General features: G+C 31.0%; 67 protein-coding genes (2 of these 67 running past the window's edge). 58 read left to right on the top strand and 9 right to left on the bottom strand.

What is annotated here, in order from left to right:
- Positions 1-90 carry the 3' end of a type II secretion system F family protein gene (locus tag HMPREF9630_RS05555; protein WP_009527536.1) on the top strand. 963 nt of this gene lie to the left of the window's left edge, so only the last 90 of its 1,053 coding nucleotides appear in the window; its start codon lies beyond the left edge, outside the window; it ends in the stop codon at positions 88-90.
- Between the two features lie 120 nt (positions 91-210).
- Here the strand turns inward: HMPREF9630_RS05555 and HMPREF9630_RS05550 are convergent, their stop codons facing one another.
- The 3 genes from HMPREF9630_RS05550 to HMPREF9630_RS05540 form a co-directional block, all read right to left on the bottom strand.
- Positions 211-1,002 (bottom strand): metal ABC transporter permease, encoded by a 792-nt coding sequence (locus HMPREF9630_RS05550; protein WP_034910415.1) that lies wholly within the window; start codon positions 1,000-1,002, stop codon positions 211-213.
- Positions 1,003-1,039: 37 nt separating this feature from the next.
- On the bottom strand, positions 1,040-1,708 hold the full coding sequence (locus HMPREF9630_RS05545; RefSeq protein WP_009527535.1) for a metal ABC transporter ATP-binding protein: 669 nt from the start codon (positions 1,706-1,708) through the stop codon (positions 1,040-1,042).
- A gap of 174 nt (positions 1,709-1,882) precedes the next feature.
- Entirely contained in the window at positions 1,883-2,866 is a 984-nt protein-coding gene (locus HMPREF9630_RS05540; RefSeq protein WP_009527534.1) for a metal ABC transporter substrate-binding protein, read from the bottom strand.
- Positions 2,867-3,451: 585 nt separating this feature from the next.
- Here HMPREF9630_RS05540 and rpsJ point away from each other — a divergent pair.
- The 33 genes from rpsJ (at position 3,452) to HMPREF9630_RS05375 (ending at position 19,502) form a co-directional block, all read left to right on the top strand.
- Complete coding sequence (rpsJ, locus tag HMPREF9630_RS05535; RefSeq protein ID WP_009524384.1) at positions 3,452-3,763, top strand: 30S ribosomal protein S10; 312 nt, start codon at positions 3,452-3,454, stop codon at positions 3,761-3,763.
- 80 nt (positions 3,764-3,843) lie between these two features.
- The gene (gene rplC / locus HMPREF9630_RS05530; protein ID WP_009527533.1) at positions 3,844-4,467 is read left to right on the top strand and encodes a 50S ribosomal protein L3; all 624 of its coding nucleotides are present in this window, start codon (positions 3,844-3,846) and stop codon (positions 4,465-4,467) included.
- A gap of 29 nt (positions 4,468-4,496) precedes the next feature.
- The gene (gene rplD / locus HMPREF9630_RS05525) at positions 4,497-5,123 is read left to right on the top strand and encodes a 50S ribosomal protein L4 (protein WP_009527532.1); all 627 of its coding nucleotides are present in this window, start codon (positions 4,497-4,499) and stop codon (positions 5,121-5,123) included.
- Positions 5,123-5,407, top strand: a complete 285-nt coding sequence (gene rplW / locus HMPREF9630_RS05520) for a 50S ribosomal protein L23 (RefSeq protein ID WP_009524381.1) — start codon at positions 5,123-5,125, stop codon at positions 5,405-5,407. Before rplD ends, rplW begins: the two co-directional genes overlap by 1 nt.
- 20 nt (positions 5,408-5,427) lie before the next feature.
- A complete protein-coding gene (gene rplB / locus HMPREF9630_RS05515) occupies positions 5,428-6,255 on the top strand; it encodes a 50S ribosomal protein L2 (RefSeq protein WP_009527531.1) in 828 nt (275 codons plus the stop codon).
- A 17-nt stretch (positions 6,256-6,272) separates the two neighbouring features.
- Positions 6,273-6,554 (top strand): 30S ribosomal protein S19, encoded by a 282-nt coding sequence (gene rpsS, locus HMPREF9630_RS05510; RefSeq protein ID WP_009524379.1) that lies wholly within the window; start codon positions 6,273-6,275, stop codon positions 6,552-6,554.
- A gap of 48 nt (positions 6,555-6,602) precedes the next feature.
- Complete coding sequence (gene rplV / locus HMPREF9630_RS05505; RefSeq protein WP_009524378.1) at positions 6,603-6,971, top strand: 50S ribosomal protein L22; 369 nt, start codon at positions 6,603-6,605, stop codon at positions 6,969-6,971.
- 18 nt (positions 6,972-6,989) lie between these two features.
- Positions 6,990-7,787, top strand: coding sequence for a 30S ribosomal protein S3 (gene rpsC / locus HMPREF9630_RS05500; RefSeq protein ID WP_009524377.1), 798 nt, complete (start codon positions 6,990-6,992; stop codon positions 7,785-7,787).
- A 26-nt stretch (positions 7,788-7,813) separates the two neighbouring features.
- On the top strand, positions 7,814-8,248 hold the full coding sequence (rplP, locus tag HMPREF9630_RS05495) for a 50S ribosomal protein L16 (protein ID WP_009524376.1): 435 nt from the start codon (positions 7,814-7,816) through the stop codon (positions 8,246-8,248).
- Complete coding sequence (gene rpmC / locus HMPREF9630_RS05490; RefSeq protein ID WP_009530686.1) at positions 8,238-8,432, top strand: 50S ribosomal protein L29; 195 nt, start codon at positions 8,238-8,240, stop codon at positions 8,430-8,432. The genes rplP and rpmC overlap by 11 nt, the downstream gene beginning before the upstream one ends.
- 15 nt (positions 8,433-8,447) lie before the next feature.
- Positions 8,448-8,711 carry a 30S ribosomal protein S17 gene (gene rpsQ, locus HMPREF9630_RS05485; protein WP_009524374.1) on the top strand — a complete coding sequence of 88 codons (264 nt, stop codon included), beginning with the start codon at positions 8,448-8,450 and terminating at the stop codon, positions 8,709-8,711.
- Positions 8,712-8,725: 14 nt separating this feature from the next.
- Positions 8,726-9,094 carry a 50S ribosomal protein L14 gene (gene rplN, locus HMPREF9630_RS05480; RefSeq protein WP_009527530.1) on the top strand — a complete coding sequence of 123 codons (369 nt, stop codon included), beginning with the start codon at positions 8,726-8,728 and terminating at the stop codon, positions 9,092-9,094.
- 15 nt (positions 9,095-9,109) lie between these two features.
- On the top strand, positions 9,110-9,418 hold the full coding sequence (gene rplX, locus HMPREF9630_RS05475) for a 50S ribosomal protein L24 (RefSeq protein ID WP_009527529.1): 309 nt from the start codon (positions 9,110-9,112) through the stop codon (positions 9,416-9,418).
- A 21-nt stretch (positions 9,419-9,439) separates the two neighbouring features.
- On the top strand, positions 9,440-9,982 hold the full coding sequence (gene rplE / locus HMPREF9630_RS05470; RefSeq protein WP_009524371.1) for a 50S ribosomal protein L5: 543 nt from the start codon (positions 9,440-9,442) through the stop codon (positions 9,980-9,982).
- A 17-nt stretch (positions 9,983-9,999) separates the two neighbouring features.
- Positions 10,000-10,185: a type Z 30S ribosomal protein S14 gene (locus tag HMPREF9630_RS05465; protein WP_009524370.1), complete on the top strand. Its 186-nt coding sequence runs from the start codon at positions 10,000-10,002 to the stop codon at positions 10,183-10,185.
- A gap of 30 nt (positions 10,186-10,215) precedes the next feature.
- A complete protein-coding gene (gene rpsH, locus HMPREF9630_RS05460) occupies positions 10,216-10,614 on the top strand; it encodes a 30S ribosomal protein S8 (protein ID WP_009524369.1) in 399 nt (132 codons plus the stop codon).
- 15 nt (positions 10,615-10,629) lie between these two features.
- On the top strand, positions 10,630-11,172 hold the full coding sequence (rplF, locus tag HMPREF9630_RS05455; RefSeq protein ID WP_009524368.1) for a 50S ribosomal protein L6: 543 nt from the start codon (positions 10,630-10,632) through the stop codon (positions 11,170-11,172).
- Between the two features lie 19 nt (positions 11,173-11,191).
- A complete protein-coding gene (rplR, locus tag HMPREF9630_RS05450) occupies positions 11,192-11,560 on the top strand; it encodes a 50S ribosomal protein L18 (protein ID WP_009524367.1) in 369 nt (122 codons plus the stop codon).
- Positions 11,561-11,578: 18 nt separating this feature from the next.
- The gene (gene rpsE / locus HMPREF9630_RS05445; RefSeq protein ID WP_009527528.1) at positions 11,579-12,085 is read left to right on the top strand and encodes a 30S ribosomal protein S5; all 507 of its coding nucleotides are present in this window, start codon (positions 11,579-11,581) and stop codon (positions 12,083-12,085) included.
- Positions 12,086-12,097: 12 nt separating this feature from the next.
- Positions 12,098-12,277, top strand: coding sequence for a 50S ribosomal protein L30 (gene rpmD / locus HMPREF9630_RS05440; protein WP_009524365.1), 180 nt, complete (start codon positions 12,098-12,100; stop codon positions 12,275-12,277).
- 14 nt (positions 12,278-12,291) lie between these two features.
- Positions 12,292-12,738, top strand: coding sequence for a 50S ribosomal protein L15 (gene rplO / locus HMPREF9630_RS05435; protein WP_009527527.1), 447 nt, complete (start codon positions 12,292-12,294; stop codon positions 12,736-12,738).
- Entirely contained in the window at positions 12,738-14,012 is a 1,275-nt protein-coding gene (secY, locus tag HMPREF9630_RS05430; protein WP_009527526.1) for a preprotein translocase subunit SecY, read from the top strand. Before rplO ends, secY begins: the two co-directional genes overlap by 1 nt.
- A 24-nt stretch (positions 14,013-14,036) precedes the next feature.
- Positions 14,037-14,687 carry an adenylate kinase gene (locus HMPREF9630_RS05425; protein WP_040465184.1) on the top strand — a complete coding sequence of 217 codons (651 nt, stop codon included), beginning with the start codon at positions 14,037-14,039 and terminating at the stop codon, positions 14,685-14,687.
- Positions 14,688-15,437 (top strand): type I methionyl aminopeptidase, encoded by a 750-nt coding sequence (map, locus tag HMPREF9630_RS05420; RefSeq protein WP_009527524.1) that lies wholly within the window; start codon positions 14,688-14,690, stop codon positions 15,435-15,437. It begins immediately after the preceding gene.
- Between the two features lie 11 nt (positions 15,438-15,448).
- Positions 15,449-15,709, top strand: a complete 261-nt coding sequence (locus HMPREF9630_RS05415) for a KOW domain-containing RNA-binding protein (RefSeq protein WP_009527523.1) — start codon at positions 15,449-15,451, stop codon at positions 15,707-15,709.
- A 17-nt stretch (positions 15,710-15,726) separates the two neighbouring features.
- Positions 15,727-15,945, top strand: coding sequence for a translation initiation factor IF-1 (infA, locus tag HMPREF9630_RS05410; protein WP_009524359.1), 219 nt, complete (start codon positions 15,727-15,729; stop codon positions 15,943-15,945).
- Between the two features lie 26 nt (positions 15,946-15,971).
- Complete coding sequence (rpmJ, locus tag HMPREF9630_RS05405) at positions 15,972-16,085, top strand: 50S ribosomal protein L36 (protein WP_009524358.1); 114 nt, start codon at positions 15,972-15,974, stop codon at positions 16,083-16,085.
- A gap of 17 nt (positions 16,086-16,102) precedes the next feature.
- Positions 16,103-16,471 (top strand): 30S ribosomal protein S13, encoded by a 369-nt coding sequence (rpsM, locus tag HMPREF9630_RS05400; protein WP_009527522.1) that lies wholly within the window; start codon positions 16,103-16,105, stop codon positions 16,469-16,471.
- 23 nt (positions 16,472-16,494) lie between these two features.
- A complete protein-coding gene (rpsK, locus tag HMPREF9630_RS05395; RefSeq protein ID WP_009524356.1) occupies positions 16,495-16,896 on the top strand; it encodes a 30S ribosomal protein S11 in 402 nt (133 codons plus the stop codon).
- Positions 16,897-16,943: 47 nt separating this feature from the next.
- Positions 16,944-17,885, top strand: coding sequence for a DNA-directed RNA polymerase subunit alpha (locus HMPREF9630_RS05390; protein ID WP_009527521.1), 942 nt, complete (start codon positions 16,944-16,946; stop codon positions 17,883-17,885).
- Between the two features lie 100 nt (positions 17,886-17,985).
- Positions 17,986-18,327, top strand: coding sequence for a 50S ribosomal protein L17 (rplQ, locus tag HMPREF9630_RS05385; RefSeq protein ID WP_009527520.1), 342 nt, complete (start codon positions 17,986-17,988; stop codon positions 18,325-18,327).
- A 147-nt stretch (positions 18,328-18,474) separates the two neighbouring features.
- On the top strand, positions 18,475-18,972 hold the full coding sequence (locus HMPREF9630_RS05380; protein ID WP_009527519.1) for a helix-turn-helix domain-containing protein: 498 nt from the start codon (positions 18,475-18,477) through the stop codon (positions 18,970-18,972).
- Entirely contained in the window at positions 18,954-19,502 is a 549-nt protein-coding gene (locus tag HMPREF9630_RS05375; protein ID WP_009527518.1) for an IS630 family transposase, read from the top strand. The genes HMPREF9630_RS05380 and HMPREF9630_RS05375 overlap by 19 nt, the downstream gene beginning before the upstream one ends.
- Positions 19,503-19,599: 97 nt before the next feature.
- Here HMPREF9630_RS05375 and nifJ read toward each other — a convergent pair whose 3' ends face one another.
- Positions 19,600-23,142: a pyruvate:ferredoxin (flavodoxin) oxidoreductase gene (gene nifJ, locus HMPREF9630_RS05370; RefSeq protein WP_009527517.1), complete on the bottom strand. Its 3,543-nt coding sequence runs from the start codon at positions 23,140-23,142 to the stop codon at positions 19,600-19,602.
- Positions 23,143-23,652: 510 nt separating this feature from the next.
- On the opposite strand from nifJ, the gene HMPREF9630_RS05365 reads away from it, so the two are divergent.
- The 4 genes from HMPREF9630_RS05365 to HMPREF9630_RS05350 all read left to right on the top strand — a co-directional run bounded on the left by HMPREF9630_RS05365 (position 23,653) and on the right by HMPREF9630_RS05350 (position 28,731).
- Entirely contained in the window at positions 23,653-25,239 is a 1,587-nt protein-coding gene (locus HMPREF9630_RS05365; RefSeq protein WP_009527516.1) for a putative polysaccharide biosynthesis protein, read from the top strand.
- Between the two features lie 336 nt (positions 25,240-25,575).
- On the top strand, positions 25,576-26,037 hold the full coding sequence (locus HMPREF9630_RS05360) for a P-loop NTPase family protein (protein WP_009527515.1): 462 nt from the start codon (positions 25,576-25,578) through the stop codon (positions 26,035-26,037).
- 157 nt (positions 26,038-26,194) lie between these two features.
- Positions 26,195-26,755: a 5-formyltetrahydrofolate cyclo-ligase gene (locus tag HMPREF9630_RS05355; RefSeq protein ID WP_009527514.1), complete on the top strand. Its 561-nt coding sequence runs from the start codon at positions 26,195-26,197 to the stop codon at positions 26,753-26,755.
- A 341-nt stretch (positions 26,756-27,096) separates the two neighbouring features.
- Positions 27,097-28,731, top strand: coding sequence for a copper amine oxidase N-terminal domain-containing protein (locus HMPREF9630_RS05350; protein ID WP_009527513.1), 1,635 nt, complete (start codon positions 27,097-27,099; stop codon positions 28,729-28,731).
- Positions 28,732-28,901: 170 nt separating this feature from the next.
- Here HMPREF9630_RS05350 and HMPREF9630_RS05345 read toward each other — a convergent pair whose 3' ends face one another.
- Genes HMPREF9630_RS05345 through HMPREF9630_RS05335 form a run of 3 tightly spaced genes read right to left on the bottom strand, consistent with a single transcriptional unit; the run spans position 28,902 to position 33,257 of the window.
- Positions 28,902-30,956: a CocE/NonD family hydrolase gene (locus HMPREF9630_RS05345; protein ID WP_009527512.1), complete on the bottom strand. Its 2,055-nt coding sequence runs from the start codon at positions 30,954-30,956 to the stop codon at positions 28,902-28,904.
- A gap of 18 nt (positions 30,957-30,974) precedes the next feature.
- Entirely contained in the window at positions 30,975-32,153 is a 1,179-nt protein-coding gene (locus tag HMPREF9630_RS05340; protein WP_009527511.1) for a DUF819 family protein, read from the bottom strand.
- 30 nt (positions 32,154-32,183) lie between these two features.
- Positions 32,184-33,257, bottom strand: a complete 1,074-nt coding sequence (locus HMPREF9630_RS05335) for a mandelate racemase/muconate lactonizing enzyme family protein (protein ID WP_009527510.1) — start codon at positions 33,255-33,257, stop codon at positions 32,184-32,186.
- Between the two features lie 341 nt (positions 33,258-33,598).
- Between HMPREF9630_RS05335 and HMPREF9630_RS05330 the strand changes: the two genes are divergently transcribed.
- The 3 genes from HMPREF9630_RS05330 to HMPREF9630_RS05320 all read left to right on the top strand — a co-directional run bounded on the left by HMPREF9630_RS05330 (position 33,599) and on the right by HMPREF9630_RS05320 (position 37,238).
- On the top strand, positions 33,599-35,257 hold the full coding sequence (locus HMPREF9630_RS05330; protein WP_009527509.1) for a histidine kinase N-terminal 7TM domain-containing protein: 1,659 nt from the start codon (positions 33,599-33,601) through the stop codon (positions 35,255-35,257).
- A gap of 9 nt (positions 35,258-35,266) precedes the next feature.
- Entirely contained in the window at positions 35,267-36,547 is a 1,281-nt protein-coding gene (locus HMPREF9630_RS05325) for a sensor histidine kinase (RefSeq protein ID WP_009527508.1), read from the top strand.
- A gap of 67 nt (positions 36,548-36,614) precedes the next feature.
- Positions 36,615-37,238 (top strand): response regulator transcription factor, encoded by a 624-nt coding sequence (locus HMPREF9630_RS05320; RefSeq protein ID WP_009527507.1) that lies wholly within the window; start codon positions 36,615-36,617, stop codon positions 37,236-37,238.
- A gap of 107 nt (positions 37,239-37,345) precedes the next feature.
- Here HMPREF9630_RS05320 and HMPREF9630_RS05315 read toward each other — a convergent pair whose 3' ends face one another.
- On the bottom strand, positions 37,346-37,792 hold the full coding sequence (locus HMPREF9630_RS05315; protein WP_009527506.1) for a low molecular weight protein-tyrosine-phosphatase: 447 nt from the start codon (positions 37,790-37,792) through the stop codon (positions 37,346-37,348).
- Positions 37,793-38,191: 399 nt separating this feature from the next.
- Here HMPREF9630_RS05315 and ybaK point away from each other — a divergent pair, with 399 nt between their 5' ends.
- On the top strand, positions 38,192-38,671 hold the full coding sequence (gene ybaK, locus HMPREF9630_RS05310) for a Cys-tRNA(Pro) deacylase (RefSeq protein ID WP_009527505.1): 480 nt from the start codon (positions 38,192-38,194) through the stop codon (positions 38,669-38,671).
- A gap of 200 nt (positions 38,672-38,871) precedes the next feature.
- Positions 38,872-39,432 (top strand): glycosyl-4,4'-diaponeurosporenoate acyltransferase CrtO family protein, encoded by a 561-nt coding sequence (locus HMPREF9630_RS10200; RefSeq protein WP_009527504.1) that lies wholly within the window; start codon positions 38,872-38,874, stop codon positions 39,430-39,432.
- A gap of 350 nt (positions 39,433-39,782) precedes the next feature.
- On the opposite strand, the gene HMPREF9630_RS05305 is transcribed toward HMPREF9630_RS10200, so the two are convergent.
- Positions 39,783-40,217, bottom strand: a complete 435-nt coding sequence (locus tag HMPREF9630_RS05305) for an acyl-CoA thioesterase (protein ID WP_009527503.1) — start codon at positions 40,215-40,217, stop codon at positions 39,783-39,785.
- A gap of 368 nt (positions 40,218-40,585) precedes the next feature.
- Between HMPREF9630_RS05305 and HMPREF9630_RS05300 the strand changes: the two genes are divergently transcribed.
- The 15 genes from HMPREF9630_RS05300 to HMPREF9630_RS05230 form a co-directional block, all read left to right on the top strand.
- Complete coding sequence (locus HMPREF9630_RS05300; protein WP_009527502.1) at positions 40,586-41,227, top strand: GntR family transcriptional regulator; 642 nt, start codon at positions 40,586-40,588, stop codon at positions 41,225-41,227.
- 316 nt (positions 41,228-41,543) lie between these two features.
- Positions 41,544-42,572, top strand: coding sequence for a zinc-binding alcohol dehydrogenase family protein (locus tag HMPREF9630_RS05295; protein ID WP_009527501.1), 1,029 nt, complete (start codon positions 41,544-41,546; stop codon positions 42,570-42,572).
- A 65-nt stretch (positions 42,573-42,637) separates the two neighbouring features.
- Positions 42,638-43,687 (top strand): C4-dicarboxylate TRAP transporter substrate-binding protein, encoded by a 1,050-nt coding sequence (locus HMPREF9630_RS05290; RefSeq protein ID WP_009527500.1) that lies wholly within the window; start codon positions 42,638-42,640, stop codon positions 43,685-43,687.
- Between the two features lie 20 nt (positions 43,688-43,707).
- On the top strand, positions 43,708-44,208 hold the full coding sequence (locus HMPREF9630_RS05285; RefSeq protein ID WP_009527499.1) for a TRAP transporter small permease: 501 nt from the start codon (positions 43,708-43,710) through the stop codon (positions 44,206-44,208).
- On the top strand, positions 44,201-45,487 hold the full coding sequence (locus HMPREF9630_RS05280; protein WP_009527498.1) for a TRAP transporter large permease: 1,287 nt from the start codon (positions 44,201-44,203) through the stop codon (positions 45,485-45,487). Before HMPREF9630_RS05285 ends, HMPREF9630_RS05280 begins: the two co-directional genes overlap by 8 nt.
- 11 nt (positions 45,488-45,498) lie before the next feature.
- Positions 45,499-46,839, top strand: a complete 1,341-nt coding sequence (locus HMPREF9630_RS05275; RefSeq protein ID WP_009527497.1) for a tagaturonate reductase — start codon at positions 45,499-45,501, stop codon at positions 46,837-46,839.
- A 1-nt stretch (position 46,840) separates the two neighbouring features.
- Entirely contained in the window at positions 46,841-48,322 is a 1,482-nt protein-coding gene (locus HMPREF9630_RS05270) for a UxaA family hydrolase (RefSeq protein WP_009527496.1), read from the top strand.
- 135 nt (positions 48,323-48,457) lie between these two features.
- Positions 48,458-49,084: a bifunctional 2-keto-4-hydroxyglutarate aldolase/2-keto-3-deoxy-6-phosphogluconate aldolase gene (locus HMPREF9630_RS05265; protein WP_009527495.1), complete on the top strand. Its 627-nt coding sequence runs from the start codon at positions 48,458-48,460 to the stop codon at positions 49,082-49,084.
- On the top strand, positions 49,084-50,106 hold the full coding sequence (locus HMPREF9630_RS05260; protein WP_009527494.1) for a sugar kinase: 1,023 nt from the start codon (positions 49,084-49,086) through the stop codon (positions 50,104-50,106). Before HMPREF9630_RS05265 ends, HMPREF9630_RS05260 begins: the two co-directional genes overlap by 1 nt.
- Before the next feature lie 652 nt (positions 50,107-50,758).
- Positions 50,759-51,700 carry an MOSC domain-containing protein gene (locus HMPREF9630_RS05255; RefSeq protein ID WP_009527493.1) on the top strand — a complete coding sequence of 314 codons (942 nt, stop codon included), beginning with the start codon at positions 50,759-50,761 and terminating at the stop codon, positions 51,698-51,700.
- Positions 51,701-51,891: 191 nt separating this feature from the next.
- Complete coding sequence (locus tag HMPREF9630_RS05250; RefSeq protein WP_009527492.1) at positions 51,892-52,338, top strand: GNAT family N-acetyltransferase; 447 nt, start codon at positions 51,892-51,894, stop codon at positions 52,336-52,338.
- A gap of 133 nt (positions 52,339-52,471) precedes the next feature.
- On the top strand, positions 52,472-54,376 hold the full coding sequence (glgB, locus tag HMPREF9630_RS05245; RefSeq protein WP_009527491.1) for a 1,4-alpha-glucan branching protein GlgB: 1,905 nt from the start codon (positions 52,472-52,474) through the stop codon (positions 54,374-54,376).
- A 30-nt stretch (positions 54,377-54,406) separates the two neighbouring features.
- Complete coding sequence (locus HMPREF9630_RS05240; RefSeq protein WP_009527490.1) at positions 54,407-55,105, top strand: response regulator; 699 nt, start codon at positions 54,407-54,409, stop codon at positions 55,103-55,105.
- A gap of 101 nt (positions 55,106-55,206) precedes the next feature.
- Positions 55,207-55,479: a 30S ribosomal protein S20 gene (gene rpsT, locus HMPREF9630_RS05235; RefSeq protein ID WP_009527489.1), complete on the top strand. Its 273-nt coding sequence runs from the start codon at positions 55,207-55,209 to the stop codon at positions 55,477-55,479.
- Positions 55,480-55,881: 402 nt separating this feature from the next.
- Positions 55,882-56,703: the 5' portion of a cation diffusion facilitator family transporter gene (locus HMPREF9630_RS05230; RefSeq protein ID WP_009527488.1), read on the top strand. It continues 51 nt past the right edge of the window; 822 of the gene's 873 nt are visible here — the first part of the coding sequence; it begins with the start codon at positions 55,882-55,884; its stop codon lies off the right edge, out of view.

Raw genomic sequence — 56,703 nt, 5'->3', positions numbered from 1 at the left:
CCGGTTTTGATAATAGTGATAACATTCATAGTTGGCATAATAATAGCAGGAGTTGTATTGCCGGTGCTTAATTATGACAATATATTGTGAGGAGATATAATTAATTTATGTAAAAAAATATCTAATGCATATATTATAAAATGTAAGTTTAGATATTTTTATGCGAATATTGTCTAAAAAAACGGTATTTGAAGTATCATATCATATAAATTATTTTCTTATAATATTTTTTATTGCACTCGTCAATAAAAAACCTATTACTGCTATTAATACTATTGTTCCACCGGGCTTAAGCCCTGCACCGTTTATTCGTATATAGTATGACATGGTAAGTCCGATTACAACTTCAAAAAAAGCGTACAACACACTTATGATAATAACTTGTTTGTAACTTCGTGAGACCTGTATAGATGTGGCAACGGGTACTACCATAAGAGATGAAACTATAAGAGCTCCTACAGTTCTGGATGCTACAGATACTGTTATTGCAGTTAATATTGTAAATACAAAATTTATTGCACTTACATTTACTCCGGACAACTTTGCGCTTTCTTCATCAAAAGATATATACATAAGTTCTTTATACAATAGTATTGTTGATATAATTACAACTATGCTTACGATTATCGTCATTTTTACTTCTATATCGGATATTGCAACTATACTACCGAATAAAAAGCTGTTAAAAGATGTGACGTTTTTTATAAAGCCTGATAATACTCCTGCCAATCCTACGCAAGCCGAAGTTATTATAGCTATAGATACTTCGGAATATTGTGGGATTTTTTTTCTTATGGCTTCTACGCTGAGTGCGGCTAAAATGCAGGCTATTATTGCGCCAAGCACAGGGTTGATGCTCATAATAAGACCTGCTGATACTCCTGCCAATGATGCGTGTGAAAGAGCATCGCCGATCATGGAGAGCCTTTTGAGGACAATGGTTGTTCCTATACAAGGTATTATTATAGATAGTAGTATGCCTACCATAAATGCCTTTTTCATAAATTCATATTCAAAAATGATGATTACCTCCTAATGATTACAGTCTATTCATTCTTCCATAATCCAATTCGTACAAATTTGTACAATATTTTTTTAAATTTTTTGTATCGTGACTTATTATTATGACGGTGAGATTAAATTCTTGATTTAATTTTTTTATAAGCTCATATATTAAATCGCAGGACTGCTTGTCAACGCCTGTAGTAGGTTCATCCAATATAAGTATATGCGGGTTATTTACAATGGATTTTGCAATCATAACTCTTTGCCTTTGGCCACCGGACAGTTCTGATATGAGTCTTTTTTGATAATTTTGCATTCCTACAAGAGTCAGAGCGTTTATAGCTTTTTGACGATGCTCTTCTTTATAAAATCTGAATAAACCTACTTGTTTATACAGATTCATCATAACGACTTCCAATACTGTTGCCGGAAAATTGAGCTTGCTTTTATCCTGGCTTTGAGATAGATAGCCTATGTTATGAAATTTACATATCTTATCCATTTCGAAATTGAATATTTTTATAGAACCTTTTTGCGGCTTCAGTTGACCTATCATAAGTTTTATAAGTGTGGTTTTGCCGGCACCGTTTGAGCCGATTATTCCGATAATTTCGCCTTTTTGTATATTACAATTAAGATTTTCTAATACAGGAGTATCTGAATATGAAAAACTTACATTTTCTATTTCTATTATATTTTGCATAGATTTTCCTCAATATTGTATAAAAAATTTACCAAGTAAAATATATCACAGTTTTAAGCAAAAAATCAATGAATATGATAAATTATTTGAATAAGTATTATTACTATAACAAAATTTTAAAATTAGAGAGTGTCTAAAAAGAAAAAATGCCCTTGATTAAGGACATTTTATATACTATTTTAATGCGTTTTCTATTGCCTTCAGGTTGTCTTGCATTATTGAAAGATAATCTTTATTTGCATCCAATTCTTCTTGTGTTAAACCTTCTATAGGGTTGAGAACGTCTGTGTTTGCACCTGTTTCTTTTGCTATTGTTTCTGATACTTCAGGTGTTGCAAGTGTTTCAAAGAATATAGTTTTAACATTGTTTTCTTTTACGAATTCTATGATCTCTTTCATTCTTGCAGGATCTGGTTCTGAATCTTCGTACACTCCTTCTATGCCGAGTTGATTTATACCATAATCTTTGCATAGATATGCAAAAGCCTCGTGAGCTACTACTATACTTTTACCTGCATACGGTTTAAGTGTTTCTTCGAATTGCATATCCAACTTGTCAAATTCTTCTGAGTATTTTTTATAATTTTCTTCATAATAAGCTTTGTTTTTTTCGTCAGCTTGGACCAAAGCATCTTTTATGTTTTCCATTTCTTTTTTCGCATTTTTTATACTAATCCATACATGTGGGTCGAATTCTCCGTGGTGATGGTGATGTTCTTCTTCGTGAACGCCTTCTTCGTGTTCATGATCTTCGTCTTCATCATGATCTGCATTTTTTATAAGTTCTGCTCCTTTTGAGGCTTCTATTATAGAAAGGTCTTTATTTGAAAGAGAATCTGTAACTTTTTCTACCCAACCTTCCATTCCGGCGCCATTGTATACGAGCATATTTGCTTCTTCGAGCTTGGCTATATCTGTAGCTGAAGGTTCCCAACCATGAGCTTCTACTCCGGCAGGTATTAGGTTTTCTACATCAGCTTTGTCGCCTGCTATTTTTTTTGTAAAATCGTACATAGGATACATACTTGTAACTATTTTTAATTTTGTTTCTCCTTCTTTTTTTGGCTCGGCGTTATTTGCGTTATTTGATGAACAACCTACAAATAGCATAGAAGTAGCTATTACTAAACCTAATATTTTTTGGAATTTTTTTTTCATAAATGTTAATCCTTTCTTTTTTTGTTATAGTTTAAAAAATAAATTTTTTGATAGACTTTTTGAAATTTAACAGTAAACTCCCTTTATAATGTAAGATATGCAAAAAAATGTGAGTAAAATTACTAATGCTTTTATAAAAATCTGCTTTATTGATATTTATAAAAAAGTTTTCTAAGAAAAATATGTTTGAAGATTATGTTAAAATATGTATTGCAAGTAACTGGCGATTATTATAACATTTTTTGTAAATTAATGCAAGTGATATGTATTATATTTTTCTTTTTAAAATCAGAAATATTTTTAAAAAAATGCTTGCTTTTTATAATTACTTATTGTATAATTTATCAGTATGTTTTTAGAGTGTTATTTTTTAATACTCAAGTGGCTATGAAGCAAAAGGTTGCCCGATTTACGAGGATATTTTTGTGGAGCAAGTAAACATCTGTGAATGTTGCGACAAAGCCATTTTTTTATAAAAGTAAAAGCGAAACACACGGCGGCGTTTACAAAGTGAAAGTTTGGCTGTGAGCCTTGAAAAATAAATGGCGGTCGTACAAAAAGTACGATAGGAGGTAAATTTTTAAAATGTCAAACAAGCAAAAGATTAGAATCAAATTAAAATCTTATGACCATTCAATACTTGATATGGCAGCTCAAAAAATAGTAGAAATAGCGAAGTCTACAGGCGCTACTGTAAGCGGTCCTGTGCCACTACCTACAAAAAAAGAAATCATAACTATAATAAGAGCTACTCATAAGTACAAAGATTCAAGAGAACAATTTGAAGTGAGAACTCACAAAAGACTTATTGATATTTTAGAACCAAGCTCAAAAACAGTTGATTCTTTAATAAGACTTGACTTACCGGCTGGTATCGAAATTGAAATCAAAAAATAATTTAATAGCGAAGGTATAGCCTTGTCCTTAGGATGATTGCATGGCAATCCGCTGTAAGTACATGGAGGTGTAGTAATTTAATGAAAGCAATAATGGGAAAAAAATTGGGAATGACTCAAATCTTCGCTGAAGACGGAAGATTAGTTCCTGTAACAGTAATTGAAGCAGGACCGATGATAGTAACTCAAATCAAAACAAAAGAAAATGATGGATATGAAGCTGTTCAATGCGGTTTTGGCGAAATAAAAGAAAAAAATGTGAACAAACCGTTAAAAGGACATTTTAAAAAAGCAGGAATCGGAAGCAAAAGAACGCTTAGAGAATTTAAGGTAAGCAACATAGCTGATTTTAAACTTGCACAAGAAATAAACGTAGATGTATTTTCTGCAGGAGATAAAGTTGATGCTGTTGCAACATCTAAGGGTAAGGGATTCCAAGGCCCTATAAAAAGACATGGACAATCAAGAGGTCCTGAAACTCATGGTTCACACTACCACAGAGGACCGGGTTCAATGGGTATGTGTTCAGATCCTTCAAGGGTGTTTAAAGGTAAAAAACTTGCCGGACATATGGGATTTGAGAGAGTAACTATCAAAAATCTTGAAGTTGTTTTAGTAGATAAAGAAAATAATTTGGTTCTTGTAAAAGGTTCAGTTCCGGGTCCTAAAAAAGGCTTAGTTGTACTGAAAGAATCATATAAATAAATAATATCAGGTGAAAGGAGGAGTAAATAATGCCAAAAATAGATGTACTTGATATAAATGGAAATGTAGTAGAGCAAATGGAAATATCAGAAGATATATTTGCTGTTGAAGTAAATGAACATTGCGTTTATGAAGCTGTAAAAAATCATCTTGCTAACAGAAGACAAGGTACTCAATCTGCTAAAACAAGAGCGGAAGTTAGAGGCGGAGGAAGAAAACCTTGGAGACAAAAAGGTACAGGTAGAGCAAGACAAGGTAGCACAAGATCGCCACAATGGATAGGCGGTGGAGTAGTGTTTGCACCAAAACCAAGAGATTACAGCTATAAAATAAATAAAAAAGTTAAGAGAATAGCTTTAAAGAGCGTGTTGACTGATAAAGTTAATAATCAAAAGCTTATAGTTTTAAATGAGTTAACAATGAACGAGCCTAAAACTAAAGTTTTTGCACAAACTATGAAAAATCTTAAAATAGATGGAAAAAAAGCACTTTTTGTTACAAAACAAAATGATCAAAATGTTGTTAGATCAGGAAGAAATATATATGGTGTGTCAGTAGCATTTGCTGATGTTATCAACACATATGACATAATGAATCATGAAGTTTTAGTAATGACAAAAGACGCTGTTATTAGAACTCAGGAGGTGTTTGCATAATGTTATCATACGATATAATAAAAAGACCTGTTATATCTGAAAGAAGTATGGAGCAGGCATCAGAGAAGAAATATACTTTTATAGTAGATAAAAAAGCTAATAAATCACAAGTGAAAAGAGCTATAGAGGAAATATTTGAAGTAAAAGTAGAAAAAGTAAATACTATGAATTATGACGGCAAAGAAAAAAGAGTAGGAAGAAATGTAGGAAAAACTGCATCATTTAAAAAAGCTATAGTAAAACTAACAGCTGACAGTAAAGATATAGAAATCTTTGGCGCATAATAAAAAAGGAGTGAGAGAAAATGGCTATAAAGAAATTTAAACCAACTACTCCGTCAAGAAGACATATGACAGTGGTAATTTCAGAAGAAATTACAAAATTTTCACCGGAAAAGTCATTGCTTACAAGTCTTAAAAAACACGCAGGAAGAAACTCACAAGGAAAGATAACTGTAAGACATAAAGGTGGCGGAGAAAAAAGAAAATATAGAATAATAGACTTCAAAAGAGATAAAGACGGTATACCGGCAAAAGTTGCAGGTATAGAATATGATCCTAACAGAACAGCTAATATAGCTTTACTTCATTACAGAGATGGAGAAAAGAGATATATATTGGCTCCTAACGGATTAAAAGTTGGAGATATATTATATTCTGGAGAAGGCTCAGATATAAAAGTGGGTAACTGCCTAAAAATGAAAGATATGCCTGTTGGTACTATAATTCACAACATAGAATTAAAAACAGGAAAAGGCGGACAATTAGTAAGAAGCGCAGGAAATTCAGCACAACTTATGGCTAAAGAAGGTAAAAACGTACTTTTAAGATTACCTTCAGGCGAAATGAGATATGTAAATGCTGAATGTAAAGCTACAATAGGTCAAGTAGGTAACTTGGAAAAAGAAAATGTTACAATAGGTAAAGCCGGAAGAAAAAGACATATGGGTATCAGGCCTACAGTAAGAGGTTCCGTAATGAACCCTAATGACCACCCTCACGGCGGTGGAGAAGGACGTTCACCTATAGGTAGACCATCACCGGTAACACCTTGGGGTAAACCTGCACTTGGATATAAGACAAGAAATAAAAAGAAACTTTCTAATAAAATGATAGTAACAAGAAGAAAATAGTCTAAACGGAGGTAAAAATGAGTAGATCATCAAAAAAAGGTGCTTTCGTTCACGAAGGACTATACAAGAAAATCCTAAAAATGAACGAAACAGGAGATAAACAAGTAATCAAAGTTTGGTCAAGATCATCTACTATATATCCTGACTTTATAGGACACACGCTTGCCATACATGATGGCAGAAAACATGTGCCTATATATATAACAGAGGATATGGTAGGACACAAATTGGGAGAATTTGTACCAACAAGAACATTTAAAGGACATAAAGATGATGACAGATCGTCAAAAACAAAATAAAAAAATAAGTCTAAGACATATATAAGATATTTTAGAAAGGAGAACGAAATGGCAGATTCTAAAGAGAAAGTAGCAATAGCTAAAGAAGTAAGAGCGATAGCAAAATTCGTTAGAACTTCTCCAAGAAAAGCAGGAAAAATCTGTGATTTAGTAAGAGGCAAAAGCGTTGACGAAGCTATAGCTATATTAAAATTCCTACCAAACAGCAGTGCACAAATAATTTCTAAAGTGGTAAAATCAGCTGCTGCAAATGCAGAGAATAACTTTAATATGGAACCTAAAAAATTATATATATCAAAAATATGGGCAAATCAAGGACCTACACTAAAAAGGTTCATGCCAAGAGCTCAAGGTAGAGCAACATCAATAAGAAAAAGAACAAGTCATATAGAAGTTTTTGTACAAGAGAGAAATTAGGAATCGGGAGGGAAATAAATGGGTCAAAAAGTTAGCCCACACGGACTTAGAGTCGGAATCAATAAAAATTGGGACTCAAGATGGTTTGCAGGTAAAGATAAGATAGCATCTTTTATAAAAGAAGACCATGAAGTTAGAAAGTTTTTGGCAAAACAATTAAACCAAGCTGACCTTTCAAAAGTTGAAATAGAAAGAGTCGGAGATAAATTAAAATTAAATATATTTACAGCAAAACCTGGAATGGTAATCGGAAAAGGCGGCCAAGGTATCGAAGAACTTAAAGTTGCTGTTGAGAAATTTACAGGTAAAAATGTATTTATAAATATAGAAGAAATTAAAAATCCTGACGCAGATGCACAATTGGTTGCGGTAAAAATAGCTCAATCATTGGAAAGACGTATAGCTTTTAGACGTGCGATGAAACAAGCTATGCAAAGAACAATGCGTACAAGAGGAGTAAAAGGTATAAAAGTTGCTACTTCAGGAAGACTTGGTGGAGCCGAAATGGCAAGAACTGAAGGATATGCTGAAGGAGTAGTGCCACTACACACATTAAGAGCTGATATAGATTATGGATTTGCAGAAGCTGACACAACTTACGGAAAATTGGGCGTAAAAGTATGGATATGCAAGGGTGAAATCCTAAAAGACAGAAACGGCGAAAAAAGAGACTTAGACAGTCTAATGGGAGTTAAAGACGACAAGAAGAAAAAAAGAAGAAACAATAATGGAGAATTTAACCCTAACAGAAAAAGAAATTTTAATAATGAAAGAAAACAAGGAAATAGAACTCAAGGAAGAAACCAAGATAGATAAATGATTGCTGAAAGGAGGACACATAAATGTTAATGCCAAAAAGAGTGAAACGTCGTAGAGTTCACAGAGGAAAAATGACAGGTAAAGCCAACAAAGGCAATACTATAACATATGGAGAATATGGACTTCAAGCATTAGAACCTGCTTGGATAACATCAAACCAAATAGAAGCTGCCCGTATAGCTATAAACAGATCAGTAAAAAGAGGTGGTAAGGTGTGGATAAAAATATTCCCACACAAACCTGTAACACAAAAACCGGCTGAAACAAGAATGGGTGCCGGTAAAGGTTCACCTGAATATTGGGTAGCAGTTGTAAAACCTGGAAGAATAATGTTTGAAATGAGTGGAGTAACTGAAGAAAAAGCAAGAGAAGCGATGAGACTTGCAATGCATAAACTTCCAATAAAATGCAAATTTGTTAAAAAAGAGGTAGAAGGTGGTGAAGTTGTTGAAAGCTAATGAACTAAGAGATATGAATATCCAAGATTTAAGAGATAAATTACTAAGCCAAAAAAGAGAGTTATTTAATCTACGTTTTCAATTAGCGACAGGACAGCTAGAAAACCCTATGCAAATAAGAAATGTCAAAAAGGACATAGCGAGAATAAATACAATAATAACAGAAAAACAAACTCAAGCTTAGTATGAAAGGAAGAATATGATGGAAAAGAAAAAATCCAGAAAATTTAGAATAGGTTATGTTACATCTGATAAAATGGACAAAACCGTAGTAGTTTCAATAGTAGAATTGATTCGTCATCCTTTATACTCAAAAGCAGTAAAAAGAACAAAGAAATTTAAAGCTCACGATGAGCAAAATGCTTGCAAAATAGGAGATAAAGTAAGAATAGGCGAAACAAGACCACTATCAAGAGAAAAAAGATGGGAAGTAGTACAAATATTGGAAAAAGCTGCCCAATAGTATAGGAGGTTAAGATGATTCAGCAAGAAACAAGACTAAAAGTAGCTGACAATTCAGGTGCAAAAGAATTACTTTGCATAAGAGTTCTTGGCGGTTCAAATAGAAAGATAGCAGGAATAGGCGATATAATAGTTGCTTCTGTAAAATCTGCAACACCAGGTGGCGTTGTAAAAAAAGGTAAAGTAGTAAAAGCTGTAGTAGTTAGAACAAAATCAGCTTTAAAAAGAAAAGACGGAAGTTATGTTCAATTTGATGAAAATGCAGCCGTAATAATAAAAGATGATAAGACACCTACTGGAACAAGAATATTTGGACCGGTAGCAAGAGAGCTTAGAGATAAACAATTTATGAAGATAATATCTCTTGCTCCTGAAGTTCTATAATTAGGAGGTGTAAAAGTGCGTATAAAAAGTGGAGATACAGTTGTAGTAATAGCCGGAAAAGATAAAGGTAAAAAAGGAAAAGTGCTTGAAGCATATCCGTCAAAAGAAAAAGTATTGGTTGAAGGTGTAAACATAGCAACAAAAAGCCAAAAACCTAACAAATTAAATCCACAAGGCGGAATAATAAAGAAAGAGATGCCTATACATGTATCAAATGTTATGTACTATGATGCAAAAGCAGGAAAAGGCGTAAGAGTAGGATATAAGATATTGGAAGATGGCAAAAAAGTCAGAATATCCAAAAAAACAGGAGAAGAAATATAATAGCAAAGGAGGGAAGAGTTAATGTCAACAAGATTACTTGACAAATATAAAAATGAAGTTGTAAAAGGTCTAATCGAAAAATTCGGTTATAAAAATATAATGGAAGTTCCAAAGCTTGAAAAAGTAGTTATAAATATGGGCGTTGGAGAAGCAAAGGATAATTCAAAATTGTTAGACTCTGCTGTTAGTGAGTTAGAGGCAATAACAGGACAAAAACCTGTAGTAACAAAATCAAAAAAATCAGTTGCCAACTTCAAAATAAGAGAAGGTATGCCAATAGGAACAAAGGTTACACTTAGAGGAGATAAGATGTATTACTTTGTAGACAAACTATTCAACATATCATTACCAAGAGTTAGGGACTTCAAAGGAGTAAATAAGAACTCATTTGACGGAAGAGGAAACTATGCACTTGGAATAAAAGAACAGCTAATATTCCCCGAAATAGAATTTGATAAAGTCGATAAAACAAGAGGTATGGATATAATTTTCGTAACAACAGCTAAAAGTGATGAAGAAGCAAGAGAATTATTAAACTTGATGGGAATGCCTTTTGCAAAATAATTAAGGAGGAAGAAAACGTGGCAAGAAAAGCTATGGTTATAAAGCAACAAAGAGAGCAAAAATATAAAACTCGTGAATATACAAGATGCACAATATGCGGAAGACCACACGCAGTTCTTAAAAAATACGGAATATGCCGTATATGTTTTAGAAACTTAGCATACAAAGGTCAAATACCTGGCGTAAGAAAAGCGTCTTGGTAAGATAATATACGGCAAAGGAGGTAAAAATTAATGTCAATGACAGATCCAATAGCAGATATGCTTACAAGAATAAGAAATGCAAGCAGTGTAAAACACGAAACAGTTGAAGTGCCTGCATCAAAAATGAAAAAAGAAATAGCAAGAATATTGCTTGAAGAAGGATATATAAAAGGCTATGATGTTATAGAAGACTCAAAGCAAGGTATGATAAAAATTCAATTAAAATATGCTGGAAACGGACAAAGAGTAATAAGCGGACTTAAAAAAATATCAAAACCTGGAATGAGAGTTTATGCAGACAGATTGAATGTTCCAAGGGTATATAACGGAATAGGAATATCAATAATATCAACATCTAAAGGTGTTTTAACAGATAGACAGGCAAGAGAAAAAGGCGTAGGTGGAGAGGTAATCTGCTACGTTTGGTAGAAAGGAGGCGTAAAGATGTCAAGAATAGGAAATAAAGAAATTACTGTGCCAGCTGGCGTGACAGTTAATATAGATGAACATAATTTAGTTAGCGTAAAAGGACCTAAGGGAAGTTTATCACAAGCTATATCTAAAGATATGATAATAGAGCAAAATGATGGAAAGATATTGGTAAAAAGACCATCAGATAATAAAGAGCATAGATCATTACACGGCTTATCAAGAACACTTATAAACAATATGATAGTAGGTGTAACAGAAGGATACAGCAAGAAATTGGAAATAGTAGGTGTAGGATATAGAGCGGCAAAACAAGGCAAAAAACTTACACTAAGCTTAGGATTTTCACACCCGGTAGAAATGGAAGACCCTCAAGGTATAGAAGTAGAAGTACCGTCACAAACAGAAATAATAGTAAAAGGTATAGATAAACAACAAGTTGGAAACTATGCATCAAAAATAAGAGACTGGAGAAAACCTGAACCATATAAAGGTAAAGGTATCAAATATTCCGGTGAACATATAAGAAGAAAAGAAGGAAAAACAGGTAAAAAATAGATAAAGGGGTGAAATATAAGTGTTTAACAAGGTCAATAAAAACGAAAACAGATTAGCAAGACACAAAAGAGTTCGTAAAAAAATATCAGGAACACCTGAAAGACCAAGAATGAACGTGTTTAAAAGTGCGAGAAACATATATGTTCAAATAATAGATGATATTAATAGAGTGACATTGGTTTCAGCATCAACAATAGATAAAGAAATAAACTTAGACGGAGTATATGCAGGAAATAAAGAAGCAGCTAAAAAAGTAGGCGAGCTTATAGCAAAAAAAGCAAATGAAAAAGGAATAAGCGAAGTTGTATTTGATAGAGGCGGATACTTATATCACGGAAGAGTAAAAGAACTTGCTGAATCAGCAAGACAAGCAGGACTTAAATTCTAAGAAGAAGGAGGCGAAAGAATGCTAAACAAAAAAATAGATGCATCAAAACTTGAAATAGAAGAAAGAGTTGTTGAGATAAGAAGAGTAACAAAAGTTGTAAAAGGCGGAAGAAATTTTAGATTTGCAGCTCTTGTAGTAGTAGGCGACGGTAACGGACATGTAGGCTACGGTACAGGAAAAGCAATGGAAGTACCTGATGCTATAAAAAAAGCGGTAGAAGCAGCTAAAAAGAATCTTATAACAGTACCTATAGTTGGAACAACAGTACCACATAGAATACAAGGCAGATATGGTTCAGGAGAAGTTTTAATAATGCCGGCAAAAGAGGGAACAGGAGTTATAGCAGGTGGAGCGGCTCGTGCTATACTTGAACTTGCAGGTTATAAAGACGTCAGATCAAAATCTTTAGGGTCAAAAAATGCAAGAAACGTTGTTAATGCAACAATAAGCGGTTTAGCTTCCCTAAGAAGAATAGAAGACGTTGCAGAGCTTCGTGGTAAGAAAGTAGAAGAACTTTTGGGATAGGAGGCATTGAAGGTGGCAAGTTTAAAAATAACATTAGCTAAAAGTGTTATAGGAACAAATCCTAAACAAAGAGCTACAGTAGAAGCACTTGGACTAAGAAAAAGAGAACACAGTGTGATAAAAGAAGATACACCTCAATTAAGAGGAATGATAGAAAAAGTAAAACACTTGTTAAAAGTAGAACAAGCATAACAGGAGGTGAAAAGATGGAATTAAACAACTTAAAGCCAAATGCAGGTGCTGTGAGAAAAAGAAAAAGAGTAGGTAGAGGTACAGCATCCGGCTACGGAAAAACAGCAGGTAGAGGACAAGACGGACAACATTCAAGATCAGGTGTTGGAATAAGAATAGGATTCGAAGGTGGACAAATGCCACTTTACAGAAGACTTCCAAAAAGAGGTTTCAACAATTACGATTTTGAAAAGAGATATACAACAATAAACTTAGATAGATTAGAAGGTTTTGAAGATAATGCTGAAATAACAGCTGAAATATTAAAAGATGCAGGCGTTATCAAAAAAATAGAAAAAGATGGACTTAAAATATTAGGTGGCGGAGAAATCAGCAAAAAAATTACAGTAAAAGCCAACAAATTCACAAAGTCAGCCATAGAAAAAATAGAAGCTGCGGGAGGAAAGGCTGAGGTGATTTAATGTTTACAGCCTTAAAAAATGCCTTTAAAATTCCGGATTTAAAAAAGAAATTAGTATATACGCTACTTATGTTGGTAGTGTTTAGAGTTGGTTCGGCAATACCGGTACCTGGAATAAATGTAGAAGTTATAAGACAAATGTTGCAACAATACACTTCATTTTCTTCTTTTTATGATTTGGTATCAGGCGGAGCACTTAACAATTTTACTATATTTGCTTTAGGCGTTGGTCCGTATGTAACATCGTCAATCATAATACAGCTATTAGCAGTAGCAATTCCTGCTCTTGAAGATATGCAAAAATCAGGAGAAGAAGGAAGAAAACAAATAATGCAAATAACAAGATATACAACAGTGGCACTTGCATTATTACAATCAACAGCACTTGGAATAGGCTTTTTCCGTTCGGCATTGGTTGACAACTCATTTTTAAATCAAGCATCAGTTGTACTTACGCTTACAGCGGGATCAGCATTTTTGATGTGGCTTGGTGAACAAATCACAGAAAAAGGAATAGGTAACGGTATATCAACATTGATCTTTGCGGGTATAGTTTCAAGAGTGCCGTCAGGAGCTATAAAGACATTTGAATTATTGCAAACAAAAGAGTTATCAATAGTAGAGTTTTTATTGTTTATGGCTTTATATTTAGCGATAATAGTTGGAGTAATAATGGTACTTGAGGCGGTAAGAAAAGTACAAGTTCAACACGCAAAGAGAGTTATAGGAAGAAAAACATACGGTGGACAATCAACACATATACCTATTAAGATAAATCAAGCTGGAGTTATACCGGTAATATTCGCATCATCATTTTTAATGATGCCTAATCTATTAGGTATATTTATAAAAAATCAATCATATCAAACATTTGTAAGTAAATATTTTTCAACACAAGGACCTCCGGGATTATATGTATATGCCTTGTTAGAGTTCTTGCTTGTAGTAGGATTTTCATATTTTTATGTAGAAATTATATTTAAGCCTGATGAGATAGCAGATAATCTTAAAAATTCAGCAGGTTTCATACCTGGTATAAAACCTGGAAGAAATACAGCGGAGTATTTACAAGAGATATCAAACAGACTTACGTTGGCAGGAGCTTTGTTCTTAGCAGCAATAAGTGCAATACCAATCTTGATATTAGGGTTTACCTCAATACCATTTAGATTTGGAGGAACGTCACTTTTAATAGTAGTCGGAGTTGCACTTGAAACTATGAAACAAATAGAAGCTCAAATGGTAATGCGTCACTATCAAGGATTTTTAAAATAGCATACAAGAAATATGGTGAGAAAGATGAAACTTATAATACTTGGTCCCCCAGGGGCAGGAAAAGGAACACAAGCGGCGAAGATATGTCAAAAATTTGATATACCACATATATCAACAGGAGATATATTCAGAGCCAATATAAAAAACAATACTGTACTTGGTCAAAAAGCTAAAGAATATATGAACAAAGGTGAATTAGTTCCGGATGAATTGACTTGCGATTTAGTATTCGACAGAATAATGCAAGATGATGCAAAAAAAGGATTTTTACTTGACGGATTTCCGAGAAATATATTTCAAGCTGAAAAACTTGACGAAGTTTTAGAAAATAGAAATTTAAAAATAGATAATGTTATAAATATAGAAGTGGATGATAAACTTCTTATAGATAGAGCAACAGGCAGAAGAGTTTGTAAAGATTGCGGAGCAACATATCATATCGCATTTAACAAATCAAAAGTAGAAAATGTATGCGATAATTGTAGCGGAGAACTCTTCCAAAGAGATGACGATAAAGAAGAGACAATAAAAAATAGAATAGAGGTATATAACAGTAATACCAAACCTCTAATAGATTACTATAACAAAAAAGGCAATTTGGTTAACATTGCAGGAGAAAAAGACATAAATATCGTCTTTGAAGATATAGTAAAAGCAGTCGAAAGCGTGAAATAAATGATAACAATAAAATCAAAGTCTCAGATACAAAAATTGAGAGATGCGGGGAAAATAGTAGCACAAACCCATCAGCTGTTAAAAGAACATATAAAAGAAGGAATAAGCACATACGAGCTTGATTGTTTAGCAGAAAAATATATCAGAAAATGTGGAGCTATACCTTCATTTAAAGGCTATGGAGGATTTAAAGGCAGTATATGTGCCTCATTAAATTCGGTAGTAGTTCATGGAATCCCGTCTAAAGATGTTGTACTCAAGAACGGAGATATAATAAGCATTGATATAGGTGCATTTTATAACGGATATCACGGAGATAGCGCAAAGACACATGCTGTAGGGGAAATATCGGAAGTAGATAAAAAGCTTATTGAAGTTACAAGACAAAGTTTTTATGAAGGTATAAAAAATGCCGTTGTAGGCAACAGACTTTCAGATATATCACATGCAGTTCAGGTATATGTTGAAAAAAATGGATTTTCTGTGATAAGGGATTATGTAGGACACGGAGTAGGAGAAAAATTGCACGAAGACCCGCAAATACCGAATTATGGAAATCCGGGAAGAGGCCCAAGATTGCAAGAGGGTATGGTGATAGCAGTAGAACCTATGGTAGCAATAGGAACATATAAAGTAAAAGTACTACAAGATGGTTGGACAGCTGTAATGTTAGATGGCAAAAATGCCGCACACTATGAACATACACTTACAATAACAGATGGCGAGCCAGAATTACTAACTATTTTATAAGGAATAAAAGAATGAATTTAGCAAAAGGACAATTAGTAAGAAGTATGGCAGGGCATGACAAGGGAGAATATTTTTTAATTTACGAGATAGTAGATGATAATTATGTAAAAATTGTCAATGGAAAATCAAGAAAATTGGAGAAACCCAAGTTGAAAAAAATAAAACATCTGTCAAAAATTAACAAAGTATCTAATGTGATAGACGAGATAAATACATCAGATATTAAAAGTCAAAATAAAAAGATAATAAGAGAAATTGCAAATTTGTTATAATAAAATAGGGGGATTAAATGGCAAAAAGTGATGTCATAGAAATGGAAGGCACAATAACGGATGCCCTACCTAATGCAAAATTTAAGGTACAATTGGAAAACGGATTTGAAATAATAGCACATATTTCAGGAAAACTCAGAATGAACTTCATAAGAATTTTACCTGGAGATAAAGTCACTGTTGAGCTGTCTCCATACGATTTGACAAAAGGAAGAATCACTTGGAGAAAGAAGTAGCGGTGCAAAGGTAAGGAGGGAGAAAAATGAAAGTAAGACCATCAGTAAAACCAATGTGCGAAAAATGCAAAGTCATTAAGAGAAAAGGAAAAGTAATGATAATTTGCGAAAACCCAAAACATAAACAAAAACAAGGTTAATAAATAGGAGGAGAGTTATGGCTCGTATTGCCGGAATAGATTTACCAAGAGATAAAAGGGTAATCATAGGATTAACATATATATACGGTATAGGTAAAAAAACTTCATCAAAGATACTTGCTACAACAGGTATAAGTGAAGATACAAGAATAAAAGACCTAACAGAAGAAGAAGTAAATCTTCTTAGAAAAGAGATAGACAACAACTATACAGTTGAAGGAGATTTAAGAAGAGAAGTTACCCTAAATATAAAAAGATTAAGAGATATAAGATGCTATAGAGGACTTAGACATATGAAAGGGCTTCCAGTAAGAGGACAAAAGACAAAAACAAATGCAAGAACAAGAAAAGGTCCAAAAAGAGTAGTAGGTCGTAAGAAAAAATAGATAAAAGGAGGTATTAAAGATAAATGGCTAAACAACAAAAGAAAAAAGTCACAAGAGTGAGAAGAAAAGAACGTAAAAATATAGAAAAAGGTCATGCACATATACAATCAACATTTAACAACACAATAATAACTCTATCAGATGTGCAAGGAAATGCTATATCTTGGGCAAGTGCTGGTCAATTAGGATTCAAAGGTTCAAGAAAATCAACACCGTTTGCAGCTCAAATGGCAGCAGAAACTGCAACAAAAGCTGCGATAGAACACGGATTAAAATCAGTTGACGTTTTTGTAAAAGGACCAGGAGCCGGAAGAGAAGCGGCTATAAGAGCATTACAAGCAGCAGGACTTGAAGTAACTATGATAAAAGATGTTACACCTATACCTCATAACGGTTGCAGACCACCAAAGAGAAGAAGAGTGTAATTGTTGTTCCCTCGGAAAAAGTAAATTAAACCATAAGGAGGGCCTACATGTTAGGAATAGAAAAACCAAAAGTAGAAATACTTGCACTTGAAGAAGACTATGGAAAGTTTGTATTGGAACCATTAGAAAGAGGCTTTGCAACAACAGTAGGAAACTCACTAAGAAGAGTGCTTTTATCATCACTTCCAGGAGTAGCAGTGACAGCAATAAAGATAGACAAAGTAATGCATGAATTTTCAACTATAAAAGGTGTAAAAGAAGATGTGGTTGAACTTATGCTGACATTAAAAGAACTATCTATGCAAATGGAAACAGATACAGAAGAAGTGATAAGAATAGAAGCAAAAGGTGAATGTGAGATAACAGCAGGCGATATAATTTGCCCGGCAGGAGTAGAAATACTCAACAAAGACTTACACATAGCTACATTGTCAGAAGATGCAGAATTAAAAATGGAGATGTATATAAATAAGGGTAGAGGTTATATATCAGCAGATACAAATAAACAAAAAGGACTGCCTATAGGTGTACTTCCAATGGACTCCATATATACACCTGTAAAAAAAGTTAACTACTATATAGAAAAAGTAAGCGTATCTGAAAATCCTGAATTTGAAAAATTGATACTTGAAATATGGACTAACAAAACAGTTAGCCCTAAAGACGGACTTTCAGTAGCATCAAAAATATTAGTAGAACATCTCAATATGTTTGTAGATTTGACAGACAGTGTCAATGCAATGGAAATAATGGTAGAAAAAGAACAAGATGTAAAAGAAAAAGCCTTAGAGATGACAATAGAAGAATTAGATTTGTCTGTAAGGTCATACAACTGTTTGAAACGTGCAAATATAAATACAGTAGAGCAACTCACAGCCAAGAGTGAAGACGAAATGATGAAAGTTAGAAATCTTGGTAAAAAATCACTGGAAGAAGTAATACAAAAATTGCATGAACTTGGATTTACTTTAAAATCAAGTTACGAATAAAAACAACGGATACTATTTTTCTTAAATGCCTATATAAGATAAAAAATATATATTTTATATATGCGTTTAACAGATAATAGTATAAGAAGGAGGCGAAAGAATGGCGAATTATAGAAAATTAGGAAGAAAAACTTCACATAGAAACCTAATGCTTAGAAACCTTACAACAGACGTTTTAAGATACGGAAAAATAACAACAACAGTAACAAGAGCAAAAGAAACAAAAAGAATGGTAGAAAAGATGATAACACTTGGTAAAAAAGGTGATCTTAGTGCAAGAAGAGCAGCACTTGCTTATATAACTGATGAAGCTGTAGTAGCAAAATTGTTCTCAGAAGTAGCACCTAAATATCAAGAAAGAAACGGTGGATATACAAGAGTAATAAAACTTGGAGAGAGACGTGGAGATAGCGCACCTATGTCAATCTTAGAATTAGTTTAATAATTTTTTTAAATATTTAAAAAAGTAAAAAAACTGCGAGATGTCCGCAGTTTTTTTGTGCAATAAAATAGAGATTTTAATACTAAAATCTAATAGAACTATGGATATATTTCATAAAATATGATATACTAATATAGGGTGAAAAAAATGCATAAAATTAGTATAGAAGAAGCGAAAAAAATAAGCGAAATGAGAAATACAATTAAAGATAAAAAAGAAGATAAAAGACTACATGCTATACAATTAAGAGGACAAGGGAAAAGTAATAAAGAAATAGCTGAAAAACTTGATACCTCAATTAAAGTAGTAAATAACTGGATATGCAAATACGTAAAAGAAGGAATAGAAGGACTTTTAAGCAAGGGGCAAAAAGGAAATCATAGAAATCTAACATTTGAGCAAGAAGAAGAAATGTTAAAAAAATTTGAAGAAAAAGGCAAAAAAGGACAGATAATAACAGTCAAAGAAATAGAAGAAGAATATGTAAAAATAGTAGGACATAGTATAGGAACAGCACAAATATACTATGTTCTAAAAAGACATGGGTGGAGAAAAGTAATGCCAAGAAGTAGACATCCGAAGAAAGCAAATCAAGAGGTAATAGAAGCCTCAAAAAAATTAACAGTATGGCAGAAGAGTTATTAAACGTTTACCCTGATAAAATAGTAAGAATAATGTTTCAAGATGAAGCAGGTTTTGGAAGGATAAGCAAACCAAAGTATTGTTGGTGCACAAAGGATGTAAGAGCGGAGGTACCATGTCATCACATAAGAGAATATAAATACGCATATGGAGCAGTAGAACCACAAACAGGAGAAAACTTCTTTTTAGTAATGCCATACTGTGATACAAATAATATGAACGTATTTTTAGAAGAATTATCGAAAGAATATAAAGAAGATATAATATTATTAGTATGTGATGGGGCAATATGGCACAAATCAAAGACATTAAAAATACCTCAAAACATAAAGATAACACATATACCACCATATACACCAGAGATGAATCCCATAGAGCAAATATGGAAACAAATTCGTCAGATGGGATTCAAAAATGAAGTATTTAGAACACTAAATGAAGTAGTAGACAGATTATGTGACACAATAAATTTATTAACAAAAGATATGGTAAAAAGTATCACAAGAAGAGAGTGGATAAAGTCCATATTTTAAATAGAGTTTAGTATAAAAGTATAAAAAAAGACCACCGATTTTATCGGTGGTCTTTAAAGTTATAGTTATTCAAAGAATAAAGATTATTTATATTATCTTACATCCATTTTTCTGCCATAAGTTTGTATTTTTCATATCTTTCTTTTGATTCTGTTTCCGCTTTGTCATATAACTCTTCAGCTATTTCAGGGAATGTTCTCTTAAGTGATGAGTATCTTACTTGTGCGTCTATGAATTTTCTGAAAGATTCTTTAGGTTCTTTTGAATCTAATGAGAACGGATTCTTTCCTTCATGAGCAAGTAGTGGATTGTATCTGTATAAATGCCAGTATCCGCAATCTACAGCTTGTTTTTCGTTTGCTATAGTTCTACCCATACCTTCTTTTAGACCGTGGTTTATACAAGGTGCATATGCTATTATAAGTGATGGTCCTTTATAGCTTTCTGCTTCTTTTAATACTTTTAATAGATGGTTTTTATCTGCTCCAAGAGCAACTTGTGCAACATATACATAACCGTAAGATGCAGCCATCATACCAAGGTCTTTTTTCTTAACTCTCTTACCTGATGCAGCAAATTTTGCTACTGCTGATGTTGGTGTAGATTTTGATGATTGTCCACCTGTATTTGAGTAAACTTCTGTATCAAATACTAATACATTAACATCTTCGCCTGCTGCAAGTACGTGGTCAAGTCCGCCATAACCGATGTCATATGCCCAACCGTCTCCACCGAATATCCATACTGATTTTTTGTCAAGATAATCTTTGTTTTCTTTAATTGCGTCTGCTAATTCTTTTCCGTCACCTGTTATTTTATCTAAAGCTGATAGAACTTTTTCTTTTCTGTCTAATGTGTTTTCGCCTTCTTCTCTATTTTCTATCCAATCTTTAAGAGTATCTTTTACATCTGAAGGTATATCTTTTTCAAGAAGTTGTGACATTTCATTTTCTATTCTTTGTCTTATGGCTTTTACACCCATAGCCATACCATATCCGTATTCTGCATTATCTTCAAATAATGAGTTTGCCCAAGCAGGTCCTCTGCCTTTTGAATTTGTAGTATATACGGATGTAGGAGCTGAACCTCCCCATATTGATGAACAACCTGTTGCGTTTGCTATTATCATTCTGTCACCAAACATTTGAGTAACAAGCTTAGCATATGGAGTTTCACCGCAACCGGCACAAGCTCCTGAAAACTCAAGAAGCGGTTGCATAAATTGGCTGCCTTTTAGTGAGTTTCTGTCAAGTATATCATCTTTATATCCTATGTTTTTATGTGCATAGTCAAATAATTTTCCGTACTCGTCTTTTAATGATTCAAATGAAGTCATTTCAAGAGCTTTTTCGCCTTTTTTACCAGGACAAACATCGGCGCAGTTTCCACAACCTGTACAGTCGTATGGGCTTACTTGTATTCTATATTCAAGACCTTCAAGACCTTTTCCTACTGCTTTTAATGTGTCGAATCCTTCAGGTGCATTTGCTTTTTGATTTTCATCTAAAAGATATGGTCTTATAGCGGCATGAGGGCATACAAATGAACATTGGTTACATTGTATACAGTTTTCTATTTTCCATTGAGGAACGTGTGTTGCTATACCGCGTTTTTCATATTCTGAAGCACCTGCCGGCACTTTACCGTCCTCATATCCTACAAATGTAGATACAGGTAGAGAGTCTCCGTCCTGCGCATTTACAACGCTTAGTATATTTTTTATATAATCAGGAGCATCGCTATTTTGTTTTGCAACTAATTTTTCATCTGCAAGAGCTGCCCAAGATTCAGGTACTTTTACTTCATGTATAGCATTTGCTCCAAGGTCAACAGCTTTGAAGTTCATATCCAATATTTCTTGACCTTTTTTACCGTATGATTTTACTATTGAATCTTTCAAGTATTTTGCAGCTTCATCATAAGGTATTACATCAGCTAATTTGAAGAACGCTGATTGCATTATCATATTTATTCTTGTTCCAAGTCCTATATCAAAAGCTATTTTACTTGCGTCTATTGTGTAGAACTTGATATTATTTGTTGCTATATATTTTTTGATTGATGTTGGTAATTCTTCTTCTAACTGATCGTCTGACCAAGGACAGTTAAGTACGAATGATCCGCCTTCTTTTAATCCCTTTACTACATCATATAATTTAACATATGAAGGAGTGTGACATGCTATAAAATCTGCTTCATCTATTAGATATGTTGAACGTATAGGTTTTGAACCGAATCTAAGGTGAGATACTGTAACACCGCCTGATTTTTTTGAGTCATATGCGAAATACGCTTGTGCATATTTATTTGTATGATCACCTATTATTTTTATGGCTTTTTTTTTTGCGCCTACTGTACCGTCTGAACCTAATCCCCAGAATTTACATCTTATAGTGCCTTCTTGGCGAATAGATAATTTATGTTTAACATCCAATGATAGATTTGTAACGTCATCTACGATTGATACTGTAAAGTTGTTTTTTGGATTTTCTGATTCCAAGTTTTCAAATACTGCCAATATATCAGTAGGAATAGTGTCTTTTGAACCAAGACCGTATCTTCCTCCTATTATCATAGGACGATTTTCTTTTCCAAAATATACTGATTCTACATCAAGGTGTAGAGGTTCTGCCGGTGCTCCAGGTTCTTTTGTTCTGTCAAGAACAGCTAATCTTTTTACTGTTTTAGGTAAAACATCTAAGAAGTAATCGGCAACGAAAGGTCTGTATAGATGTACTTTTATCAAACCGACTTTTTTGCCGTTTGCATTCAAGTGATCAACAACTTCTTCGATAGTTTCAGTAACTGAACCCATAGCTACTATTACATCAGTAGCATCAGGTGCACCATAGTAGTTGAAAGGTTTATATTCTCTGCCTGTCAATTTTGATATTTCTGCCATATAATCGGCAACTATTTTTGGAACAGCGTTATAGAATACATTTGATGCTTCTCTTGCTTGGAAGAATATATCAGGATTTTGAGCTGTACCTTTTGTATATGGATGGTTAGGATCAAGTGCTTTTGCTCTGAATTCAGCAAGTGCTTCTTGGTCAACTAATTTTGCAAAATCTTCAAAATCTATAGTTTCTATTTTTTGTATTTCATGTGAAGTTCTAAAACCGTCAAAGAAGTGCATAAAAGGAACTTTTGATTTAATTGCTGCAAGGTGAGCTATACCTCCTAAGTCCATAACTTCTTGGACAGAGCCGGAACATAGCATAGCAAAACCTGTTTGTCTTGCAGACATAACGTCTGAATGATCTCCGAATATTGATAGTGCATGAGATGCCAAAGCTCTTGCAGATACATGGAATACTCCCGGAAGAAGTTCTCCGGCAATCTTATACATATTAGGAATCATGAGTAGAAGTCCTTGAGAAGCTGTATAAGTAGTAGTAAGGGCTCCTGTAGATAAAGAACCGTGAACGGCACCTGCCGCTCCTGCTTCTGATTGAAGTTCAGATACTTTCACTGTTTGTCCGAACACATTTTTCATTCCGTTAGCAGCCCATTCATCAACAACTTCAGCCATTGGAGAAGATGGAGTGATAGGGAAGATAGCGGCAACCTCAGTAAAAGCGTAAGAAACATATGCGGCGGCAGTATTACCGTCCATAGTTTTCATATGTTTAGCCATATTAAAAACCTCCTAAATTTTAAAAAGTATAAAAAACTTATGTCCTTAAAACTTACGATTAAAAATATTAAGTAAACAATTAGATAGCCCTTACTAATTTTATTTCTTTTTTAATACAAAAAGTTGTAAAAACATATTTTAATCTGTAAATTGTAAGAATTTGTGATAAAATATTCAAATAAATATTTTTTCGACATTCAATAAACATAACCTTAAAAAATGAATGATTTTTGACAAAAAAATATCAATTTTTATCAAAATAAATAGATTTTTTGAAAAAATATATATTGAAATACCATTATCACTTGAAATTAAAAAATTATTAATTTCTATTTATAACATTATATCAAATTTATACTTTATTATCAATTAGTTTTTTTGAAAAAATAAATTAAATGACATAGCTGAAAATTGACAAATATTAAAAAAAGCCTTAAAATAAATTATTATTTAGAAAATTAATTGATAAAATTTAGTTAATTAAAATACATAAGAATTTTTGGAGGGCAGATGAACTCTCAAACTTTTTTAGCAGGTACTATGATACTTGCGATATCTAATTTATTTGTAAAAATACTCGGTTCCATATTTAGAATACCGCTTGGTAATCTGATAGGCTCAGACGGAATAGGTTATTATCAGACAGCGTATCCGTTATATGTGTTTGTACTTGCAATGTCTACATCGGGTATGCCTACAGCAATATCTAAGATGGTGGCTGAAAGAACGAAACTGAAAAAATATAAGACAGCCCATAAAATATTTAAGATAAGTTTGCTTTTGTTAACTTGTATGGGGATATTATCGTTTTTACTATTCTTTTTTGGAGCAAATTTACTGGCAAAATTTTTGAATGATGAAAATTCGTATTACAGTATAAAGGCATTGTCATTGGCACTTCTTATAGTACCTGCCGTAAATGCTTTTAAGGGATATTTTCAAGGTAGAAGCAATATGTTACCTACCTCGCTTTCACAGATAAGTGAGCAGTTTGTAAGAGTATTTTTCGGTTTATTTTTGGCATATATATTAATTCCTAACGGAAAGCCGATTGCAGCGGCCGGGGCGGCTTTTGGGGCTTCACTTGGAGCTGTGATAGCATTTTTTGTAATAATAGTCATATATATAAGACAAAATTCAAAGATACAAAAAGAAATCAATATGTGTAATGAAATATTGGAAGAGGATAGTATAAGCTTGTTAAAAGAGATGATGTCAATAGCAGTTCCTATAATAATAGGTTCACTTGTCATACCTCTTATGAACACGATTGATTCAAAAATAATAAAAGACAGGCTTATGTCAGGCGGGTTTTCATATCAAGATGCCAATTCACTGTTTGGACAATATTCAGGAATGGCAGCTACAATAATAAATCTTCCTCAGGCATTGACAGTTTCTATCGCATACAGCATAGTACCGGCAATATCTGAAAGTTATGTTGTAAAAGAGATGAAAAAACTCAGAAGTAATATAGTGCTCGGTACGAGATTGTCAAATTTAATAGCAATGCCTTGTTTCTTTGGAGTTATGGTACTTTCAACGCCTATAATGAAATTATTGTACCCTAAAGAGCCGGATTCTGCTGGTTCAATACTTTTCGCAATGTCATTTACAATAGTTTTGATAGCGCTGCTTCAAACTTTTACAGCTATACTTCAAGCTATAGGTAAACCTATGATACCTGTAATAAATTTATTTATAGCATCCATATTTAAAATTGTAATAACTTATTTTATAACACCTGTACCTTCGATAAATGTAAAAGGCGCAGCTATAGGAACAGCTGTTGCTTATGTGATAGCCATGATTTTAGATTATATATGGATAAAGAAACTATTAGACGTAAATTTTAAAATAAAATCTTCGTTTGCCGTACCGTTTTTGATGTCGCTTATAATGGCTATATTTGTTAGAGTATCCTATGTAGTGCTCTCAATGGTTATACCGAGTTCTAAAATAAGTACATTGCTTGCTATTATGATTGGAGGAGCCGTATATGTTTTTGAACTCTTATTTATGGGAGGAATATCTGAAAAAGAACTCATGAGCACATCAATAGGAAGAAAAATAGCAAGCAGAATATATAAAAAATGATAAGTAGGCAACTGTTTTATTGAAAAAATATGAAAATTGAGAATATAGTAAATTAATTTTATTCAAATAAATATATGCTTTTAACAGTATAAAAAAATACTTAATTCAATACTTATACCAAGCAAACATAAATAAACTAAATATATTTGTTAACTTAAAATTATGCAGTTTACAAAAAGGGGCTGGTGAAAAAATATTGTTTAAAACAGTTTTTAGTATTTTATGGTAGATTGATTCAGGCTTTGTATATTATGATTATATAAAAACAGTTTTCAAATTGATTTACTATAAAAAATGTAAGTATTAAAATATATTTTAAAATTAAGGAGAATTATTATGACTTATTCAATGATAAAAATAGGAAATAAACAAAATGACAAGCCTAAGTGTATAGTTGTTGACAGAAATGTAATAATAGCAGGTGAAACAGGGGTAGGTAAGACAACATATATAAAGAGATTGGCAGAAAACAGCGAAAATGTGTTATATATTACAGCCGACGAGTTTATAAAAGACGATGTTATAAATTTGGAAAAATTAAAAAATGATAAAATAAGTTTAGTAATAGTAGACGATTTATATAAAGTTACAGATGTAAACACTTTTAATGATAAAGTAAATAAATTAAACGCTGAAGATATTTATGTGGGATTGACTTGCTTAGAAGAAACGCATATCAAAAAATTCCCTGTGAACAATTCATATATATTGAAATTAAACAAGTCTGTAGACGGCTTCAGATCACTTGTATATATTGACGGAAACAATTCAGAAAGAATAAAAATACAACAAGCGTAGTTAGGTTTTTAAATAATGCTTTAAAGGTAATGCTTTAAAGCATTATTTGCGTATGAGCTAATTCATACAGTTATCTATACAAAGTAATATTAACCTAACCTGTTAGATTTAATATAATGAGTTTTCTATACATAACGTTTTTAATAAAGGAGTATTTATGAACAAGAAACAGATGAGAAAAGACATACTTGCTATAAGAGATTCAATATCCAAAGAAGATATATTGAAAAAATCCGAAATCATATTGGATAAATTAAAAGCAACAGATATTTTTAAAAATTCAAAAAATATAATGCTTTTTACAAGTTTTGGAAGTGAGGTATATACTCACGATTTTATCATTTGGTGTAAAAGAGAAAATAAAAATATTGTACTTCCATACATAGATAAGAGTACAGATACTATGAAAATATCAGTTTTTAATTCTTTTGATGATATGAAAGCGGGATATAAAGGAATATTGGAAGTAAAAGAAGAATGTATACAGAGCTTTGATGAAAAAAAGGTGGAGCTGATTATTACTCCTTGTGTGTGTTATGATTTCAACAAATATCGTATAGGATACGGAAAAGGATTTTATGACAGATTTTTTGCAAAAACACCGAATGCGTTTAAAATAGGTATATGTTTTGATGAATGTCTCGTGGATAGTATAGAGTATGATGAATATGATGTAAAAACGGATATGGTAATTACAGATAAGCGAGTAATAATATAGTTATCATACTAAAATTCAATACAACGATAGAGAAATGGGGCTGTGTAAATTTAATAAAATATGACTCTATATTTATAAATTTCTTATATAAAAAGTATATATTATTTTATCAGAGAAAAATATTAAATTAATATATCATTTATTTTAGAAATTAGATTAAAAAAATACTGTAATGTGTTTTTAATAATAAATTTGCTAAAAAATGTTTTTTTTATTTACAAAATTTGGTATAGTATAAATATAAATTTATTTAGAAAATAAATTTGAATATTTATTTTCTTTTTCCAAGGCGCTTTATAAAAAATTGCGTCAAAAAAATTGTTTAGAGAGGAATGAAAAGTATGAAAAAATTTTTTGTAGGAATGACAGCTATGGCGTTGTTGGTTTCAGCTTTTGGTGTAAATTCTTTTGCAGAAGGTTCAAAGACAGTAAAGGTTGACAAAGTTCAAACAGTGGGTGCATTAGATGAACAAAAAGGCTCTATGATTGAAATAAGAGAAAGCGAAAAGGATTCTTGGGGAGATTCAGTTACATTTGAATTGAAGTTACCTACAAATGTAAAATGGAACGCAAAAACTATTGTCAATGGACATAACAAACCACAAATAGATGGAAATTCGCTTAAAATAACTATGAAAACAAATCCTAAATATCAGGAAGTTGCGTATGTAGTGCCATATTTTGATGTTGACAAGCATGCAGAAAAAGGCGATATCTCTGTGATTATATCAAGAGGAGTATCAGGAGATAAAGATGAAAGCGTAGTAATAGCAAAAATAAGCGATTACGGTGTAAATATTTCATCATCATATGAAAGAGCACCTAAAAATTCAAAATCTATTCCTGTTGAAATAACTGTAACAGAGGCTGTACAAGATTCAATACTTCCGGGTTCTCCATATGACTTATCCTTCGACAATGCAACAGTAGATGAAAAAAGTGTAAAAATAGAGCAATTAAACGGAAGAGATAAATTAGAAATAAGTGCAGTAAAAGAAAATTACGCAGAATTTAAATTGACAGAAAATTCATCCAATATAAATAAATTTGTAATAAAATTGAATATAATGCCTAAAAAAGACTTTGTAGGAGATATAACAGCAACATTTGATGGTAGAGGCATTGAAAATATGTCATCAGTAGTTGCAAAAGTATATGATGCAATAAATGTTGATGAGAGAAAACCTGACAGCATAACATTAGGCTTGGGAAATCAAAAATTAGCTGATTTATCATTTGTTGAAACATCAGCAGGAGCATTGTCAGAAGGCGAATATATACTAAAATTAGATCCTAAGTATAAAGGTTCAGTATTTTCATCAGTAAAATTAGAAGCGGAAGGCAATATTAAGGTAGGCTCAGCAGATGTTAAAAATGGTACAATTCTATTTAAAGTAAGCGGAGCATCAACTGAACCTTCAAAATTGACATTTAGCGACTTAAAATTTACAATAGACAGGTTTGGATATGAAGGAGACTATACACTTTCGCTTGCCAATGCAAAAACTCCTGATGATATAATAGCAAAAGTAACATTGTTCAATGTAAATGCAGTAGCACCTGAAACAGTTAAAACACCTGTATCAAACGGTATAGAATTTGTTATAGGAAGTGCAGAATATAAAGTGACTAAAGATGGCAATACAGAGCAAAAAACATTAGATGTAGCACCATATATAGCAAAAGGAAACAGAACTATGTTACCGCTAAGAGCAGTAGCTGAAACATTGGATATGGAAGTTAAATGGGACGCTAAAACAAGCACAGCTACACTTAACTCAAAAGATAATACTCAAACAGTAGTTCTTACAATAGGAAATAAGACTATGCTTGTAAATGGCAAAGAAGTTGCGCTTGATTCAGCACCTGAAATAAAAGACGCAAGAACATTCTTACCGGTAGCTCAAATAGCAAATGCTTTAAATGTAAAAACAGCATGGGATGCTTCTACTAAGACAGTTACATTAAGCAAATAGAAAAAATATAGAAATATAAGTTTATAAAAGGTGTTATAATCATTGTTCATTATACAATTTTTATAGCCATAGTATAAAAATAACAGCTCAATCAGATAAAACTGAAGAGCTGTTATTTTTTGTGAAAATTAGTGATATTATAAAGTATATATATATTTGTATTTAAAAATTTATTTTTCAATTCTTACTTTTAAATTGGAAGGATAAATTTTCCCATAATGTACTTTGTTGGTTACGATTTTTTTCTCATTTGTTCCGCTGTTATAATTAGGGAAAATCAAATTTAATGCACTTGAGGTTATGCTTAGTCTTATACGATTTCCTTTTTTAAAGCAGTGTGAAAATTTTGTACTTCTTATGCTAATAGGATAAATATTTCCTTTTATCATATTTTCTTTTTTGTCATAACCGTTTTTATATTTTGTGTTGAACACTCCGTCTGCAAGCTTTATGGAATTACCGAATTCATCAACATTGCATATGCGTATTATCAAATCTGATTCAATGCAGTCACTTTCAAAGTATAGAGTCAGTTCAATATCTCCGGTTATTATAACATCTTCTTTTAAAACAGGTGTTGTATAGCAAAGGTAGTCATCTCTAAGTTCTTGATTTTTATAATTTGCAGGAAATGAAACCTCGTTATTTGACATATCAATCAAATGTGTGGCAGGATTATCAGGGTTGTATTTGTAAAAATCATATCCGCTTTCAGGTATTTCATCCAAAAGAATTCCATCGCCATTTGAAGATTTTGCGTTTGAAATAGAATATAAATAGTATTTTTTTTCTATAGAGTTAGGAATTGGCCAACTATTAGCTTTTTTCCACTCGTTACTTCCGGTTGTGTAGTATTCTATTACATCATCATTCAGATAAGATAGATTGTTGCCTTTTAAATATTTTTCAAACCAAAGCAGAGGTATTAAGTCAAGATCATCTTTTAAAGCATTTTGACCAAAATGTAAGTCATTCAAATCATAAGAAGAATTTGAATTATGAAGCCAAGGTCCGAGGATTATTTTTTTATCTTTAAAGTTTTTGGATACTTCAAGTGCTTGAGTTGTTCCCATAGAATTATCGTCAAACCAACCTGATATTATTAAAGATGGAATTTGATGACCGCTTTTCCAACGTTTTTGCCAATCTCCTTTTTGCCAAAAAGCATCTTCTACATCATGATTTATCCATTTGTTGAAGAAAGGTATATCATATCCGAGAGCTTTTTTGGGAATATCTTCAATAGGTCGTACTGCTAAAACTTCATCCCAATCATCTCTTGCAAGCAAGCTTGCATCCAGATTTTTCTTTGAAACGATAAATGCCCATGCCAACATTCCGCTTATTAGACAACCTCCACGTCTTGGCATATCTATAAAAGCACTGCCTGCGGTAACTTCGCTGACTATAGCTTTTAGATATGGGTTTGCACTTGCACCTGCAGCCCATTGAACGTATCCGAGATAACTGCCACCTATCATTCCTATTTTTTTATTACTCCATTTTTGACTTGCTATCCAGTTTAAAGTGTCATCTCCATCTTCAACTTCGTGATGTAAAGGTATCCATTCGCCATCACTTTCGCTTCTGCCTCTAACATCCTGTATAACAACAGCATAACCACGATGAACATACTTAATAAATTCATGTATTTTTATAGTTTTATCATATGGTGTACGAACCAAAACCGTAGGGAGAGTATCATTATATTCAAGTGGAAGATATACATCGGTTGAAAGTTTTATGCCGTCTCGCATAGGTATGCAGTAATTTTTTTTATGGCTGATAGCTTGTAATTGTGGAGCATATTTTTTCCATTTGTCAAGTATTGTATAACTTTCAAAACCATCCTTAACAAGAAATACATTACTGCTTCTTGCCGGAATCCAGCATGCTATTATTTCATTTTCGTGCATTATGATATTATGTGGATGAATTTTGTTTCTCTCAGCAAAACCGTTTTTCGTTTTTGAATAAATGTCACCATTTTTATAAGTGAATTCATTTTTTTGTAGATAACTTGTATATGAAAGATTTATATATTTTTCTAAAAAAGAGAGAATATCTATTCTAAAATTTTCTTTAAATTTTTTGTTTTCATCTTCATCCAATATTTTCTTTGTATAAAAATCTTTTGAAAAAGGGTTAAACATTTCAAAATAAATTATATCCTGTACATAAATTTTAGCTTGACAAATACCTGAAGAATAAAGGTTCCATTGCATAAAAATTCCTTCTTTCTATTATGCGCCTATTGTCGCTTTAATCATATATGCTACCGATATTCCCAAATAGTTTCCTATAAGTCCGGCTAAAACACCGCTGATAAGTGCAATCGGTATTAGAGATTTCCATTTACCATTTGAGCAAACAAGTGCGGCGGTAGTACCGTCAGCAATTGCTGCAACAATAGAAATAACAACAAATTCATAACGTATTTTAAAAAATCTTGTAATAAGAAGATGAAGAAGTGTACTGAACAATATAACACAAGCACAAAATATAGTAATGCTTGCAGTAGAAGTTAAAAAACCGGAAATATCGACCATAAACCCTATAATAGTTAGATATATCATAGCTATCAAAAGTCCAAGGTCTAATTTTCCTTTAAGTGTTTTTATAAAAGGAAGCTGTCCTATTATTGTGGAAACAGTTGTTATGAACAATATTCTTATAGCAGATTTATACATGCTTTCAGGGAAAAGTGTAGTTGAAATAAAACTTGCTGTTTGTGCTATTGTAAAAGAAATAGTTAAAAGTATAGCTATATCCATAATAGACCATTCTTTTGCAGAAAATAAACTTTTATGTTCAAGATCGTCTCCATATAATTCGTCTTCAGTATGTTTATACGGCCATATTTTATTGAAAAATGCAGAGGATTTTAAAATAGTAGGAGCGGCAAACATCAATATCATAGACGGCATTCCTATGACATAATCTGCCGCATTTGCAGATACTATTGTTTCATTTGAAGCATCTAAAGCAATAGCTATGGCAGTAAGATTTGAAGAGCCTCCTGTATAAGTTCCGACAAACATTCCTGCAACTTTCCAACCCTCAGGAATTTTTTCTGCAAAAAATAATCCGAATAAAAATGCTATTACTCCCACACTAAATATGGCTGAAATAAGTGAGATAACAGGTTCTTTTGTCATATCCTTCAACTGTGAAAAATCTATATTCATCAAAAATAATGACATGGAGATAGGTATACAATACACAGCTAAAATTCCATATAATTCAGTCATACTGGGTACTATTTTAGCGTTGCTTGCTATTATACCGAAGATAATAACGAGTAGTGATGGTCCTAACAAAGATGTAATTTTAAATTTTTGAAGCCATAGAGAAAAAGCTATAATACCTAAAATTAGAGCGATTAATGAACCGGGAGAAGATAAAAAAGTAGTTTGTTCCATGATTTTCCCTCCTTAAAAATGAAAAACATATTACCAATCTAAATTTATACCAAGACCTGGATTTTCTGATAAAGTGAAAATATCTTTTTCAAATGTAAATCCGCCAGTCATATTCATATTAGGATCTTTTGCATACATAAAGCTGTCACAATCTGCATCTATAATATTGTTTTTGGATGCTACAAGGCTGATTCCGGCAGTTATTGCTATTTTAGTTTCCAGCATACATCCGACCATACAATTTATACCGAATCCTTCAGCTATTGAGTTTATTTTTTCAGCATTAAATAATCCGCCACATTTCATCAATTTTATATTAAAAACATCCGCCGCATCTATTTTAGCCGATCTTGCGGCATCATATGGAGAGTGAATAGATTCATCAAGCATAATTCGTATACCTTGTGAGTTTTTACGAATTGTTGCAGAACCTTCAATATTCCAGTGAGGTAAAAACTGTTCAATAGCATCAATTTTGTATTTTTTTACATCTTCAATGAATTGAATTGCTGTTGAAATACTATATCCTTGATTAGCATCCAAGCGAAGTTTTATATCATAACCAACTTTATCGCGTATAGATTTGATAGCTGATAAATCATCTTTAGGATTAATACCAATTTTTATTTTTAATATTCTATATCCCATATTTACATAGTCATATGCCTTTTTTGCCATGTTTTCAGGTGTGTCAATACCAATAGTTATATCGTTTATTACTGTTGGATTTGAGCCTCCAAGTAACTTATAAAGAGGCATTTTCATTTTTTTACCCTTTATATCATATAATGCTATATCAATAGCACATTTTGCAGAGGTATTATGGATTAAGAGTTTGTCCATTTGTAAATGGATACCTTCTAAATCAGTTGCGTCCATACCTATGAGGGCTTGTTGAAAATATTTTAAAGCCAAAATCACAGAGTCTGCACTTTCTCCAGTCACAGGTTCAAAAGGAGCCGCTTCGCCATAGCCTACAATTCCGTCATCTGTATGAATTTTAACTATAACTGATGTAGATGCAGATACTTCTGCAAAAGCTACTTTAAATGTTGTAATAAGAGGAATATTAATTTTTTCAATCTCGATTTTTGTAATTTTCATGGTAGTCTCCTTTCGTTTCAAAATAAAAGTTTCAGAATATAAATTATTTCGATATTTGAAATAAATATAGAAAATAGATTTAAAAATAAGATAATGTTTTTAAAACGTTATCATTAACTTAATTTTATATAGTATAATAAATTTGTTAGAAATATGCAATTATTTTTAAGAGAAAACTGTGAGAAATTATAGTAAAACAATTTAAAAAATGATTAAGATATATATTATTAATTATATGAAAGATTGATTAATAAGTTGTATATATTATAAAAATTATTGAGATTTAGGAAATAAAATGATATAATTTAACAAAATATAAAATTTTTAAGGAAGGAGTAATGATGCCGAAAAAATATAAAGTCTTCAGGAACGATTGTATTATTTTGTTCTTTGTGATTTTAGCAATGCTTATGAGATATATTAGCTTTGAAAATGTTTTTTATAGAAGTGCGGCAGACGTTATCAGACCTCTAATATATATAGGTATGATATTTTTGTGGAAAGAGTCTATAAAAAGGCGAATATTTATAAAATCGGTTCGTTTTTATATAACAAGCATAACAATCCTTATGATTTTCTGGATGATACTTAGAACCATGAGAGCGATTTTTTTTGACGATTATTTTATCCGCAGAATGTTGTGGTACAGTTATTACATACCTATGTTGTTCATACCTTTATTAGGATTGTTTTTCGGTATTTATTTGGGAAAATCCGAAAGGTATAGACCTCCGGAATATTTAAAAGTTTTATGGATACCGACGTGTATATTATGTATATTGGTGCTTACTAATGATATACATCAAACTGTATTTTCATTCGGTAGCAATAAAATTTGGACGAGCAAAAATTATAAATATGAGATTATGTATTTTGTAGTCTTATTTTTTAATATAATTTATCCTATTTTAACTTTATCTATAACTGTAAAAAAAAGTAAATTGCCAAACAAAAAGATATTAATTCTTCCAAACATCGCTATGCTGACACTTATCATATATATAATTATATATGTTGTTAATGTGGGGCAATTATGGATAATTCGTGATGTAACAGTCAAAATTTGTCTATTCATAATGGTGATTATAGAAAGCTGTATACGGAGTAAACTCATACAATCCAATGATAATTATGAAGAACTTTTTAAGTCTTGCCACTTTCCTATAAAAATATTGAATAAGTATTATGAAACTGTCTATAATACTAAGGCCGATATGTATATAGAAAAAAAGTATATAAAAGAAGCCATAAAAGAGCCTATACTGCTGAATAGAAACATAAAAGTAAATGCTATGCCTATTGATGCAGGTTATGTAGTATGGTTGGACAATTTATCAAAGATGAATTTATTGCTCGACAAGCTTAATATTTTAAAAGGACAGCTTTTAGAGAGAAATATTTTACTTAGAGCTGAAATAGAGCTTGAGGAGAGAAAGAGCAGAGTAGAAGAGAAAAATAAAATTATTGAAAAAATAATGAGTGAAAATATATCAAGTCTTGCAAAGATGAATAATATACTTGAAAAAAACGCAAAACCTGACATTGAAGTTTTAAAAAGATTGTGTATATTAGGTGCATATGTAAAGAGAAAATGTAATTTACTTTTACTTAGCTATGATAACGAAAATATCTTATCTAAAGAGCTTGAATATTGCATAAGAGAATCTATGGACAGCATTTCAAAGTGTAATATAAATTGTAAGTTTACAAGCGAATGCAATGAAATTATACCTATAAATCACATAATAGTCTTATATGATTTATTTGAAGACGTTGTAGAATGTATGTTGTCAACATTTTCTGATTTTATTGTTGATATTTTTTCTAAAAATGATGATTTATATGTAAGTATGAAATTAGTATATAATATGGGCAATATACCCTTAAAAGAATATGCAAATCAGGTATTGAATAATGAAAAATTTAAAGATATGGGCGGTGTTTATGCACTTGACTATATAGAAAATGAAGTGCATATAACAATGTGTATATTAAAATAAGGAATGATTATGGTAACGTTTATAGAACTTACAGATATACAAAGAGGTACAATACTAACTTTATGGTTTTTAAACATATGTATTATGATGTATTATATATCATTTGTTATCATACAACTCAATAATATAAAAAAAATAATTTTCCCAACTGTTGTTACATGTGCAAGCATAATTATAATTATCAATATGTTATATATACGAAATGAACGAAACTTGAGTCCTACATATATAAAATTGTCTAAATTGCCGAGCATTATATATATAATTGTTGCACTCTTATTTATAATCTACAGTTTTTTTAAACTATATTATATATTTAGGTATAAAAAGAGTTCAATAAATATATCCTCTATAAAAGAAAGCGTAGACGTATTTCCAAAAGGACTTTTATTTGCAGATAAAAATGGAATCTTATTACTTGTAAACACATGTATGTATGAGTTGAGCTTAGATATATTAGACTGTATGCCGCAAGATTTGCATAGTTTTTGGAAATCTTTGAAAAGTGGCGATCTAAAAGAAGGAGTTAAAAGAGTTGTATTTAGAGATAATTTGTTGATAAGAACAAACGATCAAAAAACATGGACATTTGTAAAAAACCAGATAGACACTGATATGGGAGAAATAACACAGATTAGTGCAACAGATACAAGTGAATCAGCTGAGTTATATGATAAAATAAAAAAAGAAAACATAGAGCTTGTGGAAGTAAATAAAAGATTTAAATCATATGCCAAGAATATAAATAATCTTGTAGCACAGGAAGAAAGACTAAACACAAAGATTAGAATACATGATGAACTTGGTCAAGTGCTCTTGAGAACAAAATATTATATTACAAAAGATATTGACTATAATAGGATAAAAGAATTATTTGAAATATGGAAAAACAGCGTAGATATTTTAAGACATGAAGTTGAAATAGAAAAAAAATCTCCTTTGACATATCTTATGGAAACTGCACGAGACGTAGGAGTAAATATAACAGTAAGTGGAGATGCTTTTCAAGATGAAAGTGTAGAAGAGATGATAACGCTTTTGTCAAGTGAAATATTGACAAATGCAGTTAAGCATTCCAAGGCACAAAATATGTATATAGATGTAAAGTATAAGATGAATAAATATACGGTAATATTTACAAATGACGGCATACAGCCCACTTATCCTATAACAGAAAGAGGAGGATTATCAAATATGAGAAAAAAAATAGAGCGTATTGGAGGTACAATAAAAGTAGAATCAATTCCGATTTTTAAAATAACAATAAAAATACCTACAGACAATATATAGTTTTTTTGTAAAAAAATGGATATTTCTATAAATATCAAAAAAGACGGTGTTTAAGGAGGCTGATGTTATGATAAACGTACTTGTTGTTGAAAATGATCCTATGGCTCGAAAATTGTTAGAGATATATATAAGAAACAGTGATAAATATAATCTGATAAGTTCAATAGAAAGTGCTGCTTTTGCAGAAGCGTATTGTACAAAATATAAAATAGATCTGATACTTATGGACGTATGCACAGCTTTAGGAGCAAGCGGATTGGATGTATCAGCAAAAATTAAACAAAATTATCCACAGATAAAGATAATAATTATAACAAGCCAACCTGAAATAAGTTTTATAGAAAGAGCGAGAGAAACAAAAATAGAAAGTTTTTGGTATAAGAATTCAAACGAAGAAGAGATATTGGAAATAATGGAGAAAACTGTAAACGGGGAGAGCGTATATCCGGATAATTTGCCGAATTTTGATTTAGGAATGTCCAAAATAAATGAATTTACCAACAGAGAGATAGATATATTAAGAGGGTTAATAGATGGAGCCACCAATGAAGAAATTGGAGAAAAACTCAATATATCAAAGAGAACGGTAGGTTTTCATATACAGAATCTACTCGATAAGACAGGCTTTCATTCACGAACTGAATTAGCAGTTACAGCATCAAAAAGCGGGCTTATAAACAACGATTATTAAATTTAAAATCCATATAGTCGTTTATAAAAAGGTTATATGGATTTTTTAATGAGTTTCAGTATAATGCTATTTATACTAAAACCTACTTAAAATAACACAGTCTCAAATTAATATCCTAAATAATTTAAAAAACCTTCAAGACCTAATACTATATCATTATAAGTTTCATCAAAATTACCGGTATACCAAGGATCCGCTATATCACGCTTTGAATTTGTGTATTCTAACAGCAGGCTTATATTCGCATTATTTCCAAGTATCTTTTTCATATTTCTTACATTTGCACTGTCCATTGCTATAAAGTAGTCGTATTTTTCCAAATCTGATTTTTTTAGTTGAACGGCTCTATGCTCTATAATATTTATTCCCACTTGAACAAGTTTATTTACAGTTCCTCTATGTATCGGATTACCTATTTCTTCAGTGCTTGTACCGGCTGACTCTATTATAAAATTATCGGCTATATTTCTTTTTTGTACCATATCTGCAAATACACATTGAGCCATAGTGCTTCTACATATATTGCCATGGCATACGAACATAACTCTTATCATAATTTCTCCTTTAGAATTTATATTAATTTTATTATTGTATAAATTTATTTACAATCGCTGAACATACTCAATAAATATCGTATTTAGTTATTTAAACTGCTTTAGTATAAGCTTATGATCTTCATAAAAAGGCTAAATAACAAATTCAATTAAAAAGAATTATTTTTGGGTATAATATATTTTAACATAAATAATAAATTTTAATTGTTATTCGTTACTATGATTATTTTATTATGCAAGTTTTTGTTTTATGATATATTATTTTTTTAAGATTGTTGCACTTATATTGTAATCTTAAAATCTAAAAATTAATAGTATGAATTAAAAAAATATAGAGTATACTATATGTTTATTAATAAACATAATAATTATTACTTTTGAGCTTGTGGAGGTTTTTATATGTCTGATAAAAAAACTAATGCTGTAAGAGCTGTAGAAAATCTAAAAATAGATTATGAAATTCTTAAATATGAGGTAGATGATGAGCATATCGATGCAATAAGCGTGGCAAATCTTATAGGGCAGGATATCAAATATGTATACAAGACTTTGGTATTGCAAGGAAGTGATAAGAACTACTATGTATGTGTTATCATGGGAAACGATGAATTGGATTTAAAAAAGACGGCAAAAGCATTTGGTATAAAAAATATTGGTATGATACCTGTAAGTGATATAAATAAAATTACAGGCTATATAAGAGGAGGTTGTTCTCCTATAGGAATGAAGAAAAGATTCAAGACCTTAATAGATGTAAAAGCACAAAGGTTGGAATATATAATAGTAAGTGCAGGTCAAAGAGGTATGCAAATAAAATTGGATGTGAATAAATTGCGAGAAATTGTCGATGCCAAATTTGAAGATGTAGTAAAAAATTAATTATGTTTTTTATTTAAAGATATGCCTAAAAATATTATTTTTAGTTTTCAGACATACCTTTAATACTATTATCTAAATTAAATGAGCGTATAATAAAAATGTTGGATTAAAAGTATTTGATTAGATTCACTTTCGACTAAGCCGGATATACTGATTCTCTTAATCAAATACATTCATTATTAATCAATGAGGTAACAAAGATGAAGGATAAAGTGCTAAGATATTTTGTACATATGTTCAATGCTTTTTGCATAATTGTAAGTATTATATTTTTTCGTATATTTTCCATTTCAAACAAGCACATATTTTATTTGCTGTGCGTCATCTTCGCAATAGCCGGATACCATCTTTTTGTACATCTTGCAATCGGTCATTTGGTAAACTTCATACTTAAAAACGACATCGACTATAACAAAAAATGGTTTTTAGAAAAGCATTTTGAAGACGGACTTTATAAAAAACTGAGGGTGAAAAACTGGAAGGACAAGATACCTACCTTTTATCCCGATACTTTTTCACTGCAAAATAACGCACCCGACAAGATACTCAAAGTGATGTGCCAATCAGAAGTAGTGCATATAATCATCACGATCTTGAGCTTTGTGCCAATAATCTACGTTTTTTACATAAATCTACAGTATAAATGTTTATTTATAATCACATCGTTTATGTCTGCCGCATTCGACACCTGCCTTGTCATAATGCAAAGATACAACCGCCCAAGGATAAAAAGAATGCTTGAGAGGAAGAAAAAGATATAAAGATTGTAAAAAGCAGCTAATTTATAAAATCCATAGTTTAAATAGAATTTAGTATAAATATGTTTTATTGTTATATTGAAATTAAATAGAGTAACGGAAAACTGTTTCGTGTAAATTTAATAAAGTATAACATGGTTTATAGAGTTCTTATACTAAAAACCAATAGAATAATAGACATTTCTATTTTTAAAAACTTATTAGCTGAGCAAAATTAAGTATATTTAAAATAAATAACTTATATAAATTATCTATTAATTAAATGGATATTATTATATAAATTATCTATTAATTAAATGGATATTATTATATAAATTATCTATTGATTTGTTGAAAATTAGTATTAAATAGGATTATAGCAGTTTTTTAAAAAATTCATCAGCTTTTTGTCTTAATTCTTTTTCATATTCATCAGATGGACTGTCAAGTACCATATTATGAGGTTTTTTAAGTCTTGTTTTTTCATCTACTGTGACATAAGTACAGTAGCCCTCCATATTTAATGTACTTGCAAGTTTACATTCTCCTTTTATGTAGAGCGTTGCGCTTGTTTTTCCAAGCCTTACTATTTGGCTTGTATAAGTCAATATACTACCCTTTGGAACAGGTAAGAAAAATCTGAAACCATCTAATGCACGAAACACTATCTCATCTCCATTGCCATAAGTCAAAGCCATATTTAAAAAACCTGTTTCTGCCAGATAAGTTAGAGCTTTTCCGATAAAAAGCGTTCCATGATGATTTAAATCATCAGTCTTTACAATTACAGAGTTCTCATATTTTTTCATATTATTTCCCCTTAAATAACACATCTATTTTGCTTAAAATCGTTTAAAACATTCAAAATAATTTACCAAAAATAATTAAGTTTATGATAGCATAATTTATATATTAATCAAAGTATGTTTTTGTACATATAGCATTGAACGTTAAAATTAATAGTATTATCTGCTTAAAATAGTATATAATTTTTTATGTAACTGCCAGTATTGATGTTACGGATTTTTAAAGAGTTTTTTTGTATAAGTTAAAAGTTTCTATATAATCCAAATATCAATATAATGTAGAATGTTACGTTGAGAAGGTAAAAAATAATTGTTGACAAAATAGGATAACCTTTTTATAATGTATTTAAAGAATATAAGAGGTTATTTAGATGAACAATGTAAAAACAGATATAGCTTATTCAGAAATAAAACGCAAAATAATACATTGGGAATTAGCACCGCTAAGCGATATTTCCGAAGATGCATTACAAAAGGAACTAGACATTAGTCGTACTCCTATAAGAGAAGCGATTAAACGTCTTGAACAAGAAGGTTTTGTATATATATATCCAAGAAAAGGAACAATAGTTTCGGAGATAACTTCTAATCTTATCAAATCTGTTTTTGAAATTAGAGAAGTTAATGAGCCATACATATTTAAAAAGAATATAGACAAGATACCAAGACAATGGCTTATAGAAATGAAAAACAACTTTCTTAAAGCTCCGAAAAATTTAGATTGTAATAAAATTAAAAGATATTATATAGATTTAGATAGGAATCTTCATACTACCGTTATAAAAAGTAGTGATAATGTTTTTTTGGTAAATATGTTGATGATTATTTATGATCATGATCAAAGAATAAGAATAAACATATCAACTAATGATTTAAACTATGAAAACACTATACAAGAACACATAGATATAATAGATGCTATGCTGTTAAGAGATATAGATAAGGTAGAAAAAATTGTTACAAAACATATTAGACAAGCAAAAGATACTGCTATAAAAAATTTATTATTATAAATTTTTTATTTTTACCACAACTGATATATCAGTCGTATGATTACAAGTATATCTTTTTGTAAAACTATATGATTCATTGGAATATAATTACAGGAAAATCATTATATTAAGGTTGTTTATTAAGTTATATTATATTGTTTGATACGCTATTTCAATAGGCTGTATATTTTGAGAAAAAATAATTTATTTTGTCTTTAGTTACAATATTTATAATGCGTATTATAAATATTGTAAGATGTATTGTTTACGATGATTAATTATTATGAACATAAATGTTATATTTATATTTAATTATTTTTTGAAAAGAGGTCTTTTTATGAAATCGATTTGCATTAAGGAAGCGCACAAAGTAGAAATTATAGACATTGAAAAACCGGAATTAAAAGATGGGGAGGCTTTATTAAAACTACTTTATGGAGGTATATGCGGAAGTGATTTAGGTTCATATAGAGGAACTTTTGCATATTTTGAGTATCCTAGAACACCAGGACATGAATTTTCTGCAGAGATTATTGAAATCGTGGAAAACGATAAAGGATTAAAAAAAGGTATGATTGTTACTTGTAATCCATATTTTAATTGTAAGCATTGTTACTCCTGTAATCATGGAGTGGTAAATGCTTGTATGGATAATCAGACTATGGGAGTGCAAAGAGAGGGTGCTTTTAGCGAATATATTACAATGCCGATAGAAAGAATATATGATGGAAAGGGACTGGATGCAAAGACTTTGACAATAATAGAACCTTTTTGCATATCATGGCATGGTGTTGACAGAGCGGATGTAAAAAAAGGCGAAACAGTTTTAGTTATAGGTTCAGGGACTATTGGAGTTTTTGCTGCAATATCTGCAAAAATGAAAGGTGCTAAAGTATATATAGCTGACATAGATGAAGCAAAACTGGAGTATGCCAAGTTGAATTTTAATTTAGACGGAATAATAGTAAATTCATCATCAGAAGATTTTAATAGGCAAGTAAATGAAGTAACAAATAATAATGGTTTTGATGTAACTATAGAAGCAGTAGGTCTTCCGAGTACATTCCAGTCTTGTATAGATTCTGCTTGTTTTGGGGGAAGAGTAGTATTAATTGGTGTAGGAAAGAAAAATTTGGATTTTAATTTTACCATGATTCAAAAGAAAGAGCTGAGTATATTCGGTTCAAGAAATGCGCTTAAAAAAGATTTTGAAACTCTTATTAACTTGGTAAAAAATGGGGATGTTCCAATAGATAAGGTAGTAACAAATATATATCCTTGGAAAGAGGCTGCAAGAGCCTTTGATGAATTTGATAAGGCGAGCGAAGGCATAATGTTAAAAGTATTGTTAGACTTTACTAAGTAAATTATTGCAAAATTATATTGCAATATTAATAAAATTTATAAATTTAATATTAAGGAGAGATTATCATGAAATTTAAGAAATTATTAGTTACAGCTTTAGCTGCTATGACTTTACTTACGGCTTTTGGGGGGAATAATACTAAAACAACTGAACCTGCAAATAATGGCGCAGAAACAAAAGCAAGTGCACAACCCATAGTACTTCAAGTTGGCTTTGAAAATAGTGTCAGTGAGCCTCTTGGACAAGGTGTAACTAAATGGGCTGAATTATTAGAAGAAAAATCAAATGGAACTATGAAAATAGAGATATTTCCTGATTCACAATTGGGAGATAAATCTTCTCTTATAGATTCAATGTTACTTGGCGAAAATGTATCTACTCTTGCAGATGGTGCATTCTATGCAGATTATGGTGTTAATGATTTTGGCATAGTATTTGGTCCATTCTTGTTTGATTCTTGGGATGAAGCTTGGAAATTAACAGAATCAGATTGGTATGCTGAACAAAGCAAAAAACTTGAAGAAAAAGGTTTAAAACTTCTTGCATCTAACTGGGTTTATGGTGAAAGACATACACTTACAGTAAAACCTGTGAACACAGTAGAAGACTTAGCGGGTATGAAAATAAGAGTTCCAGGAAATAAAATACAATCATTAGGTTTTGATGCTCTTGGAGCCACTTCAGTAGGTATGGCTTTAGGTGATGTCTATCAAGCTCTTCAAACTCAAACTATAGATGGAGCTGAAAATCCGCTTGCTACACTTTACGGAAGAAAACTACATGAAGTTGCAAAATATTTAATACTTGATGGACATGTTAAAAACTTTACTACATTTGTATGTTCAGTTGATTGGTTTAATTCTTTAACGACAGAGCAACAAGAACTATTATTATCTACAGCTAAAGAGGCTGGAGTTTATAATAATGAAATACAAGCTGCATCTGAAAAAGAATATCTTGACAAAATGGTAGCAGAAGGAGTAACAGTAGTGGAACCTACTGAAGAAGTTCTTGCGGCATTTAAAGAAAAAGCACAATCATTCTATACTAAAGAAAGTGAATTCGGATGGACTCCTGGTCTTTATGATACAGTAAAAGCTGCTATGGGCAGATAATTTTCATGGGGGAATATTAAATGAAAACAAAAAACAAACTAATATCAATACTTTCTAATATTGATATTATTGTGGCAGGCGTAATGCTTGTAATATTAATTGTTTTAACATTTGCCGGTGTAATATGGAGAAGGTTTTTTAATGCTCCGTTTACTTGGATGGAAGAAGTTCAATTAGCATGCCTTGTATGGATAGTATTTGGAGCAGGTGGAGCGGCATTTAGAACTGGAAATCATGTTGCAATAGAGATGGTTGTAGATTTAATGCCTAAAAAACTACAAAAATTTATGACTATATTTATATCAATTATAGTTGTAGCTGTAATAGGGTATTTATTCAAACAAAGCTTAGGGTTTGTAGAATTATTTATAAAAAGTCTAAGAGCTACTAGCATTTTAAATATTCCTTTTTGGCTTATATATGGTATTGCTCCTATTTCTTACATTTTAATGATAATCAGCTACTTCTATGCTTTAGTATATAATGTAGAATCAGAAGTTAAGGAGGCAATAAATGAATAATATTCTATTAATATCTTCGGTAATAATGTTAGCCTTATTGTTTTTGAAAGTTCCTGTATATGTTGCAGTATTAGGAGGATCTGCGTTTTATTTCTTTATGCATCCGTCTATAAATACAGTTATATTCGCTCAGCAAGCAATCACGGGTGTTGAAAAAATATCATTACTTGCGGTACCGTTTTTTATATGTGCAGGTATATTTATGAATTATACAGGTGTTACAAAAAGAATAATGGATTTTTGTGAAGTTGTTACAGGAAGACTTCCAGGTGGACTTGCCCAAGTAAATGTTTTACTTTCAACGATAATGGGAGGTCTATCAGGATCTAATATAGCAGATGCGGCAATGCAATCCAAAATGCTTGTTCCTGAGATGACTAAAAAAGGTTTTTCTCTTGAGTTTTCATCTGTAGTAACAGCCGCCTCTTCAATGATTACACCACTTATTCCCCCAGGTATAGCTATGATTTTATATGGAGTTATTGCCAATGTATCTATTGGCAAGCTCTTTATTTCTGGCATAGGAGTAGGAAGCTTACTATGTATTACTATGATGATATTAGTAGGCTTTATATCTAAAAAAAGGGGATATGGCGTAATAACTAGTGAAAAAATGACAGGTGAAAAATTTATGAAAGCATTCAAGCCTGCTGTTTTACCGCTTTGTTTACCAATAATAATAATAGGTGGTATAAGGCTTGGTATATTTACAGCAACTGAAGCAGGTTCAGTAGCTATAGTATATGCTGTATTTTTAGGTATAATTTACAAACAAATGCACTTAAAAGATATGATACAAGGAATTAAGGAAACTGTTACAACAACAGCATCTATAATGCTTATTGTTTCAGCAGCCAGTGCATTCTCATGGATATTGACTAAAGAGCAAATACCACAACAATTAACTGCTTATATAATGAACACAATAAATAATAAGTATATGTTCTTATTAATAATAAATATATTCCTGCTTATAGTAGGTATGTTTATAGAAGGAAATGCTTCAATGATAGTGCTTGTGCCTCTTCTTGCTCCAATAGCAAAAGAATATGGTATAGATGAGATACAATTTGCCATGATATATATATTTAATAACGCAATAGGGGCCTTATCTCCACCGATGGGAACACTTATGTTTGTTACTTGCGGTATCACGAAATGTAAAACTTTGCCTTTTATAAAGGAGGCTGTTCCATTTTATATACTTTTGGTGATAAATCTATTATTGTTAACATATTTCCCACCGTTCACAACTTTTTTAGTTAATTTATTCTATTAATGGAGGCAAAAATGCAAGAATATATAAGAGTAATTCAATTTGGAGAAGGAAATTTTTTAAGGGGTTTTGTCGATTATTTTCTATTCAAATTAAAAGAAAAAAATATCTGTAACTCAGATGTAGTTGTGGTACAGCCTCTAAAAAATGGAATGTGTCAAGTACTAAAAGAACAAGAGTGTAATTATAATTTATATTTAAGGGGAGTACAAGATAAGCAGGTAGTAAGTGAACATGCATATATTGATATAATATCAAATTGTATTAATCCTTATGAAGATTATGAATCTTATATAAATCTTGCCAAAGATAAAAAATTTAAGTTTATTGTATCGAACACTACAGAATCTGGAATAGAGTTTGATGATACCAACAAATTTGATGATAGACCTGCAAAAAGTTTTCCGGGGAAATTAACTCAACTTTTATATGAAAGATATAAGAGAAATCTTGAAGGATTCATAGTTCTTTCTTGTGAGCTTATCGACAACAATGGAGATGAACTAAAAAAATGTGTGCTTAAATATTCTGACTTTTGGAATCTTGGAGAAGATTTTAAAAATTGGATTTCTAAAAGAAATACATTTTGTTCAACATTAGTTGATAGAATAGTTACAGGATATCCTAAAGATGAAAAAGAATTAGAAAAATTCAGAGAAGAGCTTGGATATGATGATAAATGTCTTGATACAGCGGAAATATTTCATCAATGGGTTATAGAGGGAGATTTTGAAGAACTTCTTCCATTTAGAAAAGCAGGATTTAATATAATATGGACTGATGATGTAAGCCCATACAAAAAAAGAAAAGTTAGAATATTAAACGGAGCACATACATCATTGGTGCTTGGAGCAAGACTATATGGATTAAATACAGTAGACGAATGTTTGAATGATGATACAATAAATACATTTTTAAATAGATGTGTATTTGATGAAATAATACCTACTTTGGGTTCAAATCAAGACGATATAGATTTTGGAAATGCTGTTATAGATAGGTTCTCAAATCCATTTATAAAACATCAATTGCTTTCTATAGCACTTAATTCAGTAAGTAAATTTGATGTTAGAGTCCTTCCTACAATTGTAGAGTACAAAGAAAAATATAAAGTATATCCAAAAGCACTCAGTTTTTCATTAGCTGCACTCATAAAATTCTATAAAGGAGATGAAGCCAATGATAGTGAGTCAGTTATGGAATTTATGAAGAAAAGTACAGTAAAAGAAATATTAGACAGTAATTTATGGCATGTCAATATAAGTGATATGTATGATATAGTGAATAATTACTATAATATGATATCGAACGATGGAATAAAGACCGCCTTTGATAAATTATTAAAAGAGGACTAATATGTTAGAATATATAAAAATAAATAATAAAGATAATGTTGCTGTTGCATTAACCGATCTTGAAAAAGATTATGCTGTTAATATTGATGGAGAAGAAATAATTCTAAAGGAATCTATAAAAAGAGGTCATAAGTTTGCTTTAAAAAATATGAAAAAAGATGATAAGGTAATAAAATATGGTATGCTTATAGGTATTCTTATTAAAGATACTGAAAAAGGATGTTTACTACATACATCTAATATTAAAACTTCTCTTGGAGATATATTAAACTATGAGTATAATCCCAATTTAACAAGTTTAGAGAAAAGAGAAAGTTCATATTTTTATGGATATCCAAGGAAAAATGGTAAAATCGGTATAAGAAATGATATTTGGATAATACCTACAGTTGGATGTGTTAATGCAGTTTGTAAACAATTAGAACTTGATTTTAATGCTAAAATAAATAATCCTGATTTAAGAGCCATAGCATTTCCTCATCCTTATGGTTGCTCTCAAATGGGAGACGATCAAGAAAGTACAAGAAAAGCATTAGCTGATATGATACTTCATCAAAATGCAGGAGCTGTACTTGTATTAGGACTGGGCTGTGAAAATACAGGTATAGAGATACTTAAAGAGTATATAGGAGAATATGACAAAGAAAGGGTAGTGTTTTTATCTTGTCAAGAATTTGATGATGAATATGCTAAATCATTAGAAGTATTAGATAATCTATATAATTTAATAAAAGATGAACAAAGAGTAAAAACGGATGCAAGTAAATTAGTAGTAGGACTAAAATGCGGAGGTTCAGACGGGCTTAGTGGTATAACTGCAAATCCGCTTGTTGGAGAGTTTTCTGATATATTGATATCAAAAGGTGGAAGTACAATACTTACAGAGGTTCCGGAGATGTTTGGAGCTGAAACAAATCTTATGAATAGATGTGAAAACAAGGATATTTTTGACAAAACTGTATCTCTAATAAATGATTTTAAAATGTATTATAAAAACTATGATATGCCTATATATGAGAATCCATCACCAGGAAATAAAGAAGGTGGAATATCTACGCTTGAAGATAAATCGAATGGATGTATACAAAAATCTGGTACTGCTAATGTAGTTGATGTTTTAGAGTATGGGCAAAGGATAGAAAAACAAGGACTTAATCTATTAAGTGCACCTGGAAATGATCTTGTATCATCGACAGCACTTGCACTTAGTGGTGCACATATTGTGCTTTTTACAACAGGAAGAGGAACTCCTTTTTCTTGTCCTGTTCCAACGATAAAGATATCATCTAACACTAATCTTTATAAGAGAAAGAAAAATTGGATGGATTTTAATGCAGGCTCAATAGTAGAAGATAAAGATAAAAAAACTTTAGCAGAGGAATTATTTGAATTTGTTTTGAGTATCGCTTCAGGAGAAAAAACAAGTTCTGAAAAAATGAATAGTTATGATTGGGCAATATTTAAAAAAGGTGTAACGCTGTAAAAGTATGAATTATATAATAAACTTATCCTAAAAGTATTATAAAATAATTGAAAAGTCTTTAATTTGATAAAAATGTATAGTTAAAGTTTATGGCAATATGTTTGTTATCATTTAAATAGATTAAGGAGAAATATAATGAATAAATTAGAAACTCTACAATATATTAAAGAGAAGGGCATAGTAGCAGTAATAAGAGGAAAAGATAAGGAAGAAGCTCTCAGATTTTCTAAGGCTTGTGCAGATGGAGGAGTAGATATATTGGAAATAACATTTACCGTACCAAATGCACTTGATGTTATGAAATCTCTAATGGACGAGTTGAAAGATAGAGTCCTTATAGGTGCAGGTACTGTTCTTGATGAAGTAACAGCAAGACTTGCTATAATGGAAGGCGCAAAATTCATAGTAAGTCCTGCTTTTGACGAAAAAGTAGCAAGACTTTGCAACCTATATCAAGTACCATATATGCCGGGTTGTATGACTCCTACAGAAATAACAAGGGCATTAGAATTTGGAGTAGATGTTATAAAAGTATTTCCGGGATCAGCTTTTGGTCCATCATATTTCAGTGCATTACATGGACCATTCCCTTATGTAAACCTTATGCCGACAGGTGGTGTAGATATAAATAATGTTGATCAATGGATAAAACAAGGAGCTTATGCAGTAGGTGTAGGTGGCCAATTAGTAAAAGGTACTAGTGAAGAAATAACTGCAAAATCTAAAAATTTCATTGAAAAAATCAAGGAGGCAAGAAAATAATGTCAAAAAAAGTTGTAACTATGGGCGAAATAATGTTGAGACTCTCTACAGCACAAGAAAGATTTGTACAAGCAAATAAATTTGATATAATATATGGTGGTGGAGAAGCAAACGTAGCAGTATCATTAGCTAATTATGGATATGACGCATACTTTGTGACAAAACTGCCAAAACATGAAATAGGACAAAGTGCGGTAAACGAACTAAGAAAATATGGTGTAAAAACGGATTATATACTAAGAGGTGGAGACAGAGTAGGGATATACTTCTCTGAAACTGGTGCATCTATGAGACCATCAAAAGTTATATATGATAGAGCACATTCAGCAATAGCTGAAGCAAAAGCAGATGAATTTGATTTTGAAAAAATATTTAAAGATGCTTCTTGGTTTCATATATCCGGTATAACTCCAGCTATATCTGAAAATGCAAGAGTATTTACTATAGAAGCTGCAAAAGCTGCTAAAAAGGCAGGAGCAACAGTATCTGTTGACCTAAACTATCGTAAAAAATTATGGACAACTGAAGAAGCTCAAAGTGTTATGACTAAACTTATGGAATATGTAGATGTATGTATAGGTAATGAAGAAGATGCAGCATTATGCTTAGGCTTCCATCCGGAAGGCACAGATGTTACATCAGGTAAACTTGACATAGCAGGATATGAAAAAATGATGAAACAAATGATAGAAAAATTTGGTTTTAAATATGTAGTAAGTTCACTGAGAGAGTCATATTCAGCCTCTGATAATGGTTGGTCAGCTTGCATATCAGACGGTAAAGAATTCTATCGTTCTAAAAAATATGATGTTAGAATAATAGATAGAGTTGGTGGTGGGGATTCATTTGCAGGTGGGTTAATCTGCGGATTATTAGACGGCAAAGATATGAAAGAGTCACTTGAATACGGAGTTGCAGCATCTGCGTTAAAACATACAATAAACGGAGATTTTAACTTGGTATCAAGAGAAGAGGTGGATACTCTTGTAGGTGGAGATGCGTCTGGGAGAGTGCAAAGATAGATATCAATTCCTTTTAAATAATTTTAATAAATTGCTCATAGAAAAAGTTGCCATATGGTGACTTTTTCTATTTATATAGGTTTATGTTACGGTGATATTCAATCTTATACTAATATTCTTTTGATTTATGGACAAAATTTATATAAGTTGCTTGTTTTAAATAGACTTAATTTTACTTAGCTAATAAATTCCTAAAAATAAAAATATCCATTATCCTATTAGATTTTAGTATTATGATAGCAGATTATTTGTCTGGTGTAGTAAAATTAATGCTGTTATCCAAATTAAACATAGATATTTTTTAAAATATGGTATTAGTATAAACATAAAAACAGCTTGTAATTAAATCATTATTATAGTAGTATATAATATGTACATTAACATATTTTTATATTGTTAATGTTTATATTTTAATACTAATGCTAATTAGCAATTAACAATATAATTATGTATTTAAAAATCTATATTTTTTAAAATGACAAATTATATAAAATTTAGAGGTTTTATAATTTGTAATAGTGTTTAGTATAATTTTATTAAAATATGGATTTCAATTAGATTTAATCATTTTTAGAACGTTAATAAAATATTTTTTAATTATTTAATTGATTTTAGTATAAATTTTTATGATTAACTGTAAGGGGTAATATAAATGATATCGGCAAAAGTGTTGTCTGTGAATATTTCTGAAAAAAAAGGGGATGTAAAAATTCCTATAGATAAAGGTGAATTTATAAAAGGTTTAGGTCTCAAAGATGATTCTCATGCCGGTAATTGGCATAGACAAGTGTCATTGCTTTCCAAGGAATCTATAGATTTTATGAGAGAAAAGTCAAATATAGATGTAAATTTTGGAGATTTTGCAGAAAACATAACAACTCAGGGAATAACACTTCACAGATTACCTGTGGGTACTGTGCTTAAAATAGGTGAATGTATATTAAAAGTTACGCAGATTGGTAAAGAGTGTCATCATGGATGTAATATCATGCAAAAAGTAGGCTCTTGTATTATGCCTACACAAGGTATTTTTGCGACTATTGAAAAGGGTGGACTTATACAGGTAAATGATGATATAGAAATAATCTCCATACCTGAGGAATCTATTTTTACTTATTCGATAATAATTGTGTCTGATAAAGGCTCGCAAGGTTTGAGACAAGATGGATGTAAAGAAAAAATAGTGAATGTTTTAGGAAAAGAAATAGTATATAAGCTTGTAAATTATGTTATAGTTCCTGATGAAATGGACAAAATAGAAGAAGTTATAAGAAAAAATGTGTCTGAAAAAGTTAATCTTATACTTACATCAGGAGGTACAGGATTTTCAAAAAGGGACGTCACACCTGAAGCTACAAAAAAAGTGATAGAAAGAGAAACGCCTGGAATAAGCGAGTATATAAGAGCAAGAAGTTTGGAAAAAACTGACAGAGCTATATTGTCAAGAGCAGTTTCAGGCATAGCGGATGAGTCTCTTATAATAAATTTACCGGGCAGTCCTATTGCAGTACAAGAGTCATTGGAATTTATAGCAGATCCGCTTAAACATGGACTTGAGATATTGCTAAAAAGAGATGCTGAATGTGCAAGATGAGTGTAAAAGGTTTTTATCATTCAAAAAGTTAAGTGAAAATTAAGCTTATTATTGTATATAGTTGTTGATACGCATAATAGATGTGATTAATCTTGCATAATTTTGTCAGGCTTACCGATATAACTTTTTGTTGAAAAATTGAATTTGTTTTTATAGTATGTGTAGGACAAATTTAATAAGTGGAGGTAGAAATGGAGCATATTATCAAGAGATATGATGTATTAGATGCTGACGGTTTATCTAGTATGATGAGGGAATTTTATTCCACTCCGGGTGTTTTGCATAAGATAGATGACAGCAATATAAAATCAACAATAGCTTTATTAAATCAAAAATCTCCGTTTACGGAGGCTTTTATATTAAAGATGGATTCAAATATGGTAGGATATGTACTGCTTGCATTTACATATTCAAATGAAGCCGGTGGAAGTGTGGTATGGATAGAGGAAATATATATAAAAAAAGAGTATAGAAACAGACTCTTATCGAATGAATTGCTTGATTATGTAATACAGGAGTATCCTAATACAGCAAGATTCAGGATAGATATGGTAAAAGGTAATGTTGAATCTATGGCGCTTTTTTCATCATTCGGATTTGAAGAGTTAAAATATTTACAATTTATAAAAGAAAGATAAAGTTTTACAATAAATATAAATGTATTATTTTATTAAAATAAATGTTATAATAATAACAATATAAATAAATGAATTATAAAATTTTTTGAAGTTGGATTTTGATTTACGGAAGTAATTTAAAAGAGGTGGCTTTATGGATTTTCAGCAGTTTTTTGAAGGCTCTTGTTTTGATGCTTATAAATATTTCGGTGCTCATATACAAGATGACGGTGTAGTTTTTAGAGTATATGCACCAAATGCAAGAAAAGTTACACTGATAGGTGAATTTTCTTCATGGAATGAAATACATATGGATAGAGGCTATCATAATGTACATAGTGTGTTTGTAGAAAATGCAAAAGTAGGTATGATGTATAAATATAGAATATATACAGATGAGCATAATTTCGTAGAGCATTGTGATCCGTATGGCTTCAGTATGGAACTTAGACCAAATTTTGCGTCAATAATTGCAGATTTGGATGAGTATGAATTCAGCGATGAAGATTGGATGAAAAACAGAACTAAATCATATGATGAGCCGTTAAATATATATGAGTTGCATTTAGGCTCTTGGATAGAAAATAAAGATGATGTAAACGGTTGGTATAAATATGAAGAACTATCTGATTTACTCATAAAATATTTAGAAGATAATCACTACAATGCAGTAGAGTTTATGCCGCTTACAGAGCATCCTGCCGATATATCATGGGGCTATCAAAGCACAGGTTTTTTTGCACCTACTTCGAGATACGGAACTCCTTACGGACTGCAAAAGTTAATTGATGAACTTCATAAAGCTAACATAAAAGTGATAATGGATTTTGTGCCTGTGCATTTTGCAATAGATGATTATGCACTTGTAAGATTTGACGGCACACCGCTTTATGAGTATGCAGACAATTCAATGGGTTTAAGTGAGTGGGGGAGTTATAATTTCATACATTCAAAAGGAGAAGTATCATCATTTTTAAAATCATCAGCTAATTATTGGCTTGACAAATATCATTTTGACGGTTTGAGAATGGATGCTATAAGCCGTATAATATATTGGCAAGGTAACAGTGACAGAGGTATTAATCAAAAAGGCTTGGAATTTATGAAAACATTAAATTCCGGCTTGGATGAGCGTCATAAGAACGTAATACTTATAGCAGAAGATTCATCAGATTTTCCCAAAGTTACAGCACCTGTATCAGATGGTGGACTTGGCTTCACATATAAATGGGATATGGGCTGGATGAACGATACACTTGATTTTTTCAAAAAAACACCAAAAGAAAGAAAAGGAAATTACAATAAAATAACTTTTTCCATGATGTACTTTTATAGTGAATGCTTTTTGCTTGCAATATCACACGATGAAAACGTGCATGGAAAAGCAACGATACTCCAAAAAATGTATGGAAATTATGAAGATAAATTTCCTCAGGCAAGGGCGTTTTATGCATATATGTTCACTCATCCCGGAAAAAAACTCAATTTTATGGGTAATGAAATCGGGCATTTAAGAGAGTGGGACGAAACGAAAGAACTTGATTATTTTTTACTGAAATATCCTATACATGACGCTTTCAATAAATACATTAAAAGATTGCAAAACATATATATGAACTCACCTGCACTGTATGATAAAGACTATATGCCTGAAAGTTTTAAGTGGCTAATAGTAGACGATAAACAAGGTGTTACATATTCATATGTAAGAAAAAGTGAAGTGCAAAAAATAGTTTGTGTATTCAATTTTTCTGATGAATATCATAAAAATTATGAATATAAGCATGACAAAAAAGTAAGGTTAAAAGAGATATTAAACTCTGATTGGGATATATATGGAGGAAAAACAAAATATCAAGATGAAAATATAATAGATTCAATATGTGTAAGAAAACAAGAAATATTTACAGCGTATGAGGAAGATTTCACAACTTTAAAAGAAATAGATGCACCAAAAGAAGTAATAAGCGAAATAGAAAATATCAGCTACGAACATTATATAAAAATGGATTTACCGCCTTATAGTGCAAGACTTTTTGAAGTTGTAATTATAGGATAATAAAGTTTACTTTTATCAAGGAGGATAAGTATGAAAGATAAAGTTTGTGTACTTATAATAGAAGACGAAAAAAATATTTCAGATATATTAAAATTTAATTTAGTAAAAGAAAACTATGAAGTTACTCAGAGATTTGATGGAAAAGAAGGGCTTGATACAGCACTTGAAAAAGACTTTGATATAGTTTTGTTGGATATAATGTTGCCTTCAATGGATGGCTTTGAGATATGCAAGAAGATAAGAGAGCATAAGACTGTTCCGATAATAATGCTTACAGCCAAAGAAGAAGAAGTTGATAAGATATTAGGCTTGGAATTGGGAGCGGATGATTATATTACAAAGCCGTTCAGTACAAGGGAAGTTATAGCGAGAGTAAAAGCAAATGTAAGGCGTGTTGAAATGCTAAACACCAATACATCATCAGAAATATTAAAATTCAGAGATCTTGAAATAGACGTTACAAAATATGTAGTATCAAAAGCAGGACAAGAAATAAAAATAACATTTAGAGAATTTGAACTGCTTAAATATTTAGCACAACATAAAGAGCAAGTATTTTCAAGAGAACAGCTTTTAACTACAGTATGGGAATATGATTATATAGGGGTAGACAGCGAGAGAACAGTAGATGTAACAGTAAGAAGATTAAGAGAAAAAATTGAAAAAGATCCGTCAAACCCTGAATTTATTATGACAAAAAGAGGAGTAGGCTATTATTTTAAAAGCTAAAAAAATTAATAAAAAATAATACTTTACTTTTTAATATTTTTTTGATAAAATATACAGCATATGAAAACAGAATCAGTATGTCTAAAATGGAGGTGAATTAATTGGCAAATATAAAATCAGCTAAAAAAAGAATAAAAGTTATTCAAAAGAAAACTTTGATAAACAAAATGAGAATATCACAAGTGAAGACAGCTATAAAAAGATTTGAAATGGCTCTTAGCAGTGGAGATATGAATTTAGCAGGTGAAAAATTGAGATTTGCACAAAAGAAACTTAATCAAGTAGCAGCTAAAGGAAGTATACACAAAAATATGGCAGCAAGAAAAGTTTCAAGACTTACTAAGAAGTTTAACTTAGCACAAAAATCAAACTAACAAATAAGCAACCTAATTTAATTTAGGTTGTTTTTTTATTGTCTATTTTATACTTGTTGTTTATACTATTACCTAATTAGTAGGATAATTAAAAAACATAATAATTAATTTTTCAAATAAACTATTTATATTAATGTTATATAAGTTATACATAATTTTATTAGAAAGCAATTTTATAAAAATATTGGATAAAAAGTTTATAAAATGAAATTAATGATATAAATATAATATCAAATGATTTTAAAAATAATCTAAAATATTTATAAATACTAAATAAATTTAAAAAATATATTATCAAATGATAAAAAAGAGGGTTTTATAAAAATTTAGATTTATCATATAAATAGAATAGTAAAAAATAGTGGTTTAAACATTTACGAATTAAAGACGAAAGGCAAAAAAATGCAAAGCAGTAATTATAAGCAAGTGCAGAGAGTATTATTTGTTATACTTGTTGCAAATTTTTTAGTGGCAATTTTAAAAATAGTGATGGGAAATATAATAAAATCATCATCTATGAGTGCAGACGGTTTTCACTCGTTGTCTGACGGTTCATCCAACATAGTTGCAATGATAGGAATATATTTTGCCTCAAAACCTGAAGATAAAAAACATCCATATGGACATGACAAAATAGAGATAATAACAGGACTTTTAATAGGAATATTTTTAATATTTGTTGGATGTAATGTAGTTTTTGAAGCTATAGAAAAATTAAAAAATCCCTTAGTGCCGTCTATAACTTTATCAAGCCTTGCAATGCTATTAATAACACTTATAATCAACATATTTGTAACTGTATATGAACATAGGCAAGGAGTCAAATTAGGCAGTAACATTTTAATATCAGATGCTACACATACGAAATCGGATATATTTGTTACAATGGGTGTGCTTGTAACACTTCTTTCAGTAAAATTGGGAATGCCGCCGATATTGGATACAATAGTATCGTTCGTAGTTGCAGGTGTAATATTTTTTACTGCTTGGGAAGTGCTAAGTGAAAACGGAAATATATTGATAGATGCCAAAGCAGTTGATGAAGATAAGATTAGAGAGATTATCTTAAATATGGAAAATGTAAAGGGCGTGCATAAAATACGTTCAAGAGGTACACAAAATAACACTTATATAGATATGCACATATTGGCAAATCCTGATATAACTCTCGAGCAAAGTCATATATTAGCTCATAAAATAGAAACACATATTCAAGAAAACATA

Source organism: Peptoanaerobacter stomatis (genome assembly GCF_000238095.2).
GTDB lineage: Bacteria > Bacillota > Clostridia > Peptostreptococcales > Filifactoraceae > Peptoanaerobacter > Peptoanaerobacter stomatis_A.
The sequence above is the reverse complement of the archived record's forward strand: the minus strand, read 5'-3'. Positions and strand labels throughout refer to the sequence as shown.

What these genes read in the sequence shown, in the direction of transcription:
- rplC (WP_009527533.1), top strand. Translation starts at nt 3,844, where the DNA reads ATGAAAGCAATAATGGGAAAAAAATTGGGAATGACTCAAATCTTCGCT.
- HMPREF9630_RS05380 (WP_009527519.1), top strand. Translation starts at nt 18,475, where the DNA reads ATGCATAAAATTAGTATAGAAGAAGCGAAAAAAATAAGCGAAATGAGA.
- infA (WP_009524359.1), top strand. Translation starts at nt 15,727, where the DNA reads ATGGCAAAAAGTGATGTCATAGAAATGGAAGGCACAATAACGGATGCC.
- HMPREF9630_RS05340 (WP_009527511.1), bottom strand. Translation starts at nt 32,153, where the DNA reads ATGGAACAAACTACTTTTTTATCTTCTCCCGGTTCATTAATCGCTCTA.
- rplW (WP_009524381.1), top strand. Translation starts at nt 5,123, where the DNA reads ATGTTATCATACGATATAATAAAAAGACCTGTTATATCTGAAAGAAGT.
- rpsJ (WP_009524384.1), top strand. Translation starts at nt 3,452, where the DNA reads ATGTCAAACAAGCAAAAGATTAGAATCAAATTAAAATCTTATGACCAT.
- HMPREF9630_RS05255 (WP_009527493.1), top strand. Translation starts at nt 50,759, where the DNA reads ATGATATCGGCAAAAGTGTTGTCTGTGAATATTTCTGAAAAAAAAGGG.
- rpmJ (WP_009524358.1), top strand. Translation starts at nt 15,972, where the DNA reads ATGAAAGTAAGACCATCAGTAAAACCAATGTGCGAAAAATGCAAAGTC.
- HMPREF9630_RS10200 (WP_009527504.1), top strand. Translation starts at nt 38,872, where the DNA reads ATGAAGGATAAAGTGCTAAGATATTTTGTACATATGTTCAATGCTTTT.
- rplN (WP_009527530.1), top strand. Translation starts at nt 8,726, where the DNA reads ATGATTCAGCAAGAAACAAGACTAAAAGTAGCTGACAATTCAGGTGCA.
- HMPREF9630_RS05355 (WP_009527514.1), top strand. Translation starts at nt 26,195, where the DNA reads ATGAACAAGAAACAGATGAGAAAAGACATACTTGCTATAAGAGATTCA.
- rpsM (WP_009527522.1), top strand. Translation starts at nt 16,103, where the DNA reads ATGGCTCGTATTGCCGGAATAGATTTACCAAGAGATAAAAGGGTAATC.
- HMPREF9630_RS05275 (WP_009527497.1), top strand. Translation starts at nt 45,499, where the DNA reads ATGCAAGAATATATAAGAGTAATTCAATTTGGAGAAGGAAATTTTTTA.
- rplE (WP_009524371.1), top strand. Translation starts at nt 9,440, where the DNA reads ATGTCAACAAGATTACTTGACAAATATAAAAATGAAGTTGTAAAAGGT.
- rplP (WP_009524376.1), top strand. Translation starts at nt 7,814, where the DNA reads ATGTTAATGCCAAAAAGAGTGAAACGTCGTAGAGTTCACAGAGGAAAA.
- HMPREF9630_RS05240 (WP_009527490.1), top strand. Translation starts at nt 54,407, where the DNA reads ATGAAAGATAAAGTTTGTGTACTTATAATAGAAGACGAAAAAAATATT.
- rpsK (WP_009524356.1), top strand. Translation starts at nt 16,495, where the DNA reads ATGGCTAAACAACAAAAGAAAAAAGTCACAAGAGTGAGAAGAAAAGAA.
- HMPREF9630_RS05320 (WP_009527507.1), top strand. Translation starts at nt 36,615, where the DNA reads ATGATAAACGTACTTGTTGTTGAAAATGATCCTATGGCTCGAAAATTG.
- glgB (WP_009527491.1), top strand. Translation starts at nt 52,472, where the DNA reads ATGGATTTTCAGCAGTTTTTTGAAGGCTCTTGTTTTGATGCTTATAAA.
- HMPREF9630_RS05280 (WP_009527498.1), top strand. Translation starts at nt 44,201, where the DNA reads ATGAATAATATTCTATTAATATCTTCGGTAATAATGTTAGCCTTATTG.
- HMPREF9630_RS05545 (WP_009527535.1), bottom strand. Translation starts at nt 1,708, where the DNA reads ATGCAAAATATAATAGAAATAGAAAATGTAAGTTTTTCATATTCAGAT.
- rplV (WP_009524378.1), top strand. Translation starts at nt 6,603, where the DNA reads ATGGCAGATTCTAAAGAGAAAGTAGCAATAGCTAAAGAAGTAAGAGCG.
- HMPREF9630_RS05325 (WP_009527508.1), top strand. Translation starts at nt 35,267, where the DNA reads ATGGTAACGTTTATAGAACTTACAGATATACAAAGAGGTACAATACTA.
- HMPREF9630_RS05425 (WP_040465184.1), top strand. Translation starts at nt 14,037, where the DNA reads ATGAAACTTATAATACTTGGTCCCCCAGGGGCAGGAAAAGGAACACAA.
- ybaK (WP_009527505.1), top strand. Translation starts at nt 38,192, where the DNA reads ATGTCTGATAAAAAAACTAATGCTGTAAGAGCTGTAGAAAATCTAAAA.
- rpsS (WP_009524379.1), top strand. Translation starts at nt 6,273, where the DNA reads ATGAGTAGATCATCAAAAAAAGGTGCTTTCGTTCACGAAGGACTATAC.
- HMPREF9630_RS05270 (WP_009527496.1), top strand. Translation starts at nt 46,841, where the DNA reads ATGTTAGAATATATAAAAATAAATAATAAAGATAATGTTGCTGTTGCA.
- HMPREF9630_RS05285 (WP_009527499.1), top strand. Translation starts at nt 43,708, where the DNA reads ATGAAAACAAAAAACAAACTAATATCAATACTTTCTAATATTGATATT.
- rplO (WP_009527527.1), top strand. Translation starts at nt 12,292, where the DNA reads ATGGAATTAAACAACTTAAAGCCAAATGCAGGTGCTGTGAGAAAAAGA.
- HMPREF9630_RS05295 (WP_009527501.1), top strand. Translation starts at nt 41,544, where the DNA reads ATGAAATCGATTTGCATTAAGGAAGCGCACAAAGTAGAAATTATAGAC.
- HMPREF9630_RS05305 (WP_009527503.1), bottom strand. Translation starts at nt 40,217, where the DNA reads ATGAAAAAATATGAGAACTCTGTAATTGTAAAGACTGATGATTTAAAT.
- HMPREF9630_RS05345 (WP_009527512.1), bottom strand. Translation starts at nt 30,956, where the DNA reads ATGCAATGGAACCTTTATTCTTCAGGTATTTGTCAAGCTAAAATTTAT.
- rplD (WP_009527532.1), top strand. Translation starts at nt 4,497, where the DNA reads ATGCCAAAAATAGATGTACTTGATATAAATGGAAATGTAGTAGAGCAA.
- HMPREF9630_RS05335 (WP_009527510.1), bottom strand. Translation starts at nt 33,257, where the DNA reads ATGAAAATTACAAAAATCGAGATTGAAAAAATTAATATTCCTCTTATT.
- rpsH (WP_009524369.1), top strand. Translation starts at nt 10,216, where the DNA reads ATGTCAATGACAGATCCAATAGCAGATATGCTTACAAGAATAAGAAAT.
- rplB (WP_009527531.1), top strand. Translation starts at nt 5,428, where the DNA reads ATGGCTATAAAGAAATTTAAACCAACTACTCCGTCAAGAAGACATATG.
- rplF (WP_009524368.1), top strand. Translation starts at nt 10,630, where the DNA reads ATGTCAAGAATAGGAAATAAAGAAATTACTGTGCCAGCTGGCGTGACA.
- HMPREF9630_RS05265 (WP_009527495.1), top strand. Translation starts at nt 48,458, where the DNA reads ATGAATAAATTAGAAACTCTACAATATATTAAAGAGAAGGGCATAGTA.
- HMPREF9630_RS05415 (WP_009527523.1), top strand. Translation starts at nt 15,449, where the DNA reads ATGAATTTAGCAAAAGGACAATTAGTAAGAAGTATGGCAGGGCATGAC.
- rpsQ (WP_009524374.1), top strand. Translation starts at nt 8,448, where the DNA reads ATGATGGAAAAGAAAAAATCCAGAAAATTTAGAATAGGTTATGTTACA.
- rpsE (WP_009527528.1), top strand. Translation starts at nt 11,579, where the DNA reads ATGCTAAACAAAAAAATAGATGCATCAAAACTTGAAATAGAAGAAAGA.
- HMPREF9630_RS05330 (WP_009527509.1), top strand. Translation starts at nt 33,599, where the DNA reads ATGCCGAAAAAATATAAAGTCTTCAGGAACGATTGTATTATTTTGTTC.
- HMPREF9630_RS05540 (WP_009527534.1), bottom strand. Translation starts at nt 2,866, where the DNA reads ATGAAAAAAAAATTCCAAAAAATATTAGGTTTAGTAATAGCTACTTCT.
- HMPREF9630_RS05290 (WP_009527500.1), top strand. Translation starts at nt 42,638, where the DNA reads ATGAAATTTAAGAAATTATTAGTTACAGCTTTAGCTGCTATGACTTTA.
- nifJ (WP_009527517.1), bottom strand. Translation starts at nt 23,142, where the DNA reads ATGGCTAAACATATGAAAACTATGGACGGTAATACTGCCGCCGCATAT.
- map (WP_009527524.1), top strand. Translation starts at nt 14,688, where the DNA reads ATGATAACAATAAAATCAAAGTCTCAGATACAAAAATTGAGAGATGCG.
- HMPREF9630_RS05350 (WP_009527513.1), top strand. Translation starts at nt 27,097, where the DNA reads ATGAAAAAATTTTTTGTAGGAATGACAGCTATGGCGTTGTTGGTTTCA.
- HMPREF9630_RS05550 (WP_034910415.1), bottom strand. Translation starts at nt 1,002, where the DNA reads ATGAAAAAGGCATTTATGGTAGGCATACTACTATCTATAATAATACCT.
- HMPREF9630_RS05315 (WP_009527506.1), bottom strand. Translation starts at nt 37,792, where the DNA reads ATGATAAGAGTTATGTTCGTATGCCATGGCAATATATGTAGAAGCACT.
- HMPREF9630_RS05250 (WP_009527492.1), top strand. Translation starts at nt 51,892, where the DNA reads ATGGAGCATATTATCAAGAGATATGATGTATTAGATGCTGACGGTTTA.
- HMPREF9630_RS05300 (WP_009527502.1), top strand. Translation starts at nt 40,586, where the DNA reads ATGAACAATGTAAAAACAGATATAGCTTATTCAGAAATAAAACGCAAA.
- rplQ (WP_009527520.1), top strand. Translation starts at nt 17,986, where the DNA reads ATGGCGAATTATAGAAAATTAGGAAGAAAAACTTCACATAGAAACCTA.
- rpsC (WP_009524377.1), top strand. Translation starts at nt 6,990, where the DNA reads ATGGGTCAAAAAGTTAGCCCACACGGACTTAGAGTCGGAATCAATAAA.
- HMPREF9630_RS05375 (WP_009527518.1), top strand. Translation starts at nt 18,954, where the DNA reads ATGGCAGAAGAGTTATTAAACGTTTACCCTGATAAAATAGTAAGAATA.
- secY (WP_009527526.1), top strand. Translation starts at nt 12,738, where the DNA reads ATGTTTACAGCCTTAAAAAATGCCTTTAAAATTCCGGATTTAAAAAAG.
- HMPREF9630_RS05390 (WP_009527521.1), top strand. Translation starts at nt 16,944, where the DNA reads ATGTTAGGAATAGAAAAACCAAAAGTAGAAATACTTGCACTTGAAGAA.
- HMPREF9630_RS05260 (WP_009527494.1), top strand. Translation starts at nt 49,084, where the DNA reads ATGTCAAAAAAAGTTGTAACTATGGGCGAAATAATGTTGAGACTCTCT.
- HMPREF9630_RS05360 (WP_009527515.1), top strand. Translation starts at nt 25,576, where the DNA reads ATGACTTATTCAATGATAAAAATAGGAAATAAACAAAATGACAAGCCT.
- HMPREF9630_RS05365 (WP_009527516.1), top strand. Translation starts at nt 23,653, where the DNA reads ATGAACTCTCAAACTTTTTTAGCAGGTACTATGATACTTGCGATATCT.